At 64.0% G+C, this 41,231-nt stretch carries 37 protein-coding genes and 3 pseudogenes (1 of these 40 only partly in view); 20 read left to right on the top strand and 20 right to left on the bottom strand.

Annotated features, from left to right (window positions below; genetic code table 11):
* Together B4L76_RS09935 and B4L76_RS09930 are read left to right on the top strand one after the other, a co-directional pair.
* Positions 1–1,616: pseudogene (locus B4L76_RS09935) on the top strand (hypothetical protein); the annotation flags it as partial.
* Positions 1,613–2,362 carry a DUF6708 domain-containing protein gene (locus B4L76_RS09930; RefSeq protein ID WP_296232145.1) on the top strand — a complete coding sequence of 250 codons (750 nt, stop codon included), beginning with the start codon at positions 1,613–1,615 and terminating at the stop codon, positions 2,360–2,362. The pseudogene B4L76_RS09935 and the gene B4L76_RS09930, both read left to right, overlap by 4 nt.
* Positions 2,363–2,383: 21 nt before the next feature.
* On the opposite strand, the gene B4L76_RS09925 is transcribed toward B4L76_RS09930, so the two are convergent.
* The 3 genes and pseudogenes from B4L76_RS09925 to B4L76_RS09915 form a co-directional block, all read right to left on the bottom strand.
* On the bottom strand, positions 2,384–3,265 hold the full coding sequence (locus tag B4L76_RS09925) for a DUF2950 domain-containing protein (protein ID WP_296232143.1): 882 nt from the start codon (positions 3,263–3,265) through the stop codon (positions 2,384–2,386).
* Complete coding sequence (locus B4L76_RS09920; RefSeq protein ID WP_296232141.1) at positions 3,262–4,731, bottom strand: DUF3300 domain-containing protein; 1,470 nt, start codon at positions 4,729–4,731, stop codon at positions 3,262–3,264. Before B4L76_RS09920 ends, B4L76_RS09925 begins: the two co-directional genes overlap by 4 nt.
* A 165-nt stretch (positions 4,732–4,896) precedes the next feature.
* Positions 4,897–5,214: pseudogene (locus B4L76_RS09915) on the bottom strand (hypothetical protein); the annotation flags it as partial.
* A gap of 130 nt (positions 5,215–5,344) precedes the next feature.
* Between B4L76_RS09915 and B4L76_RS09910 the strand changes: the two are divergent.
* Positions 5,345–5,596, top strand: coding sequence for a hypothetical protein (locus B4L76_RS09910; RefSeq protein WP_296232139.1), 252 nt, complete (start codon positions 5,345–5,347; stop codon positions 5,594–5,596).
* A gap of 81 nt (positions 5,597–5,677) precedes the next feature.
* Positions 5,678–6,397 (top strand): TorF family putative porin, encoded by a 720-nt coding sequence (locus B4L76_RS09905; RefSeq protein ID WP_296232138.1) that lies wholly within the window; start codon positions 5,678–5,680, stop codon positions 6,395–6,397.
* On the opposite strand, the gene B4L76_RS09900 is transcribed toward B4L76_RS09905, so the two are convergent.
* The 4 genes from B4L76_RS09900 to B4L76_RS09885 all read right to left on the bottom strand — a co-directional run bounded on the left by B4L76_RS09900 (position 6,394) and on the right by B4L76_RS09885 (position 8,754).
* Positions 6,394–7,266: a DMT family transporter gene (locus B4L76_RS09900; protein ID WP_296232136.1), complete on the bottom strand. Its 873-nt coding sequence runs from the start codon at positions 7,264–7,266 to the stop codon at positions 6,394–6,396. The two genes, B4L76_RS09905 and B4L76_RS09900, sit on opposite strands and share 4 nt — an antisense overlap.
* 106 nt (positions 7,267–7,372) lie before the next feature.
* Positions 7,373–7,783: a RidA family protein gene (locus B4L76_RS09895; RefSeq protein ID WP_296232134.1), complete on the bottom strand. Its 411-nt coding sequence runs from the start codon at positions 7,781–7,783 to the stop codon at positions 7,373–7,375.
* Between the two features lie 182 nt (positions 7,784–7,965).
* Positions 7,966–8,178, bottom strand: a complete 213-nt coding sequence (locus B4L76_RS09890) for a PLD nuclease N-terminal domain-containing protein (protein WP_296232132.1) — start codon at positions 8,176–8,178, stop codon at positions 7,966–7,968.
* A 105-nt stretch (positions 8,179–8,283) separates the two neighbouring features.
* Positions 8,284–8,754, bottom strand: a complete 471-nt coding sequence (locus B4L76_RS09885) for an FAD/FMN-containing dehydrogenase (RefSeq protein WP_296232131.1) — start codon at positions 8,752–8,754, stop codon at positions 8,284–8,286.
* 161 nt (positions 8,755–8,915) lie between these two features.
* Between B4L76_RS09885 and B4L76_RS09880 the strand changes: the two genes are divergently transcribed.
* Positions 8,916–9,923 carry a GlxA family transcriptional regulator gene (locus B4L76_RS09880; RefSeq protein ID WP_296232146.1) on the top strand — a complete coding sequence of 336 codons (1,008 nt, stop codon included), beginning with the start codon at positions 8,916–8,918 and terminating at the stop codon, positions 9,921–9,923.
* A 30-nt stretch (positions 9,924–9,953) separates the two neighbouring features.
* Here the strand turns inward: B4L76_RS09880 and B4L76_RS09875 are convergent, their stop codons facing one another.
* Complete coding sequence (locus B4L76_RS09875; RefSeq protein ID WP_296232129.1) at positions 9,954–10,625, bottom strand: TetR/AcrR family transcriptional regulator; 672 nt, start codon at positions 10,623–10,625, stop codon at positions 9,954–9,956.
* 248 nt (positions 10,626–10,873) lie between these two features.
* Here B4L76_RS09875 and B4L76_RS09870 point away from each other — a divergent pair, with 248 nt between their 5' ends.
* The 4 genes from B4L76_RS09870 (at position 10,874) to B4L76_RS09855 (ending at position 14,892) form a co-directional block, all read left to right on the top strand.
* Positions 10,874–11,854, top strand: coding sequence for an aliphatic sulfonate ABC transporter substrate-binding protein (locus tag B4L76_RS09870; RefSeq protein WP_296232128.1), 981 nt, complete (start codon positions 10,874–10,876; stop codon positions 11,852–11,854).
* A gap of 14 nt (positions 11,855–11,868) precedes the next feature.
* Positions 11,869–13,230 (top strand): LLM class flavin-dependent oxidoreductase, encoded by a 1,362-nt coding sequence (locus B4L76_RS09865; protein ID WP_296232127.1) that lies wholly within the window; start codon positions 11,869–11,871, stop codon positions 13,228–13,230.
* A 136-nt stretch (positions 13,231–13,366) separates the two neighbouring features.
* A complete protein-coding gene (locus tag B4L76_RS09860; RefSeq protein ID WP_170030190.1) occupies positions 13,367–14,203 on the top strand; it encodes a bifunctional allantoicase/(S)-ureidoglycine aminohydrolase in 837 nt (278 codons plus the stop codon).
* 89 nt (positions 14,204–14,292) lie between these two features.
* Positions 14,293–14,892: an START domain-containing protein gene (locus B4L76_RS09855; protein WP_296232125.1), complete on the top strand. Its 600-nt coding sequence runs from the start codon at positions 14,293–14,295 to the stop codon at positions 14,890–14,892.
* 4 nt (positions 14,893–14,896) lie between these two features.
* On the opposite strand, the gene B4L76_RS09850 is transcribed toward B4L76_RS09855, so the two are convergent.
* The 4 genes from B4L76_RS09850 to pobA all read right to left on the bottom strand — a co-directional run bounded on the left by B4L76_RS09850 (position 14,897) and on the right by pobA (position 19,375).
* Positions 14,897–15,133 carry a hypothetical protein gene (locus B4L76_RS09850; protein WP_296232123.1) on the bottom strand — a complete coding sequence of 79 codons (237 nt, stop codon included), beginning with the start codon at positions 15,131–15,133 and terminating at the stop codon, positions 14,897–14,899.
* Between the two features lie 200 nt (positions 15,134–15,333).
* Positions 15,334–16,215 (bottom strand): LysR substrate-binding domain-containing protein, encoded by an 882-nt coding sequence (locus B4L76_RS09845; protein ID WP_296232121.1) that lies wholly within the window; start codon positions 16,213–16,215, stop codon positions 15,334–15,336.
* Between the two features lie 70 nt (positions 16,216–16,285).
* The gene (ggt, locus tag B4L76_RS09840) at positions 16,286–18,076 is read right to left on the bottom strand and encodes a gamma-glutamyltransferase (RefSeq protein WP_296232120.1); all 1,791 of its coding nucleotides are present in this window, start codon (positions 18,074–18,076) and stop codon (positions 16,286–16,288) included.
* A gap of 111 nt (positions 18,077–18,187) precedes the next feature.
* On the bottom strand, positions 18,188–19,375 hold the full coding sequence (pobA, locus tag B4L76_RS09835; protein WP_296232119.1) for a 4-hydroxybenzoate 3-monooxygenase: 1,188 nt from the start codon (positions 19,373–19,375) through the stop codon (positions 18,188–18,190).
* Between the two features lie 172 nt (positions 19,376–19,547).
* Here pobA and B4L76_RS09830 point away from each other — a divergent pair, with 172 nt between their 5' ends.
* The 3 genes from B4L76_RS09830 to B4L76_RS09820 all read left to right on the top strand — a co-directional run bounded on the left by B4L76_RS09830 (position 19,548) and on the right by B4L76_RS09820 (position 21,840).
* A complete protein-coding gene (locus B4L76_RS09830; RefSeq protein ID WP_296232118.1) occupies positions 19,548–20,426 on the top strand; it encodes a helix-turn-helix domain-containing protein in 879 nt (292 codons plus the stop codon).
* A 96-nt stretch (positions 20,427–20,522) separates the two neighbouring features.
* Positions 20,523–20,921 carry a MerR family transcriptional regulator gene (locus B4L76_RS09825; protein ID WP_013972930.1) on the top strand — a complete coding sequence of 133 codons (399 nt, stop codon included), beginning with the start codon at positions 20,523–20,525 and terminating at the stop codon, positions 20,919–20,921.
* Positions 20,922–20,940: 19 nt separating this feature from the next.
* Complete coding sequence (locus B4L76_RS09820) at positions 20,941–21,840, top strand: hydroxymethylglutaryl-CoA lyase (protein ID WP_296232113.1); 900 nt, start codon at positions 20,941–20,943, stop codon at positions 21,838–21,840.
* Positions 21,841–22,371: 531 nt separating this feature from the next.
* Here the strand turns inward: B4L76_RS09820 and B4L76_RS09815 are convergent.
* Positions 22,372–22,890 carry an MgtC/SapB family protein gene (locus B4L76_RS09815; RefSeq protein ID WP_296232111.1) on the bottom strand — a complete coding sequence of 173 codons (519 nt, stop codon included), beginning with the start codon at positions 22,888–22,890 and terminating at the stop codon, positions 22,372–22,374.
* A 133-nt stretch (positions 22,891–23,023) separates the two neighbouring features.
* Between B4L76_RS09815 and B4L76_RS09810 the strand changes: the two genes are divergently transcribed.
* The 4 genes from B4L76_RS09810 (at position 23,024) to B4L76_RS09795 (ending at position 28,499) form a co-directional block, all read left to right on the top strand.
* Positions 23,024–23,263, top strand: a complete 240-nt coding sequence (locus B4L76_RS09810) for a DUF3203 family protein (RefSeq protein ID WP_296232110.1) — start codon at positions 23,024–23,026, stop codon at positions 23,261–23,263.
* Between the two features lie 121 nt (positions 23,264–23,384).
* Positions 23,385–24,788 carry a cytochrome c oxidase accessory protein CcoG gene (ccoG, locus tag B4L76_RS09805; protein ID WP_296232108.1) on the top strand — a complete coding sequence of 468 codons (1,404 nt, stop codon included), beginning with the start codon at positions 23,385–23,387 and terminating at the stop codon, positions 24,786–24,788.
* 49 nt (positions 24,789–24,837) lie between these two features.
* Positions 24,838–26,247 carry a GntR family transcriptional regulator MpaR gene (gene mapR, locus B4L76_RS09800; protein WP_296232106.1) on the top strand — a complete coding sequence of 470 codons (1,410 nt, stop codon included), beginning with the start codon at positions 24,838–24,840 and terminating at the stop codon, positions 26,245–26,247.
* A gap of 185 nt (positions 26,248–26,432) precedes the next feature.
* Positions 26,433–28,499: a hybrid sensor histidine kinase/response regulator gene (locus B4L76_RS09795; protein ID WP_296232104.1), complete on the top strand. Its 2,067-nt coding sequence runs from the start codon at positions 26,433–26,435 to the stop codon at positions 28,497–28,499.
* Between the two features lie 9 nt (positions 28,500–28,508).
* Here B4L76_RS09795 and B4L76_RS09790 read toward each other — a convergent pair whose 3' ends face one another.
* The 6 genes from B4L76_RS09790 to B4L76_RS09765 form a co-directional block, all read right to left on the bottom strand.
* Positions 28,509–29,255, bottom strand: a complete 747-nt coding sequence (locus B4L76_RS09790) for an SDR family oxidoreductase (RefSeq protein ID WP_296232102.1) — start codon at positions 29,253–29,255, stop codon at positions 28,509–28,511.
* Between the two features lie 128 nt (positions 29,256–29,383).
* Positions 29,384–30,919 (bottom strand): DHA2 family efflux MFS transporter permease subunit, encoded by a 1,536-nt coding sequence (locus B4L76_RS09785; RefSeq protein ID WP_296232101.1) that lies wholly within the window; start codon positions 30,917–30,919, stop codon positions 29,384–29,386.
* Positions 30,916–32,109: an HlyD family efflux transporter periplasmic adaptor subunit gene (locus B4L76_RS09780; protein ID WP_296232100.1), complete on the bottom strand. Its 1,194-nt coding sequence runs from the start codon at positions 32,107–32,109 to the stop codon at positions 30,916–30,918. Before B4L76_RS09780 ends, B4L76_RS09785 begins: the two co-directional genes overlap by 4 nt.
* Before the next feature lie 30 nt (positions 32,110–32,139).
* Positions 32,140–32,613, bottom strand: a complete 474-nt coding sequence (locus B4L76_RS09775; protein ID WP_296232099.1) for a MarR family winged helix-turn-helix transcriptional regulator — start codon at positions 32,611–32,613, stop codon at positions 32,140–32,142.
* A gap of 114 nt (positions 32,614–32,727) precedes the next feature.
* On the bottom strand, positions 32,728–33,357 hold the full coding sequence (locus B4L76_RS09770) for a response regulator transcription factor (RefSeq protein WP_296232097.1): 630 nt from the start codon (positions 33,355–33,357) through the stop codon (positions 32,728–32,730).
* Positions 33,358–33,368: 11 nt separating this feature from the next.
* On the bottom strand, positions 33,369–34,775 hold the full coding sequence (locus B4L76_RS09765) for a sensor histidine kinase (RefSeq protein ID WP_296232096.1): 1,407 nt from the start codon (positions 34,773–34,775) through the stop codon (positions 33,369–33,371).
* Between the two features lie 195 nt (positions 34,776–34,970).
* Here B4L76_RS09765 and B4L76_RS09760 point away from each other — a divergent pair, with 195 nt between their 5' ends.
* The 3 genes from B4L76_RS09760 (at position 34,971) to B4L76_RS09750 (ending at position 39,621) form a co-directional block, all read left to right on the top strand.
* A complete protein-coding gene (locus B4L76_RS09760; RefSeq protein WP_296232095.1) occupies positions 34,971–36,593 on the top strand; it encodes an acyl-CoA synthetase in 1,623 nt (540 codons plus the stop codon).
* Between the two features lie 74 nt (positions 36,594–36,667).
* Positions 36,668–38,437, top strand: a complete 1,770-nt coding sequence (locus B4L76_RS09755) for an acyl-CoA dehydrogenase C-terminal domain-containing protein (protein WP_296232094.1) — start codon at positions 36,668–36,670, stop codon at positions 38,435–38,437.
* 176 nt (positions 38,438–38,613) lie between these two features.
* Complete coding sequence (locus tag B4L76_RS09750) at positions 38,614–39,621, top strand: FecR family protein (protein WP_296232093.1); 1,008 nt, start codon at positions 38,614–38,616, stop codon at positions 39,619–39,621.
* Positions 39,622–39,635: 14 nt separating this feature from the next.
* Here B4L76_RS09750 and B4L76_RS09745 read toward each other — a convergent pair whose 3' ends face one another.
* On the bottom strand, positions 39,636–40,955 hold the full coding sequence (locus tag B4L76_RS09745) for a Na+/H+ antiporter family protein (protein ID WP_296232092.1): 1,320 nt from the start codon (positions 40,953–40,955) through the stop codon (positions 39,636–39,638).
* A 206-nt stretch (positions 40,956–41,161) separates the two neighbouring features.
* On the opposite strand from B4L76_RS09745, the pseudogene B4L76_RS24325 reads away from it, so the two are divergent.
* Positions 41,162–41,231: pseudogene (locus tag B4L76_RS24325) on the top strand (HAMP domain-containing protein); its annotated part runs 1,217 nt beyond the window's last position; the annotation flags it as partial.

Raw genomic sequence — 41,231 nt, 5'->3', positions numbered from 1 at the left:
ACCTCAGTGAACGGACCAGGACGCTGATCGGCCATGTGCATCGCTCGGCATTTGCGCTGTTCGCCGGGCAGCAGGTGACCCCGTTCAGGCTCTCGCTGACCCTGGGCGAATACATGAGCCTGCTCGACGAGGCCGTGCAGGCACGCACCGATGCATTCTTGCAGCAGATCGACCAGCAGTTTCGCGATCCGCTGGGGCGCAAGGTGCGGGCCATGGTGCTGAGCGGGGCGATCAATATCGCCGCGCCGGGTAATCGCAACCAGATGATCGAAGTGATGCTGTGGACGTTCGAAAGCGCCGAGAGCTTGCAGGCGCGGCTGGTACAGCTGCGGGAGGGAGCAGCCGGTGGTGTCGGGGCGCTGGTACGGAATATCGCGATAGGTGCGGGTACGCTGCGTGCACAGGCCACGGAGGGATTGAAGATCAGCTTACTGGCCGCGCAAAGCGTGGCCAGCGACGCCATGCGCAGCCTGCGCGATGCCGCCGCCAGTGGCGGCAGCGCCGGCCTGCTGTTTGCCCTGGGCAGCCTGTGGTTTCATCAGGACAGCCTGGGCAGGAACTATCGGGCGTTGCAGGAAACGCATCAGAACAACCCGGAAGCGCTGGCGGCGATCTGGTCTTCGTCGCTTGGGTTGTTAGGTAGCAGTGTAGAAGCGGCTGGGGGTGTTGTTGCAGTGGTACGCCCGAAGATACCGTGGCCCGGGACGGTAACCACCATGTCACTGGGGACTGGTATTGCAAGATTTGGTTCCGGCATTGCGGCGCTTGCTGGCGTCATGGACGGAGCTCATTACACATACGCAAGCGCCAGATCCGAGCGGATAGGAGATACCCCCGCGGCTCAACTCTACCGGTTCGCAAGTGCCACCTCATACGGGGCTGCAGCCTTTGGAATCTGGGCCGCTTTTGGCTACGGTGCGTTACTTGGCCCAATAGGCATAAGCATTATGTTAGGTGTTGCTGCCTATTTGCTTGCAACTGCAGCCAAGCGCAGAGAGTCTTCAGCAATAGAACTCTGGGCCAGAAATTGCAGGTGGGGACTGCCTCGATCATTTCGACAGTGGAAAGCCGACACTGATATGGACACTGCTATTGGCGCCCTTAACGCTGCAATCCTCGGCCTGGAAGCGGAGGTCTCGATTCAAATACAGTTCAACCTTAGTCACACTATTCACCGAGACGCTGAAACAACAGTATCTATCAGTGACGGTAACGCGGTGCCGGCCAGTTTCAGATTGAATTATTTCATCCGCATCCCTGATTTCAACCAACGCCTTTCACATTATCAATGGCGTCTGCGCCTGCACCGCGGAGGCAGGTACTCTGAAATAGTTGAATTATCAGCTGACAGCTCTTCTCCTATCAAACTGAATGCAAAAAATAAAGAGCCTATAGACCTTTTCTCAAGCATGTCCGATATGCAACCCCTGAAAAAACTGGACGAAAGGACGGGAGGTGTCAGTATCCAGGGATCGCTGCCACTCTCCGACCATCACACCATCCAAGCCTTTGAGTTAGATCTTAGTTACTGGCCCGACCGCCATGACCCGACGACCTACGCTCAAGTGAGCGTGAAGGAAAGTGACATTCGTGCCAGCAAGGATGATATACAATGAGCGGGCCAGCACTCGTCCCCCCCTGTCCTGGTTGGAAAGAAGACCTGCCAGGGCCTTGCGACTCAACACTTTTACAGCCCAACCTGGGAAACCAGACGCCAAACCACCAAGATGACATCTATCTCGAAATACCTCGCTCAGCAATGGCATACCGTGGTGTAGTTTCGGCACTGACGCTTCTTTATCTTATCTGGGCCTTGAGCGATCTCCCTTGGATGATCAACCATACGGACCCAACAGATCTTGGCAGTGTCCTCCTGCTAGGGTTCATGTATGCATTGTATTCATGGAGCAGCATTATCCTATTCCGTGCTGATCTTGCCCCACCCAGAGATCTACCCATCCGTTTCAACCGGGCGCGCCATAAAATCTACGCCTACAATTTCAAACATCAATGGTGGAACCCATTCGACAAGGGCAAAGTCGTTCCAGCCAGTTACGAGTGGTCACAAGTGCGCGCCGAACGATGGTCCCGGACCAGTCCATTAAAATGGGGTGTAACACTTTCCATCGTCGCGCCCGGCACAAACAATGTGATCGACCGTTTCCCTCTGGTGACGATGGGCGCCGACCAGTACGCCTGGGCCTATATCTGCACCTACATGCAACAAGGCCCTTCAGCCCTGCCGCCCCCCGGCGAACCCAAAGTCCACAACGACGTGCTTTGGTGTGAATTCGCCCTACGTTTAGCTCCCAAGGTGAACTGGCCAGCCGACATGGACCTGGAATCGCGAACCGCGCCCTGAGCTGGCATCGGACTCGATCGCTCAATCCTCCGCTGGCACTTCCACCACCTTCCAGCTGTCATCCGGGTCGAAGCGCTTCATCTGCCTGGCCAGGTGGTCACCGTTCGGCCCGAGGTCTTTCTCGAACACCTCGCCGTCATGGCTGATCATGAAGCTCATCACCCCGCTGTCGTCGTACTTCGCCGGCCAGGCGACCATGGCAAAACCGCGGCTCATGTGCTTGCCGATCAGGTAGCTGTAGGCGCCACCAGGGGCGGACGGGCCCTGGCCGTCGAGGATGCGGAAGTGGTAGCCATACCAGGCGTCGCCGACCACGTCCTGGCCAAACAGCGGGCCCAGCGGGCTGACTTGCCCGTCACCGTCATCATCCCAGTACATGCCGGGCTCGCTGAAAATCTTCTGCGCATACTCCAGGGCGCCGTCACCGTTATGGTCCTGGGTGGCATAGTCCATCTGCGCGTCGTGGTAGGCCAGTAGCGACTGCATGGCCCCCAGTTCGTTGCGGCCAATGCGCCGCGCGCGGATTTCGGCGCTGCCGGCCTTGAGGTCGAAGCGCCAGCCCTGGCTGCCTTGCGTGAGCGGGATAGGCAGGGTCCAGTGCGCGCTGCCCACCGCGAGGACGGCCTTGCCATCCTCCGTCCTGTCGATGCTGTGCTGCGCGCGATACTGCTCGAGGAAGGTGTCCACGTCACTGCGTTGCACACCACCGCGCGGTATGTAGATACGCCAGTCATCGCCCAGCAGTTGGGCCAGGCGGGCTTCATCGGGTTTCGCTTCGCCCAGCGCCGCAACGAAGGCGTCCACGGCCTTTTCCGGTGTCGGGAAGGCTTCCTGCGCCGCAACCAGGGTTGACCAGATCATGCCGACCGCGATTACCAGTGCCGCTATCGGTTGACGGTTCATCGACGGCCTCCTCCCCCGCGACGTACAGGCGCACTGGGCCGGGAGATCGTGTGCCCGGCGGCACGCGAGGCGCCCGGCCGCTGGGCGAGCGACTGGCTGATTCGACCACGGCTGGCCTGCAGATTGGTGCGCGTCGGCGCACGCACGCCATCAAAGGCATTGTTGCGGGCCCGACCGGCGCTGCTGCCAGGCCGGTTCTGCGCTACCTGTCGCGCCTGGCCTTCACCCTGCCTGCGGTTCACCTGGTTGTTCTGCTGGCGGGCCTGGGTGCTGCGGGTTTCCTGACGACGCTCGGCTGCCCTGGTGTCGTTCCGGGGTTGCATGCGGTTGCCAGGCGTATTGCCTGCTTGCGCCTCGCGCATCTGCTGGCGTGCCTGGCGGTTGCTGGTGGCCGGCCGTTCGATGCCGGCCCGGTCCATGGAGGCGCGCGCTTGGTCGCGGGCCCGGGCGCGCTGTGCATCGTCGCCACGGAAGGCGGCACGCTGGCTGGCACCGTCGAGCTGGCGACCATACTGCTGGCGACTGCGGGCGTCGCGGTAAGGCACGCCGTCGCGGTTGGCGGCGTTGTGCTGCCATTTGTTCTGGTTGTTGGTGATGCGGTTGTTGGCATTGATGTTGTTGTAGCGGTTGACGTCGATGTCGATGTCATTGTTGCCCCAGTCGCAGTCGCCCCACAGCGAGGCGACGATTGCCACGCCGGTACCGAAGGCCAGGCCGGCAACCAGCGCGGAACCGGGGTAGTACATCGGCGGTGGCGGATAATACGGCGGTGGCGAGGCCGGGTAGGCCCAGGTGCCGTAGGTGGTGGTCGGGTTGTAGCTGGGCACGTACACCACTTGCGGGTCGGCCGGTTCGATGATGATAGTGGTGGGCGGACTGCTGGCCGCGACCACCTGGGTGCTGCTGGAGGCCGGTGCTGGTGCCGGTGCCGGTGCCGGTGCCGGTGCCGCCTGGACGGTCACATTCTGGTACTGGTTGCTCCGCAGGTTGCCAGCGGCCTGGGCCTGGTGACGCAAGCGCTGCACACCGCCCATGACATCGTCGGGCTGCGCGAGGAAGGCGTCACCCAGGCGCTGCACCCAGACCGGGTCCTGGCCCAGCGTGGCCAGCACCTGGGGAAAGGCGACCAAGGCCTGTACGCTCGGGTCCCAAGGCTGGTTCGCCACTTTCCTGACCGCATCGTCGCCTGAAGCCTTGGGGTTGGCCTTGGACCAGGTCACCGCTTCGCTGACCTGCCCCGGGTAGGTGGCTGCCATCAGTACCTGGGCCAACAAGGCATCGGGGTACAAGGCGACAGGCGCGAGCATCTGGTCCAGTTGCTCCTGGGTGAACACCGGGTCCTTGGCCGCGGCCGTGTCGGACTGGGGTGCCGGGTCGGGGGCGGGTACGTCTTCCGCCAGCACCAGGCCGGGCATGGCGCTCAGATACAGGACCGCCGACAAGACCGCAGACAATGGCATGCGCATCGCTTCTCCCATCAGGTCAGACCGCGTGGCTTAAGGGTAGCAATGACACTGCCTTTGGCCACCTGATGGAGCGCAAACTTTTTGCACTCCAAGGGTGAGGAGGGTTGCTGGTTTTGAATCTATCCAACGGCCTGGTTGCCAACTGTAATTGTCCTGTACCGGCCCTTTGCTGCGCACCACTTCCAGGCCGTCCTCATCCAACGCCAGGCTGCCCTCGCCGGCCTGCATGCGGGCCCAGCAACGTACGGCTGCGGGTACGCTCGGTCCAGGTGCGCAACAGGTAGATGACCGCATCGGCCAAGCCCCAGGCCAGGTCGCAGCCGAACGCGGCAATCAGCATCAGCCGGGCATCTTCGCGCCCCGCCGTGGCTACGCTCAGTGAGCCGATGAAAGTCATGGCCATCAACAGCCGAAGATCACTTTGGTAATCCGGTCAATCGGCTCCAGTACTCCCCAGCTGCGCGGTTGCTCGTCTTGCCCCATCAGGCCCTCCCGGTTCCGCAGGAACCATCGATAGTCACTATCGAGAACGGCAATTTCTGCCCGATGGCCTGGCCGAATACCCTGGCTCCATCGACTTGACCTTCACCACACCGGTCCCTGGAGCTACCCGATGAACACCCTGGCCCGCCTGCTGTCCGCCACCCTTGCCACTGTTGCGATTGCCAGCGCCAGCGGCTGTGCCAACCACCCCGAACTGCGTCCCTACAGCGTCGAAGAAACCCGCCAGCTGCAACTCGAAGCGCTGCAACGGCGTGGCCTGTCCCTGGACGATTACGAGCAGCAGCGGCGGATGATCCAGCGTGCCGGCAGCCTGCCTGTGGTGACCGAAGCCGCCGACCGCGACGGTTCGAGCAACGGCTGAACGGGCCCGCCAGAGGTTCCCTCCGTCCTCGCGCAGCGGTATGCTTCACCGCTCAAGCACAAGCCTTCCAGGATGGAGACCATGACCAGGCCCCTTCTGTTGTTGGGTGCGGCACTGCTGTTCTGCCCTGTGCTGCTGGCCCAACAGATCAAACGCGAACTGGGCGAATTCGACTTCACCCTCGGCACCACCCCCTCTCGCAGCATGGCCCAAGGGCTGATCTCCCCCACGCCGATCGGTGCATTCCACGGTGGCCTCGACTTCAGCCACCCCAGTGGCTGGTACCTCGGCCAATACGCCCCAAGTATGGGCGTGTCAGCTGATTCCACCCTGCGCCTGGACAGTTACCTCGGCTACAAGCAACGCTTCGACAGCAGCCTGGGCTACGAAGTGGGGTTGATCCAGTATAGCCAGCCAAACATCGCCGGCCCCGACAGTTATGCCCTGTACGGTGGGGTGTCGGTACTGGGAAGCCGGTTCGGTGGCGCGCTGCGCGACAGTCCTGATCATCGCACCGGCACGCTGTTCGCTGATTTCGGCCAATTGCCGCTGTTCGGCGTCGACCTCACCGCCAAGCTCGCTCATCACCGCCTGGGCCAGCCCTTCACCCTTGGCGATGGCAGCCAGGTGAACGGCTTTTCCGATTGGTCGTTGGCGTTGTCCCGGCCCTGGCTTGGCATTGACCTGGACCTGATCTACAGCGACTCCAGCCTCAGTGGTGGCGCTTGCGATGCGTATTCTGGCAGCAACACCTATTGCGACAGCATGGTCACGCTGAAGGCGCAGCGCAGGTTCTTCTAGGGTTTTCGCAACAGGGCCAGGGCAATGCCGCCAAGTACGACGACGCACGCTAGGAGCAAGCGCAAAGACACCGTTTCACCGATCAAGGTAACCCCGCCCAGTGCAGCGATTACTGGCACGCTGAGCTGCAAGGTTGCCGCCTGCTGTGCACTGACCTGCCTGACCACGCTATACCACACCGCATAGCCCGCACCCGATGCCAGCACGCCAGAGCCCAGGGCATACAACAAACCCAGCGGGGCCAAGTGCAGGTCGCTGCCCAGCAACAACATCGGTGCCAGCAGTGCCAGGCACGGCAGGCTCCGGGCGAAATTGCCAGCAGTGTCCGCCAGCGGCCTGGGCGAGCCTTTGCCGAATAGCGAATACACCCCCCAGGATACGCCGGACGCCGCCATCAGCAAGGCACTGGCCAAGGGGGGCGCTGCGCTGCCGGGTAACAGCAGCAGCAAAAGGCCGGCAAAGGCAATCAGCATGCCCAGCAACATCCGCGCGGTGATCCGTTCACCTGTGTACCAGGCGAAACCGAACATGGTGATCTGCACTGCACCGAACAGCAGCAACGCACCAGCGCCGGCGCCCAGTTGCAGGTACGCGGCAGAAAACAGGAATGCATAGAGAAACAAGGCCAGGCCGCCTCGCCAACTGCCGCCCATGGCCAACGCGGGCTTGCGCAGGCGGATCAACATCAGCAGGAACAGTGTGCCGCTGGCCAGCCGCACCACCGTGAAGGACGCCGGGTCGATGGCGCCGTCCTTCAGCGCCAGGCGACAGAACACCGAGTTGGCGGCAAAGGCCACCAGGCTGAACAGTGCGGGCCACAGCCAGGGCCGGGCCTTGCGGTGGTAGAGCGTGGTGGTGCCGGTGCTCATGGTGTGGTCACCTCTGAGAAGGAATTGTTGTTATAGCGGACATGCTGATATGACCAGCACCGATATACAACAGCCTTTCACTTTGCCGGCACCTACGTAGGGTGCTCTACAACGCTGCCACCGCCTCGATCTCCACCAGCATGCCGTCCAGCGCCAGCCGCGCTACCGGTATCAGCGTACAGGTCGGTTTCGGGTGGGGGCCCCAGGCCCTATCAGCCTCGGCGACCCACTCACGCAGGCGCGTTTCCGAATGGTCGACGATCAACAGCGTCAGTTTGAACACCTGGGCCAGGTTGGCACCTTTCGCGCCTAGGGCTATCTCCAGGTTGGCCAGCGCCTGGCGTGCCTGCTCGGCGAACAGCGGCGACAACTGCCCGTCGCGGTCTTCCCCGCCCTGGCCGGCGATGAACAGCAGATGGCTGCCGGCCCGGACCTCGGCGACATGGGAATAGGCATTGTCGCTGGGGTCGTACAAGCCTTCAGGATTGCTCAGCTGGAACGCGGTTGAATGGGTCACGATAAGCCCTCGATCAGTTGAAAGAGTGGCGCAGTATCAGACCTTAAGTTAACTAGAGGTCAAGTGCGATGCACAGCACGCTGCGCACGCGGCGCAGGCACCCGTGAGCCACGCGTGTGTCTGCACGGTGGCTGCTACAGGCTGATCGGCATCAGGCGCCCCCGCGCCTGATGCCGATCAGCTTATTTTTCCTCCAGCACCACCCTGCCCTTCACCGCCCGCGGCCCACGCCAGGCCCAGAACAGCAGGCCGGGGAATGGCGCGTAGACCACGAACACAATCCACAGCATCTTGCGCTCGGCGCGCCGGTCACTGCCGATGATGTGCCAGATGGCCCAGATTTCCAGCACGATCACCAGCATGGCGACGATGAACCAGATCGTTCCGATTTCCATGAGCATCCTCCCAATGGCATGTACTGCTTTTGGTTGCGGGGGACGCCAAGGGTTCAGATTGATTTGCCTGTGGCTTACCGAGCGCCAGGCCGCCGCAGACAGGTTTCAGTGCCGTGGTGCAGTCTCCAGCGCCGCCTTCAACGCTGCCGCATCGGCAAACGCCTGCTGGCTCACCAGCCTGCCCTGTTCCAGTTGCAGCCACTGTACCTGGCCATCCTGCCCGGTATAACGGCTGGCTACCCGTCCATCACGGTCGAGCAGCACCCGGTAGTGGTAGCCGCGCATGGCGGGAACGGCAAACAGTTTGCTGATCAGCGCCGGCATGCGCTGGATGTCGGCGACGAATACCGCATCGCGCGCTTCCAGGTAACCCTTGGGCTGGTCGGCCAACGCCGCCTTGACCAGCCTGGCAGCGTCCATGTCGCGGGCTACCAGCAGGATATGCGTGCCGGCATCGAGGCTGTAGGCCTGGTCGTGCTGGTCGAGCAACGTCCACGGCGCGAGATTTTCGCCAGGCTGCAGGGCATTGGCCAGCAGTGGCACCAGGCAAAGCAACAGGGCAGCGACGTGTTTCATCAAGGGCATCCTCAGTGACGGGAACATCAGCATGGCGATAACCGGCCAGGCCAGGCAGCTTGCCTGAACACGACCTCGATTATGCCAGCACCACCTGCGAGATTGTCTTTCCCGCGGCCACCCGCCACACTCTCCAGGCCAGCCCGGTAGCGGAGTCCAGAGTGCCCACGCCACGCCAGTTCAGCAAGAAGACCAGTACCAGCAACATGCTGCGTCTGAAGTCCACCAGCGCCAATGCCCAGGCCCCCTATCGGGTCGATTTCGTATTGCTCGAACACTTTTCCATGGCCAGCTTCACCGTCGCCATGGACGTGCTGGTCACGGCCAACCTGCTGCGCGCCGACAGCTTCCGCTTCACCCCGCTGTCACTGGATGGCGACCGCGTGCTCAGCGACCTGGGGCTGGAGCTGGTGGCCACCGAGGTGTCTGCCGAGGCGCTGAAAGAACTGGACCTGCTGGTAATCTGCGGCGGCTTGCGCACGCCCCTGAAGTACCCGGAACTTGACCGCCTGCTGGACGATTGCGCCAGCCACGGCATGGCCCTCGGTGGCCTGTGGAACGGTGCCTGGTTCCTTGGCCGCGCCGGAGTGCTGGACGACTACGGCTGCAGCATCCACCCCGAGCAGCGCGCCAGCCTGAGTGAACGCAGCCCGCAGACACGCATCACCCCGGCCAGCTTCACCCTCGATCGCGACCGCCTCAGTGCCGCCAGCCCCAATGGCGCCATGGAGCTGATGCTGGGCCTGGTGCGCCGGCTGTATGGCGACGGCCTGGCCGAAGGCGTCGAAGAGATCCTGTCGTTCTCCGGCGCCCGCTACCGCCAGGTTGGCCCGGGGGCGAAGAAATCCATGAGCCTGCACCTGCGCACCATCGTCGAGCTGATGGAGAACAACCTCGAGGAAACCCTCAGCCTCGACCAGCTGGCCGCCTATAGCGGGCGCTCGCGGCGGCAGATCGACCGCCTGTTCCAGGCCCAGCTGGGTACCTCGCCGCGGCGCTACTACATGGAGTTGCGCATCACCAAGAGCCGCCGCCTGCTGCAGTACTCCGACCTGTCGGTGATGGAGGTGGCCGTGGCCTGCGGTTTCGTCTCGGTGTCGCACTTCAGCAAATGCTATGCGGCGTACTTCGGCTACCCGCCGTCGCGCGAGCAGCGTCTGGGCGAATGACGGGCCGCGCAAGCCACTCGAAAATGCTGCTCAGGCGCGGATATAGCGCAGCACGGCGTCACAGATCATGGCTTTGTGGCGCTGCTTGACTTCATCAGAGGAAAGGTCGATCTGGAAGATCTCGCCAAAAGTATGGCGGTTCGACACCCGGTAGAAGCAGAACGAACTCATCAGCATATGCAGGTCGATGACCTCGATGCCGGTGCGGAATACCCCTTCCTCGACGCCACGGCGCAGTGTGTTGCCCAGCGCCTCGAGCACCAGGCTGCTCATCTCGCGGATTGCCGGCGACTGCTTCACGTACTCGCCATAGTGAATGTTCTCGGTACAGATGATCCGCACGAAATCGACGTTGCGGTCGTGGTGGTCGAAGGTGAACTCCACCAGCCGACGTATCGCCTGCTCGGCCGGCAGTGACTCCAGGTCCAGGCTTTGCTCGGTCTTGCGGATATCCCCGTACAACTTGACCAGGCATTCGCAGTACAGCTGCTCCTTGCTGCCGAAGTAGTAGTAGATCATGCGCTTGGAGGTGGCGGTGCGCTCGGCGATGGCGTCAACACGGGCGCCGGCCAGCCCTTGCTGGACGAACTCGTTGATCGCGGCCTGAAGGATGTCCTCACGCGTTTTCTCGGGGTTGTTCTTGCGCGTCTTGCGCCCCCCTACGATTTCAGGCTGGCCGAGGCTGACTACGGAATCACTCATACCCACTCACAGGCTATTTATTGGATTGCCCGGATTATCCGTGAGCGGGGCCACGCAGGGAAGCGCGCTGTTGGTACGGCGGCCGGATGCTTTCAGCGCAACTGACGCGCCGGGTAGGGCACCAATAAAACAAAATGATATGCAAATGACTAAACATTCTAACGAAATGGAATATAAAAATTGAAAGCCTAACGCCAGCTCCTTAGTCTGGGCGCACCGTTTACCTACCGACTCAAGGAGCAATGCCCATGCCCGCCCGTGCTTTTTCCCCCCTGCGCCGCCTGCTGCTCGGCGGTCTGCTGGCCAGTGTCGCCAGTTCCCTGCTGCCTTGGTCGCAAGCCCTGGCCGACGACACCAGGACCCTGCGCATCGGCTACCAGAAGTTCAACAGTATCAATATCCTCAAGGGCAGCGGTGCTCTGGAGAAGGCCCTGGCACCCCAAGGCGTGACCGTCAGCTGGCATGAATTCGCCGCTGGCCCGCAGTTGCTCGAAGCCCTGAGCACCGGTGCCATCGACCTCGGCCACGCTGCCGATGCACCTTCGGTGTTCGCCCAGGCCGCAGGCAAGCCGGTGGTGTACCTGGCTGCCGAGCAACCCTACCCACGTGGCATCGGCCTGGTGGTGCGCGAACAGGACCAGCTGGCCAGCGTCGCGGACCTCAAAGGCAAGCGCGTTGCCACGGGTCGCGGCTGGAATGCGCAGTATCTGCTGGCCGTCGCCCTGGAGCAGGCCGGCCTCAGCTACCGTGACATCACCCCGGCCTACGTCAACAACGCCGCCGATGCCGTGGCCGCCCTGCAGTCAGGCAGCGTGCAGGCGGTGACCCTGTGGGACCCGTTCCTGGCGGCAGCCGAAAGCCAGCCCGGCCTGAAGAGCCTGCGCGACGGTAGCGGCCTGTCGAACAACCGCACCTTCTACCTGTCCACAGCCAGCTTCGCCGATGAACATCGCGACCTGCTGAAAACCTTCTTTGCCGAACTGGGCAAGGTCAGCCAGTGGGCCAACGCCAAGCCTGCCGAAGTCGCCGCGCTGCTGTCGCCACAACTGGGGATCAGCGCCAATGTCCTGCAAGTGGCCAGTGAGCGCCGCAACTACAACGCCGTGGCGATCACCCCGCAGATTGTGGCCGAGCAGCAGAAGCTGGCCGATACCTTCCAGGGCCTGGGCCTGATTCCGCACAAGCTGCAGGTCGCCGACGCGGTCTACCCGGCTTCCGTGTTGCCCTGAACGGAGCCCACAGCATGCCGCGCCCGATCCGCTTCAACGCCTTCAGCATGAACGCCGCCAGCCACCAGTCGCCCGGCCTGTGGCGGCACCCGCGCAACACCAGTGTGAACTTCAACCGCCTGGATTACTGGACCGACCTGGCCCGCCTGCTTGAACGCGGCCTGTTCGACGCCCTGTTCATCGCCGATGTGCTGGGCATCTACGATGTCTACCAGGGCGGCCCCGAGGCTGCCCTGCGCGGTGGTGTACAGGTGCCGGTCAACGACCCGCTGCTGCTGGTCCCGGCCATGGCCGGGGTTACCGAACACCTGGGTTTTGGCGTCACCTTCTCGCTCACCTACGAACACCCCTACCCGTTCGCCCGGCGCATGTCCACGCTCGACCACCTGAGCAATGGCCGGGTCGGCTGGAACATCGTCACCGGCTACCTCGACAGTGCCGCGAGGAACCTGGGCCTGGCGCAGCAGCTGGGCCACGACCAGCGCTACGACCTGGCCGAGGAATACCTGCAGGTGCTGTACAAGCTGTGGGAGAAAAGCTGGGACGAAGATGCGGTGCTGTTGGAGCGTGACAGCGGGCGGTACATCGAGCCAACCCGGGTGCACCCTATCAAGCACACCGGCGAGCACTTCCAGGTACCCGGCATGCACCTGTGCCAGCCGTCACCCCAGCGCACGCCGGTGCTGTTCCAGGCCGGCGCTTCGCCGCGCGGCCAGCAGTTCGCGGCGCGCCACGCCGAATGCGTGTTCATCAGCGGGCCGACGCCCACGGTGCTGCACCGCTACGCCGACGGCATTCGCCAGGCCAGCGAGGCCGCCGGGCGTGGCCGTGACGCCGTGCTGATCTACGCCCAGGCCTTGCTGATTGTCGCCCCCACCCGGGAACAAGCCGAAGCACGCTTCGCCGAGTATCGCCGTTACGTGGACCTGGACGCCGCCCTGGCGCTGCTGTCGGGCTGGACCGGCATCGACTTTGCCGGCCTCGATCCCGATGCGCCGATCGAATATGTCGAGAACGATGCCGGCCGTGCAGCCCTGGCCGCCTTTACCGCGGCCGACCCGAACCGCCGCTGGACCGTGCGCGAGGCCGCCGAATTCGTCGGCCTGGGTGGCCGCGGCCCGGTGCTGGTCGGTGCGGCCAGCGAAGTCGCCGAGCAGCTGGAAAGCTGGTTGGAGGAGACCGGCATTGATGGTTTCAACCTGACCTACGCGGTACAACCGGACGACCTCGCCCAGGTGGTCGAGCTGCTGGTACCCGAGTTGCAACGGCGTGGCCGCTACCCGCTGAGCTATGCCGAAGGCAGCTTGCGGCACAAGCTGTTCGGCCAGGGCGACCGTTTGCCGGAAGCGCACGCCGGCCGCCAGGTCAGCATTTAGCTGGCAAATAGCGGGTATTCCAACATTTAATTTGTGGATGGCACGCACTCGCCCCTATCCTGTCGCCACATCCCCTGCGCCGCACCGGCCGGTGCGGTTCACGGCATGGGGAGAGAACAACAAGTCGAGATCGTCCATGTCGAATCATTCCTACTTCGCCCCCCACGGTGGGCACCCGGCTCAGACCGAGCTGCTGACTGACCGTGCCATGTTCACCGAAGCCTATGCCGTCATTCCCAAGGGCGTGATGCGTGACATTGTCACCAGCCACCTGCCGTTCTGGGACAAGATGCGCATGTGGGTCATCGCCCGCCCGCTGACCGGTTTTGCCGAGACCTTCTCGCAGTACATCGTCGAAGTCGCCCCGGAAGGCGGCAGCGAGCGCCCCGAGCTGGACCCGAACGCCGAAGCGGTGGTGTTCATCGTCGAAGGCGAACTGGATATCACCGTCGAAGGCAAACACCACACCCTGGTACCGGGCGGCTACGCCTTCCTGGCCCCCGGCGCCGAGTGGAGCCTGCGCAACAACAGCAAGGCCAACGTCACCTTCCACTGGTTGCGCAAGCACTACCAGAAGGTCGAGGGCCTGGACGTTCCCGAATCCTTCGTCACCCACCGTGACAACGCCACCGTCATCGAAATGCCAGGCACCGAAGGCCGCTGGGTCACCACCCGCTTCGTCGACATGGCCGACATGCGCCACGACATGCACGTGAACATCGTCACCTTCCAACCGGGCGGCGTGATCCCATTTGCCGAAACCCACGTGATGGAACACGGCCTGTACGTGCTCGAAGGCAAGGCGGTGTATCGCCTGAACCAGGACTGGGTAGAAGTGGAGGCTGGCGACTTCATGTGGCTGCGCGCCTTCTGCCCGCAAGCCTGCTATGCCGGCGGCCCAGGCAAGTTCAGCTACCTGTTGTACAAGGACGTCAACCGCCACGTGCACCTGACGCTGAACCCCAAGCGGTAAGCCCAGGCTGACCCCGCAAGCCCGCCAATCTGGCGGGCTTTCTGTTTGCCGCGCATACTGAAACCTCCAAACCCCGCGCGGTGCCTGCCATGAACCGCTGCCTGCTGCTCGCCGTCCTGCTGTTGTGCCCCCCCGCCCTGGCCGCCGATGACTGGGACCTGGCCTACGACCGCGAAGGCATTCGCGTCTACCTGAGCGGTGTTACCGGCTCGCCGTACCGGCAATTTCGTGGGGTCAGCACCATGAAAGCCAGCGTGCGCACGCTCACCGACCTGCAGGAGAACCTGCGGGTAGCCTGCAAATGGCTGTACGCCTGCAAGCAGATGCGCCTGCTGGAGGTGAACGGTGCCGATACCTGGGTGTACCTGACCACCAACCTGCCGTGGCCGACGATGCCCCGGGACATCGTGCTGAAAGTGACCACCGAGCGGCTCGACGACGGTACCCTGGTGCGGCACCTGAGTGCCGAGCCGGGCCGTTTGCCAGAAGAGCCCGGGCTGATCCGCGTGCAGCACTTGTCGGGCGAATGGATCATGAGGCCGCTCGGCAAGCGGGAAACCGAGGTGATCTACCAGCTGCAAGCCGACCCGGCGGGGGATGTGCCGGGTTGGCTGGCCAACCGATTCGTGGTCGATGCGCCGGTGGTGACCCTCAGAACCCTGAGGGCCGTAGCCGAGCGTCAACCTTGAGGCTTCAGTCAAACTCGTGGGACGGGTTGCAATGGCCGGCTGCAGTCAGGTAGGTACCTTCAGGGCAGGGTGTGTCTGGCACGCCAATGCTGCGGACGGTCCGACGACGGGCTTCAGGCTGTTCGGTAGACGATGCAGTCGTCTCGCTGACCGCAGTATCCGCTTCTTCACGCTCGTTGCCGTGAGCTACTTGAACCAGGCCTGCAGCGGCCAGCAGGGTTATGAATGCGATCTTTTTCATGGGGTCTCCGGAATGAGATCAAAGGGGTTGCGCAGCAGATCCTATGTTCCGCCCAGTCTGGATGGCTTTAGCCAGATTCCCCTCGAATCATTCAGAAACCCGCGCCTGCCTTGTGGGAATGATCGAGGCAGCAGCCATCGTCCAAGGGAAAGACAGCGCATTCGACACCTCGCCGAGCCCCGCTACCGCAGTTGCAGCGCTCAGATGCCGCCACCCGCCAACAATTGCGTCATCACCTCGGCCAGGGCCTTGACCATGATATCCGCCGTCGGCCGGTGAACGATGACGATTTCGTAGCTGTCGACCTCCGGCAGCCCCTGGCCTGCCCCCAGTACCCGATGCTCACCGGTAGCGGCCCGCGGTGGCAGCAGGCTGATGCCCATGCCATCGGCCACTGCAGCCTGGATGCCACTGAGGCTGGAGCTGGTGAAACTGATGCGCCAGCGCCGGCCCGTGCCCTCGATGGCATTGATCATGTCGTCGCGGTACAGGCCACGCGGTGGAAAGGTCACCAGCGGGATCGGGTCCAGTTCGAATGCCGGCGCACGTGCGCTGTCGATCCATTGCAGGCGCTCCGGCCAGCACGCCACCCCTTCGCGGGCGTTGCGCCGCTGCTTGAGCAGCACCAGGTCGAGCTCGCCATTATCGTAGGCCTGGCTGAGGTCCCGGCACAGGCCACTGGTGACTTCCAACTTCACCTGTGGGTGCCTTCGGCTGAACGCTGACAAGGCATTGGTCGTTCGCCCGCCAACGAAATCCTCGGGCACGCCCAGGCGCACGGTCACGCCCACCATCGCGCCGGCCAGGGCTTCGAGCATCTGGTCGTTCAGGGCCAACATGTGCCGGGCATAGCCAAGCAGGGTCTGCCCGGCGTCGGTCGGCAACACATCCCGGTTGCCGCGTACCAGCAGGCGATGACCGACCATGTCCTCGAGGCGCCGCACCTTCTGGCTGATGGTCGATTGGGTCGAGTGCAGACGGGCGGCAGCCGTGGTGAAACTGCCGCAATCAGCCACCACCACAATGGCGCGCAGCAAGTCGAGGTCGAACAGGGCCCTATTCGATTTCACGCCAGTAGACATTCTGGTATTCAACTTTCAAATGGCAAGGCTGTTTTCTATCACGCCACCCCCTGCACCGCAACGCGCAGGGCTAGTCGCCGAGTGCCACACCTTCGCGCCGGGGGTCGGCACCGCCCGACCAGCCGTCACCGCTGCGCTGGATGATCTGCATGCCACTGGTCATGCTCATGGGTGTTACCACATGCCCCCAGGCTGCCAGCTGGCGGATCAGCGCCGGGCTGGCCAACCCCGCCTCCACTTCGGTGTCGGCATTGCGGCTGCCGAAGTTGGGCAGGCCGGCCGCCTGCTGCGGGTCAAGCTGCCAATCCAGCAGGCCAATCAGCGCCTTGTTGACGTAGCCGATGATCTGCGAGCCTCCGGGCGAGCCCAGGCTGGCCACCAGTTCGCCAGAGGCTTGCGAGAACACCAGGGTCGGCGCCATGGACGACAGCGGCCGCTTGCCCGGCTGCACCCGGTTGGCCACGGGCTGGCCTTGTTCCTGCGGGATGAAAGAGAAGTCGGTCAGGTGGTTGTTGAGCAGGAAGCCCTTGACCATCAGGTGCGCGCCGAACGCTGCTTCCACCGAGGTGGTCATGGCCAGGGCCTGGCCGTGGTCATCGACCGCGCTGAGGTGCGAGGTGGAAATACGCAGCGGCGAACGGTCGGGGGCCAGGGCCAGGTCGGCGCCTTGCGGCTTGCCGGGGCGCGCGCGCTTCATGCTGTAGTCGCCGATCTGCCCGGCGCGGGCGGCCAGGTAGGCGGGGTCAGTCAAGGCCTTGACCGGTACAGCCACATGATCGCTGTCGGCCAGGTACTGGGCGCGGTCGGCATACACCAGGCGCTCGGCTTCGGCAACCAGATGCACGGCCAGCGCTGGGGCTTCGAGTTCGGCAGCCGATGAAGCAGCGACCGGCCGCATGGTGGCAAGGTCGCGTGCCGGCGCAGCCCGCTGCAGCGCTTCGAGAATGCCCAGGGTCTGCAGCACCGCCACCCCGCCCGATGAAGGCGGCGGCATGCCGCAGATGCGCCAGGCCTTGTAGGGGCCACATACCGGCTCGCGCTCCTTGGCCTGGTACTGCTGCAAGTCCTGCAGCGTCAGGTAGCCGGCGTTGGCATGGCTGCGCACCTTGGCCACGATGGCTTCGGCGATTTCGCCGGTGTAGAACGCCTCGGCGCCCTGCGCGGCAATCTGCTCGAAGGTTTGCGCCAGCTCGGCGTTGCGCAAGGTCGTGCCGACCGCCAGCGGTTTGCCGTGCGCATCCAGGAAGTAGCGGGCCATGGCCGGTGACCGGGCAATGAACGGGTCACTCGCCAGCAGGGCGTGAAGGCGTTCGGAAACCGGGAAACCGTTGCGTGCCAAGGCGATCGCCGGGGTGAACAGCTCGCCCCAGGGCAGCTTGCCGTGTTGCGCATGGGCCAGTTGCAACGCCCGCAACACGCCGGGCACCCCTACCGAACGGCCGCCGATCTGCGCCTCCCTGAACGGCATGGGTGAGCCGTCGGCTTGCAGGAACAACTTTTCCGACACCGCCGCCGGGGCTGTCTCGCGGCCATCGTAGGCCTGCACGCGCTGGCCGTCCCAGTACAGGATGAACGCCCCGCCACCAATACCACTGGATTGTGGCTCGACCAGGGTCAATACCATCTGCATCGCGATGGCCGCGTCGATGGCGCTGCCACCGGCCCGCAGCATCGCCCGCCCCGCCTCGCTGGCCAGCGGGTTGGCGGCAGCGACCATGTGCCGGCTGGCGTGCACCGGCTGCAGGCCAGAACGATAGCCGGAGGCCAGTTCCGGTGGTGCTGGCAGTACCGCATCGGCACATGCCCAGCCACTGGTAGCCAGCAGGCACAGGGCGCTTGTCAGGTGGGTGAAGAATGTCATCGTTTGCTTCCTGCCATTACCTGTTCAGCACGGCACTGTCGGTCATACGCAAACTTCACTGCAAGCCCTGGCAGCTTTTCCGGCATGGATGCACGCAGGCAGGCGCGGGCTTCAGGTCACCTCCTCGAACGGCAGGCCCACATAGTTTTCGGCAATGTTCACCAGCCCCGCCGGCGAAGTCAGGAAGTACTCGCGGTCGGCCTCCTGCATCTTCTGGTCCCAGGCGTCCTTGTGGCTGCCGAAATCATGCAGCAGCTGGGTCATGAACCAGCTGAAGCGTTCGCCCTTCCACACCCGGCGCAGGGCCAGCGGCGAATATTGCTGCAGCAGCTCGGTACGCCCTTCGCGGTACACCTTGAGCAGGATGCGGTACAGATAGTTGACGTCCGAGGCGGCCAGGTTCAGGCCCTTGGCCCCGGTGGGCGGCACAATGTGCGCGGCGTCGCCGACCAGGAACAGATGACCGTACTGCATCGGCTCGACCACCAGGCTGCGCAGCGGCGCGATGCTCTTCTCCAGGGCCGGGCCAGTCACCAGGCGTGCCGCCACGTCTTCGGGCAGGCGTGCCTTGAGCTCATTCCAGAAGCGTTCATCGGACCACGCCTCCAGCTGATCCTCCAGCGGGATTTGCAAGTAGTAACGGCTGCGTGTGAGCGAACGCTGGCTGCACAGCACGAAACCGCGCGCATGGTGCGCGTAGATCAGCTCGTGATTGACCGGCGGGGTATCGGCCAGCAGGCCCAGCCAGCCAAACGGGTAGACCCGCTCGTACTGCTTGAGCACACCGTCGGGGATGCTCTGCCGCGAGACACCGTGGAAGCCGTCACAGCCGGCGATGTAGTCGCAGTCCACGCGGTGGACCTGGCCGTCCTTCTCGTACGTCAGGTAGGGCCGCTCGCCCTTGAGTTCATGCAGCTGGACATTGCTCGCCGAGTAGAGGGTCGGCGCCCCACTGGCTTGACGCGCCTGCATCAGGTCACGTGTCACTTCAGTCTGGCCGTATACCATCACCGTCTTGCCGCCGGTCAGGGCCTTGAGGTCCAGGCGCTGGCGACGCCCGCCAACCAGCAGCTCGACCCCTTCATGAACCAGTCCTTCGCGGTCCATGCGCGCAGCCACGCCGGCTTCGCGCAGCAGGTCGACCGTACCTTGTTCCAGCACCCCGGCGCGGATCCGACCTAGTACATGCTCCGGGGTCTGGCGCTCGACGATCAGCGTATCGATACCGGCATTGTGCAGCAGTTGGCCCAGCAGCAGGCCAGACGGGCCTGCACCAATAATTGCAACCTGAGTTTTCATTGTTGTTGTCTCTATGCGGACGACACCGGCCTCGGACTGGCAGTGAGGCGGCATCTGCTGTTAGGGTTTGCCTTTGCATTTTTACTGGCAAAAACCGCTGCGCAGCTGTGCTATTCCATGCATAACCTGCACTTTTACAAAAAACGTTCGATTAACGGACAGGCGCTCCTGCATGAAATCTCCCCTCTCCGGCGTCCCGGTGTTCACGCTGTATGGCGGAAACCAGGCCTGGCCCGGTAACGACCTGCTGCACTGCGAGTCGATCGAGGCACGTAGCCGCCTGCACCACTGGGAAATCAAGCCACACCAGCACGCCGAGCTGTTCCAGCTGCTGTACGTGCAGCGCGGCCGGGCCGAAGTGGAGATCGAGGGGTTACGCAGCACTATCGGCGAAGCGGCGATCCAGGTGGTGCCGCCGCTGACCGTGCACGGTTTTCGCTTCAGTGCCGATATCCAGGGGCATGTACTGACCTTCGGTACGGCGCTGGTAGCAAACCTGGAGCAGCGCCTGGGCGCGCCATTGGCGGTACTGGCGAAAGCGGCATGCTACCCATTGGGCCAGGACCGTGGGCGTTTGCGCGGCCTGATCGACACCCTGCAGCAGGAGTACCAGGGCAACGCCCCGGCACGGCCAGCGCTGCTCGAGGCCCTGGTGACGGCGCTGATGGTATGGATCAGCCGCCGCCAGCAGTCGGGGCAGGCACCACGCAACCGCGATGAGCGTGACCGCCACTTGCTGGGGGAGTATTTGCGCCTGGTCGAGGCGCATTATCGCGAACACCTGTCGGTGGAGGATTTTGCCGCGCGGCTGAATATCCCCAGCCAGCAGCTGAACCAGTTGTGCCGTGCGCTGAGCGGGCAAACTGCATTGCAGGTGGTGCACCGGCGGTTGCTGCTGGAGGCGCGGCGCAATCTGGTCTACACGCGGATGAGTATCGGCCAGTTGTCAGATAGCCTGGGGTTCACCGACCCGACGTACTTTGCCCGCTGGTTCAAGCGGTTGAGCGGGCAGACCCCCAATGGCTATCGGCGGGCGGCGCAGCCAGACTGAGGCAGGCGCGCACCGGCCACACGTACCTGCGCCTCTGCTTGACGTATACGTCAACCTGCCGTCAGGATAGCCGCATACACCACGCCGAGCCCCAGCATGAGCACCCAGACCTACAGCATCTCCGACTTGTCCCGTGAGCTGGACATCACCACCCGCGCCATCCGCTTCTATGAAGAGCAGGGCCTGCTGAGCCCGGAGCGCCGCGGCCTGGAACGTATCTATTCGGCGCGCGACAAGGTCAGCCTGAAACTCATCCTGCGCGGCAAGCGCATCGGCTTTTCCCTGGCCGAATGCCGCGAGCTGATCGAGCTGTACGACCCCTCCAGCGGCAACCTCAAGCAGCTCAACAGCATGCTGGCGAAAATCGCCGAGCGCCGCGCCCAGCTGGAACAGCAGATGCTCGACATCCACCAGATGCAACTGGAACTGGACACCGCCCAGGAGCGCTGTGAACAGGCTCTGGCCGCCACCCTGAACAACAAAGACAACCGCTGAAAGCCACAGGAAACCCGCCATGTCCTTGCCCAAACACGTCCGCCTGGTCGAAGTCGGCCCCCGCGACGGCCTGCAGAACGAAGCCCAGCCCATCAGCGTCGCCGACAAGGTACGCCTGGTGGATGACCTTACCGAGGCAGGCCTGGCTTATATCGAAGTGGGCAGTTTCGTCTCGCCCAAGTGGGTGCCGCAGATGGCCGGCTCCGCCGAGGTGTTCGCCGGCATCCACCAGCGCCCGGGGGTCACCTATGCCGCGCTGGCGCCCAACCTGCGCGGTTTCGAAGACGCCCTGGCCGCAGGGGTGAAGGAAGTCGCGGTATTCGCGGCGGCCTCCGAAGCCTTTTCGCAGCGCAACATCAACTGCTCGATCAGCGACAGCCTCAAGCGCTTCGAGCCGATCATGCAAGCGGCCAACAAGCACGGCGTGCGCGTGCGTGGCTACGTGTCGTGCGTGCTCGGCTGCCCCTATGAAGGCAGGGTCAACGCCGAGCAGGTCGCGCCGGTGGCGCGCGCCCTGCACGAAATGGGCTGTTACGAGGTTTCCCTGGGCGACACCATCGGTACCGGTACGGCCGGTGATACCCGGCGCCTGTTCGAAGTGGTGTCGGCACAGGTACCGCGCGAGCAACTGGCTGGGCACTTCCACGATACCTATGGCCAGGCCTTGGCCAACGTGTATGCCAGCCTGCTCGAAGGCATTCGTGTTTTCGACAGCTCGGTAGCCGGGTTGGGCGGCTGCCCGTACGCCAAGGGGGCGACTGGCAATATCGCCAGTGAGGATGTGGTGTACCTGCTGCAGGGGCTGGGCATCGAAACCGGCATCGACCTCGACCGGCTGATAGCCGCCGGCCAGCGCATCAGCGACGTGCTGGGCCGTGACAATGGGTCGCGGGTCGCACGGGCACGCAGCGCACACTAGGTCATACGGGTGTCACATGGCTGTGGGTGAGTGTTACCGCCGTCACGTTTTGCAGCGAAAAATCGGGTAACAGGGAAACAAATCGGCAGATTTACAAGCTCTGGCGATTTTCGACAAACCTTTAAGTCATTGATTTACAAGGACTATAAAAAGTTGGCACGCACCCTGCTATATCTTTCGTACAACAACAAAAAAAATGTGACACCCAATAAAAACAACAGGTAACGGCTCTGACATAACAAGAACAACACGGCAGAGACGCAGCAAGCAGATTTTTTTGGAGTCGACACGCTTTTCAGGGGTACGCCCCGCGGTCTGGCACAGAACAATAAAACTACCTCAAGGTAGCGGCAGCCAGGTTCGGATCAGCCATGATGAAAGCAGGTCAGCGCTCAAAAAAATACGTTTGCTCTTGGCCCCGCATGGGGGTCGCCCGCAACACCCGGACAGGCTGACAAAAACAACAACAGGCCGGTCCCAATAATAAAAAAAGAGCAGGCAACAACGCTTTGGGGGGAGCTTCGGCTCCCCTCAGTGCTTCCTGCCCTCCTCCTCTTCCTGCTTGCTCTCATCCTGCCCTTCCAGTTTGTCCACCAGTAGCGGCATCGTGCCCAGCACCAGCAGGGCCAGCACCGTGCTGATCACCGCCGTGGCCTCGCGGCCCATGCCGGCGGCCGTGCCGATGGCGGCAGTCATCCACAACCCGGCGGCCGTGGTCAGGCCCTTGACATGGCTGGGGTCCTGGCCGTTACCTTTCAAGATGGTGCCTGCACCGAGAAAACCGATACCGGCGACGATCCCCTGGATCACCCGGCTCAGGGCATCCTCCTCGGCACCGGCCATGCTCGGCGCCAGCACGAACAGCGCCGCCCCCAGCGACACCAGCATATGCGTGCGCACACCCGCCGACTTGCCCTTGTGTTCACGCTCGAAGCCCAGCACGGCGCCGAGCAAGGCGGCCATCAGCAGGCGCACGAGGATCTGCGTGACCTCGCGAGTATCGGCGATATCGGCGAATTCGGCCTGGATTGCTTGCCAGATGAGGTCCATTGTGCTTGTTCCCGTGCCTGTCATCTGCAAAGGTTGACCGCGATACCCAGCGCAAAGTGCCGCTGAACCTGCCAATGGAGCAACCCACACGATTCCGTGGTCCACCCTGTAACCGCCGCTGGAGGATCACCCCATGCCCATTGAAATCGACCAAAGCACGCGCCGCTGCACCCTGATTGGCGAGGACCTGCGCATTGAAGGCGATGGCCCGGCCATCGAAATCATCACCGATGAACAGTTGCGCATGTCGGTGGCCCTGCTCGCCGGCCAGCGCGTGCCGATCACCGAAGCCGAGGCCGATGCGCTGACCGTAGCGGGTGCGATAGATAGTCGCAGGCATCTCAAGGCCAGCGCGCCAGGCTCGGTAATCTAGGGCCTGGCGGGGCGAGCCGGGGAATCTGATACGGTTTTTATCGGGAAATCTGAGCCTGTGCTGATAACAGGCCCATGGCCATAGTATTCATGCCTGATCGAGGCCTGATGAGCACCGAGCCATGACCGATAGAATCCTTTTCACAGAGATCGCCGTCGCCCCCGCCAGCACCCAGCCACGATGCAACGACAGCGGCATTCACACGCGCAGCTTCAGCGGGCTGTACCGCAACCTGCGCATCGGCTTTGCCGGTGCCCTGTTCGTGCTGTTCTTCGGCACCGCCTGGCTGAACTGGGAGGGTCGCCAGGCCGTGCTCTGGGACCTGGATAACAGCAAGTTCCACATCTTTGCCGCCACCTTCTGGCCGCAGGACTTCATCCTGCTGTCGGCTTTGCTGATCATTTGCGCTTTCGGCCTGTTCGCCATCACTGTGTATGCCGGCCGTGTCTGGTGCGGCTATAGCTGCCCACAAAGCACCTGGACCTGGCTGTTCATGTGGTGCGAAAAGGTCACCGAGGGGGACCGCAACCAGCGCATCAGGCTGGCCGCCGCCCCCTGGAGCCTGAACAAACTGGGCCGCCGCGTGTTGAAGCACAGCCTGTGGTTGGCCATCGGCCTGCTCACCGGCCTGACCTTCGTCGGCTACTTCACGCCAATTCGCCCACTGGCCGCAGAGCTGTTCACCTTGCAACTGGGCGGTGTGGCGCTGTTCTGGGTACTGTTCTTCACCGCCGCCACCTACATCAACGCCGGCCTGCTGCGCGAAGCGGTGTGCCTGCACATGTGCCCCTACGCACGCTTCCAGAGCGTGATGTTCGACAAGGACACCCTGGCAGTCGCCTATGACCCGCGTCGTGGCGAAGCCCGTGGCCCGCGCAAGAAAGGCAGCGACGCCCGCGCCCAGGGCTTGGGGGACTGCATCGATTGCACCTTGTGCGTTCAGGTATGCCCCACCGGCATCGACATCCGTGACGGTCTGCAGATGGCCTGCATCGGTTGCGCGGCATGCATCGACGCCTGTGACGGGGTCATGGACAAGATGGGTTACGCCCGTGGCCTGATCGGCTACAAGTCCGAACACAGCCTGCAAGGTGGCAGCACCCACTGGTGGCGCCCGCGCCTGCTGGGTTACGCCAGCGCGCTGATAGTGATGATCGCGGCGCTGGGGCTGGCCTTGCAACTGCGCCCGATGGTATCGCTGGACGTGATCAAGGACCGCGGCCTGTTCCGCGAAAATGCCCAGGGCCAGATCGAGAACATCTACCTGCTCAAGGTCATCAACAAGACCGCGCGTGCCCGGCACTATCAGCTGCGCCTGGTGGACGCTGACGGTTTCAGCTTGCAGGGCAAGACTGCCTTCACTGTCGCGGCCGGCGACATGAGCGAGGTGCCGGTGTCGGTAGCGCTTTTGGCCGAGCGCCCGGCCAGCAGCTCGCAGACGCTTGGCTTCGAAATCAGCGACCGCGACGACGCCAGCATCCGCAGCGTGGCCAACAGCCGCTTCGTCGCGCCGCTGAACCGTTGATCCCTTACACTAGCTCACCTTGCCTGCCAGGCTTCGACAGAAGGCCAGAATGAAACGCTACGAACGCTTTGCCGATGACATTGCCGAACTGATCCGCTCCGGGGTGCTGGGCCCCGGCGAGCGTGTGCCCTCGGTGCGCTATGCCAGCCAGACCCACGGCGTCAGCCCGTCCACCGTGTTCCAGGCCTATTACCTGCTGGAACGGCGCGGCCTGATTCGCGCGCGTCCGCGTTCGGGTTACTTCGTCAATGCCTACGCCCCACGCCAGTTCAGCGAGCCGCAGGCCTTGCAGCCGGTCAGCGAGTCCACCGCTGTCGACGTCAGCGCATTGGTGTTCTCGATCCTCGACTCGATCAAGGACCCGAACACCGTGCCATTCGGCTCGGCGTTCCCCAGCCCCGAGCTGTTCCCGCTGCAACGCCTGTCGCGTTCGCTGGCCAGCGCCAGCCGCAGCATGGACCCGCGCATGGTGGTCACCGACCTGTCGCCGGGCAACCCGCAGCTGCGCCGGCAGATTGCCTTGCGCTACATGGTCGCCGGGCTGATGTTGCCAATGGAAGAACTGCTGATCACCAACGGCGCGCTGGAAGCATTGAACCTGTGCCTGCAGGCGGTCACCCAGCCGGGCGACCTGGTAGCCATCGAGGCGCCGGCCTTCTACGCCTGCCTGCAGGTGCTGGAGCGGCTCAAGCTCAAGGCGGTGGAAATCCCCGTGCATCCACGCGAAGGCATGGACCTGGGCGTACTGGCGCAGACCCTGGAAAAACACCCGGTCAAAGCCGTGTGGTGCATGACCAATTTCCAGAACCCGGTGGGCGCCAGCATGCCGGAAGCGAAAAAGCAGGCGCTGGTGGCGCTGCTGACCCGGCACCAGGTGCCGTTGATCGAAGACGACGTGTATGCCGAGCTGTACTACGCCCAGCAGGCTCCCAGACCGGCCAAGGCCTTCGACAGCGAGGGCCTGGTGATGCACTGTGGTTCGTTCGCCAAGAGCCTGGCGCCCGGCTACCGTATCGGCTGGGTGGCGGCCGGGCGCTTTGCGCAAAAGATCGAGCGCCTGAAGCTGATGACTTCGCTGTGTGCTTCGATGCCGGCCCAGGCCGCCATCGCCGACTACCTGCAGCACGGCGGCTACGACCGTCACCTGCGCAAGCTGCGCTACGCCCTGGAAGGCCAGCAGGCCAACATGCTGGCGGCCATTGCCCGCCACTTTCCGGCGCAGACGCGGGTCAGCCAACCGTCCGGCGGCTACTTCCTGTGGCTGGAACTGCCCGAGCAGATGGATGCCCTGAAGCTGTTCCACATGGCACTGGCCCAAGGCATCAGCATCGCCCCGGGGCCGATCTTCTCGCCTACCCGGCGCTTCGGCAATTGCATCCGCCTGAACTATGGCAGCCCCTGGCATGAAGATGCCGAACGGGCCATGGAAACGCTGGGACGGATCATCCGTTCGTTCTGATGGCTGAACGTATTGCGCAGCCTGTGCATCAATGCCCGTGATGCCATGCCTCGCGGCGGCCCCTGCAGTCCCTGGGCGAAAGGATTCGCCGCCTGCTGGGGGGTGGCCCGCAGCCACGCTGAGCGGCTATCCGTGTGCGGGTGAACGCGCTACAGTCTGGGCGTTACCTTTTGTCGGATGTCGGCATGCCTCAACGCGAACTGCTCAACCTGCGCCAACAAGTCGAAAACCTGCAACGGCACAATACGCTGCTGGAAGCACGCCTTTCCAGCCTTCAGGACCACGGCCAGGACTTCTACCGTTCGCTGTTCGACACCATGGACGAAGGTTTCTGCGTCATCGAATTCTTCGACGGCCCGCATGGCCCGCTCAGTGACTATGTGCACGTGCTGGCCAATGCCGCCTACGCCAAACATGCCGGCATTGCCGATGTGGTCGGGCAGAAGCTGCGCGAAATGGTACCCGACGAGGCGGATGATTGGGTGGCACGTTATGGCGCTGTGCTGCGCACGGGCGAACCCCTGCACTTCGAACAGGAACTGGTTGCCACCGGGCGCGTGTTATCCATTACCACGTTCCGCATTGAACCCGCCGAGAAGCGCCAAGTGGCCGTGCTGTTCAAGGACGTCACCGAACGACGACGGGCAGAACAGGCCTTGCAGCGCCTGAACCAGGAGCTCGAGCAACGGGTAAGCACCGCACTGGCAGAACGCAGGCTGTTTGCCGAGTTGGTCGATCACAGCATGGTCAACGTGCACGTGATCGGCAAGGACATGCGCTGGCTGGCTGTAAACCGGCAGGCCAGGCACGATTTCCGGCTTCTGTACGGGCAAACGCCGGAAGTCGGCGATTACATGCCCGGGCTGATCAACCACGACTACACCGAGCAGACGCCGATCCTGCCACTCTGGCAACGCGCGCTGGCGGGCGAGCAGTTCGTCGCGACAGGCGCATTTGGCCAGGCACCCGGGCAACGCCATTACGAGCTGCGCTTCAACGCCCTGCGTGACCATGACGGCGAGATCAAGGGCGCTTATCTGTTCGCCTATGACATCAGTCAACGGGTGCAGGAGCAAGAACGTCTGGCCAAGGCCGAAGAGGCCCTGCGCCAGGCGCAGAAAATGGAAGCGGTAGGCCAGCTCAGCGGCGGCATCGCCCACGACTTCAACAACCTGCTGGGCGGCATCCTAGGAGCCCAGGAGTTGATGCGCCAGCACCTGCGACAGTCGCGCTTCGATAGCCTGGAAGGGTTGCTGGAGCTGTCCAGCGGCTCGGCGCAGCGGGCTTCTTCGCTGGTGCACCGGTTGCTGGCGTTTTCCCGCCAGCAAACCCTGCAACCCTGTGCCACGCAGGTGGCCACGCTGGTGGCAGGCATGGAGGAGCTGCTGTGCCGCACCATCGGCCCGTCCATCAACCTGACCAGCCGCTTTCCCTGCCAGCTGTGGCCAACCTTCATCGATCCACCGCAGCTGGAAAGCGCCCTGCTCAATCTCTGCATCAATGCCCGCGATGCCATGCCCGGCGGTGGCGCGATCGAGATTCACGGCGACAACCTGATGCTGGACGAGGAGCAGGCCCGCGCAATGGAACTGCCAGCCGGTGAATACGTGCGGCTGAGCGTTACCGACAACGGCAACGGCATGACGCCGGAGGTAGCCGAGCGCGCAGTGGACCCTTTCTTCACCACCAAGCCCATGGGCCAGGGCACTGGCCTGGGCTTGTCGATGACCTACGGCTTCGTGCGCCAATCCGGCGGCCAGCTACGGCTATTGTCGACACTTGGCGAAGGTACCCGCATCGAGTTGCTGCTACCGCGCCACCACGAGCAACCTGAAGCGCCGGCCGCCGTGGCAAAGGGCACGCTGCCAGAGCAACGCAGCCCGGACGCGCAGCGTATCCTGCTGATCGAAGACCAGGTCGCCTTGCGCCTGGTGGTCTGCGAAGTGCTGGAGGAGTTGGGTTATCGGGTCGATGCATTCGAGAACGGCCCGTCCGCCCTCGCCCACCTGCAGGACGGCGAGCGTCCAGACCTGCTACTCAGCGACATCGGCCTGCCGGGTGGCCTGAATGGCCGCCAGGTGGCAGAACGTTGCCGCGAGCGCTACCCCGACCTCAAGGTGCTGTTCATCACCGGTTACGACGAAAGCGCAGCGCTCACTGACGGCCAGTTGCTGCACGGCACGCTGGTGCTGACCAAACCGTTCGAGCTGCAAGTGCTGGCCGAACGGGTGCGCATGCTACTGGATGGCTGACCGGCGGGCTCAGCGCCCGCCGCCCAGGTCGATGAAGCTGCCGGTGGAATACGAGGCTTTGTCCGAAAGCAGCCAGAGAATGGCCTCGGCGACTTCCTCAGGGCGCCCGCCACGGCCCATGGGCAAGCCGGATTCAAGCTTGCTGACACGCTCGGGGTCGCCGGAAAGCGCATGGAACCCGGTATGGATATAACCCGGGCGAACGCCATTGACCCGCACACCCTCGCCTGCGACTTCCTTGGCCAGGCCAATGGTGAAGGTGTCGAGTGCGCCTTTGGAGGCGGCGTAGTCCACGTACTCGTTGGGCGAGCCCAGGCGTGCGGCCACTGACGACACGTTGACGATGGCCCCGCCCTGCCCGCCGTGTCGACGCGCCATGCGCAGCAGGGCGTGCTTGGCGCAGAGCATGGGGCCGACGACGTTGGTTTTCATGACCTTGAGCAAGCGAAACTCGGACATCTCCTCGACCCGGCTCTGCTGGCCGATGGTGCCGGCATTGTTGACCAGCGCGGTGACCGGGCCAAGTGCCTCGTCGACGCGCCGGAACAGCTGTATGACTTCATCCTCCACGCTGGCGTCGGCACGCACGGCAATGGCCTCGGCGCCCAGGGCGCGAACCTGGTTGAGGACATTCTTCGCGGCCTGGTCGTCGGCGTGGTAATTGATGCAGATGCGGTAGCCCTGGCGGGCGGCCAGCAGCGCTGTGGCGGCGCCGATGCCACGGCTGGCACCGGTGATGACGATGACGTTCTCCATGGACTTGCCGAAGGTTGGAAAAGGGAGGTCCGACGATAGGGGAAAACAGACGGTATGGGAACAGCGAAGGGGGTTGGATGGCGCTCGATATCCGCCCCACCCAACGGCACAAGCCAAGCCCCCCCGCGTCAATGCCCCGCCGACGCCGGCCCCGCCTTGGCGGTAAAGGGCGGCTTGGCAAACCACACCAGCAGGATCAACCCGGCAAACACCCAGGTCATCAGGGTGAAGTAATCAACTGTCGACATCATGTAGGCCTGGCCGTTGAGCATCTGCTCCAGCTGGGCATAGCTTTGCGGGCTGGCCCCGCCCAGTTGCTCCAGGGTATGCCGTGTCGCCGGGTCGAACTGGCTGATATGTTCGCTCAGGTAGGCATGGTGCTGGTCCGCCCGGCGAATCCAGATCCAGGTCGTCAACGACGCCGCAAAACTCCCGCCCAGGGTCCGCAGGAAGGTCGCCAGCCCGGAGCCATCGGCGATCTGGTGCGGCGGCAGGTCGGACAGCAGGATGCTCAGGGTCGGCATGAAGAACAGTGCCACGCCGATACCCATGAACAGTTGCACCAAGGCCACGTGCTGGAAGTCCACCTCGCTGGTGAACCCGGCGCGCATGTAGCAGCTGGTACCGATCGCCAGAAATGCCAGCCCCGCCAGCACGCGCAGGTCGAAACGGTGCGCGTACTTGCCCACGAACGGCGACATGATCACCGGCAACAGGCCGATCGGCGCCACCGCCAGGCCCGCCCAGGTGGCGGTGTAACCCATCTGCGTCTGCAACCACTGCGGCAGGATCAGGTTGATGCCGAAGAATCCCGCATAGCCGCCGACCAGCACGAGGGTGCCGACCCGGAAGTTGCGGTGCACGAACAGGCGCAGGTTCACCACCGGGTGGCGGTCGGTCAGCTCCCAGATCACAAACACCGCCAGGAACACCAGCGAAACCAGGCTGCCGGTCACGATGAACGACGACTCGAACCAGTCCAGGTCGTTGCCTTTGTCGAGTACTACCTGCAAGGCGCCGACACCAATGATCAGCGTCAGCAGGCCGATATAGTCCATCGGCTGGCGGCTGGTGACCACCGGCCGGCTGCGCATCTGCTGGCGCACCACGGCTGCGGCGAACAGGCCGATGGGCACGTTGATGAAGAAGATCCATGGCCAGCTGTAGCTGTCGGTGATCCAGCCGCCCAGGATCGGCCCGGCAATCGGCGCCACCACCGTCACCATCGCCAGCAATGCCAGGGCCATCCCGCGCTTGGCCGGTGGATACACCGCGATCAGCAACGTCTGGGTCATCGGGTACAACGGCCCGGCCACCACGCCCTGCAGCACGCGAAAACCGACCAGTTCCGGCATCGACTGGGCAATCCCGCAGAGGAACGAGGCCAGCACGAACAGCAGCGTGGCCCAGATGAACAGCTTCACCTCGCCAAACCGTCGGCTGAGCCAGCCGGTGAGGGGCAAGGCGATGGCGTTGCTCACCGCGAACGAAGTGATGACCCAGGTACCCTGCTCGTAGCTCACCCCGAGGTTGCCGGAAATGGTCGGCAGGGCCACGTTGGCAATGGTGGTGTCGAGCACCTGCATGAACGTTGCCAGCGACAGGCCGATGGTAGTCAGCAGCAGGCTCGGCGGGGTGAACTGGGCCGCGGCGGTATTGCTCATCGCTGCGCCGTCTTGCCGGGGGCGCTGTTTTCGTGGATCAGCCGGGCGATCAGGTGGTCGGCTTCGACCAACTGGCGATCATAGACCTGGGTGGTATAGCTGGCCTGCTGGGGTGGCTGCTGAGCCAGTGCCGGGCCGCTCTGGTCATGCAAGTCGACTTCGACCACGGTGGACAGGCCAATACGCAGCGGGTGCTCCTTGAGCTGGTCGGGGCTGAGGTGAATGCGTACCGGCACCCGCTGGACGATCTTGATCCAGTTACCCGTGGCATTCTGCGCTGGCAACAGGGCGAAGGCACTGCCGGTGCCGGCGCCAAGGCTGTCGACCGTGCCGCTGTACTTGACCTCGCTGCCGTACAGGTCGGCGCTGACCTGCACCGGCTGGCCGATGCGCATGTCACGCAACTGGGTTTCCTTGAAGTTGGCATCGATCCACACCTGATCCAGTGGAATCACCGCCATGGTCGCAGTGCCAGGCTGCAGGCGCTGGCCCAGCTGCACGGTACGCTTGGCCACGTAGCCGGTCACCGGCGCGACCAGGGTGGTACGGGCATGGTCGAGGTAAGCCTGGCGCAGGTCGGCAGCGGCCGCCATCACCTCGGGGTGCGAGGACACCACGGTGTCGTCGACCAGCGCACTGCTGGTACTCAGTTGCTGGCGCGCGCTGTTGACCGCGGCCTGGGCCACGCTCAGGTCATCGCGGGCATGGGACAGCTCTTCAGCGGCAATCGCACCGCTGTCGGCCAGCACCTTGCGTCGGTTGAAATCCTGCTGAGCCTTGCGCAGTTCGGCCTGGCGGGTTTGCAGTTGGGCCTTGAGCGAGTCGACGTTGCTGTACAGGCCGCGCACCTGGCGCACGCTGCGCGCCAGCCTGGCTTCGGCGGACTGCAAGGCCACTTCGCTGTCGGCCGGGTCGAATTGCAGCAGCACCTGGCCGGCATGCACCAGGTCGCCGTCATCGGCTCCGATGCTGGTGACCGTACCGCTGACCAGCGGCGTGATTTCCACCACGTTGCCGTTGACGTAGGCATCGTCGGTGCTTTCGTGCCAACGCCCGACCAGGCTATACCAGGCCCAGGCGCCAACAGCGGCCAGGATCACCAGCAACAACAGGCCTAGCAGCCAGGCCTTGCGCTTGCGCGATGACTCGGGTGCTGCGGTGGGAGACGGGGTGTCTACGGAAGTGGCCATGACAGTACCTTGGAAAATGCGTGACAGGGTTCAGCGATCGCCGAAGCGGCGGATCGTCAACGGGTCGCCGGCAGCGAGCAGCACCTTGGCCAGCAGGCCCTCCAGAGCCTTGAGTTCTTCGGCGTCCAGCGCGCCGCACAATTCGTTCATGGCGGCGGCGCCGATTTCCGGCAGCCGGTCGGCCAGGCGCTGGCCGTCGGCAGTCAATGCCAGGCGCACCTGGCGACGGTCGTCGGCGCAGCGATTGCGCACGATCAGTTCCTTCTGTTCGAGGCGGTCGAGCATGCGGGTCATCGAACCGCTGTCCAGCCCCAGGTAGCGGCACAATTCGGCCGGGGTATCCACCTGGTACTGGGTGACGATGATCAGCACCTTGAACTGCGCGGCGGTGACGCCCTCGGCTTCGAGGTGCCAGTCGAGGATGCGGTCCTTGAGGATCGCCGCGCGGCCAAGCAGCATGCCGATGGCGCAGGTCTGGAAGTTGTCTGGGGTGAAATGGGCCATCAGCGACTGCTCGGGTAAGTGTGTAAAAATATTACTGCTTAGGCAGTGAATGTCAAAGCTTTGATTAGCAGGCTATGAAATATTTCATGCTGGTGCCTGCCCCGCCGGTTGCTCCTACAGGGCACGCAGGCCCAACGCCTGCACCGCACCGCAGGCAATGGCAATGCCGACCAGCTCGGCCAGGCTTTGCGCCTGCAAGCGTTTCATCACCCGGCCACGGTACAGGTCAACGGTCTTCACGCTAACGCCCAGCCGCTCGGCAATCTCGCGGTTGTTCAAGCCTTGGGCCAACGGCACGAACACGTCGCGCTCGCGTGGTGTCAGGGCATCGATACGCGCCTGTACCTGAGCCAGTGCCTGGTCGTCCTGGCGCGCCCGCCCGGCCCGTTCCAGCGCGGCCTGCACGCTGTCGAGCAGCAACTGGTCGTTGTACGGCTTTTCAATGAAATCGCAGGCGCCGGTCTTGAACGCCCGCACCACGATCGGCACATCGGCATGGCCACTGACGAAAATCACCGGCAGTGCCAGGCCGCGTTCACGCATCGCCTGCTGCACTGCCAACCCGCCCAACCCTGGCATGCGCACGTCCAGCAGCACACAGGCAGGCCCGTCATCAACACAGGCGTCAAGAAACGCCTGCCCGCTGGCGAACGGCAGGGCCTGCAAACCTACCGACTGCAGCAGCCACACGGTCGAATCCCGCATGCCCTGGTCGTCATCGACCACATACACTTTCGCTTGCACTGCGCCTCTCCTTATCCCCTGCTGACCACCAGACGGCAGCACAGCACCAGCCCACCCTTGTCACCGCCCCGCGCCCACAGGCTGCCGCCAAAGCCTTCGATCAGGCTGCGACTCATGCTCAACCCCAGGCCCAGGCCATCGGCCTTGCTGGTGGTGAACGGCGTGAAGATTTCATCCAGTTGCCCGGGGGCTACGCCCGGCCCCTGGTCGGCCACTTCCACCAGCACGCCGTCGCCATCGCGCGCGGCGCTCAGCAGGATACGCGACGGCCGCTCGCCGTGCTGCTCGCGGTTGGCCTCGATGGCGTTGCGCAGCAGGTTGAGCAGCACTTGCTCCAGCAATACCCGGTCGGCGTACACCGAGGGCAGTTGCGCGCTCATGCGCAGTTCCACCAGCACCTGGTCGCGCGCAGCTTCCCAGGCACACAGGCGCATGGCTTCACCGGCCACCTCGGCCACGTCCAGCGCCTGCAGGCGGCGCGGCCCCTTGCGCAGGAAGGCGCGCAGGCGGCGGATCACTTCGGCGGCATGGGTGGCTTGCTCGCTGATGCGCTGCAGGCCCTGCCCGACCCGCTCGCACGCCTGCGGATCGTGCGCCACACCCTGCAGGTAGCGCTGGCTGGCATTGGCATAGTTGACCACGGCGGCCAGCGGCTGGTTGATCTCGTGGGCGATACCTGAAGCCAGCTCGCCCAAGGTGGCCAAGCGGGCACTGTGCGCCAGGCTCTCCTGGGCCTCGATACGCAAGGTGATGTCGCGGGACACGCTGACCACCTCCACCACCGCGCCGGTGTAGGTTTCGCGGATCGCCCGGCTGGCAATCTCGAACCAGCGGTAGCCGCCTGCGGCCAAGCGCACCCGGCAGGTCATGGTGTGGTAACCATCCTGGTCCAGGGCCGCCGCGGCCTGACGCAGCACCTGGCGGCGTTCGCGCGGGTGCAGCAGGCTGTGTACGGCCATGCCGCGCAATTGCTCGGGCCACAGGCCGAGCAGGCGGAATGCCGCCGGCGAGGCATCGAGAAAACGGCCATCAGGGCTGTGCCGGGAAATGAGGTCGGTGGTGTTCTCGATGATCAGCCGGTACAGGCGCCGGGCGCGGCTGGCCTCGCGCGCACCGTGGCGCTCGTCACTGGCATCGCGACAACGCGCCAGCACTTGCTGGCGCTGATCGTCAGGGATGAAGTTCCACAACACGATGCGCTCGCCGACCTGCACCTCAACGTCGGCAATTGCCCGGTGCTGGCGCAGGCAGGCGCGCACCAGGGCGGCACAGTTGGCCGGCAGCCAGTTGGCCAGTGCGGGGCCGTCATCGAGCCACGCCTGCATTGCCGGGTTGAGCGCCAGCGGCCTGGCATCACCCGCCAGCATCAGGCTGGGCTGGGGGTCCTTGGCGAGCAAGGGGTAGGCGGTCTTGTTCACAGTGAACGGCTCGTTGCTATAGTAGTTCTACTATATTGCTATAGTCGATATTCCTAATACCATAGCGACTCGCGTAAAAATGCGGCAAGGGTAGCGGTCTAACATTCCGCCACCCTGCACCCTGAACAGAGCTAACAATCAGCCACCGGGGGTCCAGCGCACTGGCTGCGCCTGCCTCCCTTACAGGACTACTGCATGTCGATCTATGCCCAGGGCCTGATGCCCGCAGCCGTCAACCATGTCGCCCTCACCCCGCTGAGTTTCATCGAGCGCACCGCTGCCGTTTACGGCAACTACCCCGCAGTGATTCACGGAGCCATCCGCCGCAACTGGCAGGAAACCTACCAGCGCTGCCGACGCCTGGCCAGCGCCCTGGTAGGCCGGGGTATCGGTCGCGGCGATACCGTGGCGGTGATGTTGCCGAACATTCCGGCCATGCTCGAGGCCCACTTTGGCGTGCCCATGACCGGCGCCGTGCTCAACACCCTGAACGTTCGCCTGGACGCAGAGGCCATCGCCTTCATGCTGCAACATGGCGAGGCCAAGGTGCTGATTACCGACCGCGAGTTCCACACGGTCATCGAGGCTGCCCTGGCCTTGCTCGAACACCCGCCACTGGTGGTGGATGTGGATGACCCGGAGTACGGCGAAGGCCGTGCGCTCAGCGCACTGGACTACGAGGCATTCCTCGCCGAAGGCGACCCGGAATTTGCCTGGCAATGGCCCGATGACGAGTGGCAGGCGATTTCGCTCAACTACACCTCCGGCACCACCGGCAACCCCAAGGGCGTGGTCTATCACCACCGTGGCGCCTACCTGAATGCCCTGGGCAACCAGATGACCTGGGCCATGGGGCATCGCCCGGTGTACCTGTGGACCCTGCCGATGTTCCACTGCAACGGCTGGTGCTACCCATGGACCATCACCGCGCTGGCCGGCACCCACGTTTTCCTGCGCCGGGTCGACCCGCAGAAAATCCTCAACCTGATCCGCGAACACCGGGTCAGCCACCTGTGCGGTGCGCCGATCGTGCTCAACGCGCTGGTCAACATGCCCGAGGCGGCCAAGGCGGCCATCGAGCACCCGGTGCAGGCCATGGTCGCCGGCGCCGCACCACCTGCCAAGGTCATCGGTGCCGTGGAGGAAATGGGCATACGGGTGACACACACTTATGGCCTGACCGAAGTCTATGGCCCGGTGACCGTGTGTGCCTGGCATGACGAATGGGACCAACTTGCGCTCGAAGACCGCGCGCGGATCAAGTCACGCCAGGGCGTGCGCTACCCGACCCTCGACGGCTTGATGGTCGCCGACCCGCAGACCCTCGAGCCGGTACCGCGCGACGGCAATACCTTGGGCGAGATCTTCATGCGCGGCAACACCGTGATGAAGGGCTACCTGAAAAACCCCGAGGCGACCGCGGAAGCCTTCCGTGGCGGCTGGTTCCACACCGGCGACCTGGCCGTGTGGCATGCCGACGGCTATGTCGAGATCAAGGACCGGCTGAAGGACATCATCATCTCCGGCGGCGAGAACATCTCCACCATCGAGGTCGAGGACGCCCTGTACAAGCACCCCGCCGTGCTGGAAGCCGCGGTAGTGGCACGCCCGGACGAAAAATGGGGCGAAACCCCATGCGCCTTCATCGCCCTCAAGCCCGGCCGCGAAGACACCCGCGAAGCCGACATCACCGGCTGGTGCCGCGAGCACCTGGCCGGGTTCAAGGTGCCGAAGACCGTGGTGTTCGGCGAACTGCCGAAAACCTCCACCGGCAAGATCCAGAAGTACGTGCTGCGCGACCGGGCCAAGGCCCTCTGAAACCCTGGCGGCCTTTTCGCGGTTTTACCTGCGACCAGGCCAGCCCAGATTGCCCATCTTTCAAGAGTTCCGCGATGACCACCTATACCGCCCCCCTGCGCGACATGCGCTTCGTCCTGCATGATGTGTTCAACGCCCCTGCCTTGTGGGCCCGCCTGCCGGCCCTGGCCGAACGCATCGACGCCGAAACCGCCGATGCCATCCTCGAGGAAGCGGCCAAGGTCACCGGCCAGCTGATCGCCCCGCTCAGCCGCAACGGTGACGAGCAAGGCGTGCGCTTCGAGGCCGGCACCGTCACCACTCCCGATGGCTTCCGTGAGGCCTGGCACACCTACCGCGAAGGCGGCTGGGTCGGCCTGGGTGGCAACCCCGAGCATGGCGGCATGGGCATGCCGAAAATGCTCGGCGTGCTCTTCGAGGAAATGCTCTATGCCGCCGACTGCAGCTTCAGCCTGTATTCGGCATTGAGCGCCGGCAGCTGCCTGGCGATCGATGCCCACGCCAGCGAAGCGCTAAAGGCCACCTACCTGCCGCCCCTGTACGCAGGCCGCTGGACCGGCACCATGTGCCTCACCGAGCCCCATGCCGGCACCGACCTGGGGCTGATCCGCAGCCGCGCCGAACCCCAGGCCGACGGCAGCTACCGCATCAGCGGCAGCAAGATCTTCATCACCGGCGGCGAGCAGGACCTGACCGAGAACATCATCCACCTGGTGCTGGCCAAGCTGCCCGACGCACCTGCCGGAGCCAAGGGTATTTCGCTGTTCCTGGTGCCCAAGTACCTGGTCGAGGCCGATGGCAGCCTGGGCCGACGCAACCCCGCGCATTGCGGCTCGGTCGAACACAAGATGGGCATCAAGGCCTCGGCCACCTGCGTGATGAACTTCGACGGCGCGGTCGGCTACCTGGTGGGCGAGCCGAACAAGGGCCTGGCCGCGATGTTCACCATGATGAACTACGAACGCCTGTCCATCGGCCTGCAAGGTATCGGTTGTGCCGAAGCGTCCTACCAGAGCGCCGCCCGCTATGCCAATGAGCGCCTGCAAAGCCGTGCCGCCAGTGGCCCGCAGGCCAAGGACAAGGTGGCCGACCCGATCATCCAGCACGGTGATGTACGGCGCATGCTGCTGACCATGCGCTCCCTCACCGAAGGTGGCCGGGCGTTCGCCGCCTACGTTGGCCAACAGCTGGACCTGGCGCGCTACGCCGCCGACGCCGGCGAACGCGAGCACGCACAGCGCCTGGTGGCGCTGCTGACGCCGGTGGCCAAGGCGTTCTTCACCGACAACGGCCTGGAAAGCTGTGTGCTCGGCCAGCAGGTGTATGGTGGCCACGGCTACATCCGTGAATGGGGCCAGGAGCAGCGCGTGCGTGACGTGCGCATCGCCCAGATCTATGAAGGTACCAACGGCATTCAGGCCCTTGACCTGCTCGGGCGCAAGGTGCTGGCCGACGGCGGCCAGGCACTGGCCAGCTTTGCTGCCGAGGTACGCGCCTTCAGCCTCGACGCGCCGCTGCACCGTGAAGCCCTGCAAGCGAGCCTGGCGCGGCTGGAGGCGACCAGCACCTGGCTGCGCTCGCGGGCCGGCGACGAACCCAACCTGGTCAGTGCCGTGGCGGTGGAATACCTGCAACTGTTCGGGCTCACCGCGTATGCCTACATGTGGGCGCGGATGGCCGCGGTGGCGCTGGCCAAGCGTAACGAGGACGGCGCGTTCCATGAGGCCAAGCTGGCGTGTGCGCAGTTCTACTTCCAGCGGGTGCTGCCGCGTGGCTTGGGCCTGGAGGCGAGCATTCGTGCAGGGAGCGCCAGTCTCTATGGGATGACAGCCGAACAATTCTGATCGCCCGGCCCGGCGGGACTGCAAGGAAGCCCGTAGTTCTGCCGCGAAGGGTTCTCAAACGCTGGAAAACCGTTGCCAATCCGACGAAAAACCAACACAACTGGGAGTCACTCGCCATTACCTCGGTTCTCGGGAGCCCTGCGCCAAGGGTAGAATGCGCAAAACCCGGAGCCGCAATGAACCACGACCGCCACGACCCCAGCCCAGACGATGCCATCACCGACGCCGCCGCGCACTGGTGCATGCGCCTGCACGCCGAGGACTGCTCGGTCGCCGAGCGTGAGGCGTTCAGCCGCTGGCTGTCGGCCAACCCGCAGCATGCCGAGGAATACCAGGCAATGCTGGAGATCTGGCAAACCGCCGACCTGCTGCCACGCAACGCCACCGTCATCGACTTCAACCCGGCCGTCCAGCAGCAGGCGCGCCGGCGCGGCTGGCGGCCATTGGCGTCTGCTGCCGCCATCGCCCTGGCGGTGCTGCCGCTGGCTGGCTGGGTGGGCTGGGAACAAGGCTGGCTGCCCAACCACTACCAGCACTTCGCAGCCGGCAAGCGCATGCAGACCGTGGAACTGAGCGATGGCAGCACGGTGCAACTCAACCTCAATACCGAGCTCACCTACCTCAACTACAAGGACCAGCGCCAGGTCACGCTCAAGCGTGGCGAGGCGTTCTTCAAGGTGCGCCACGACAGCGACCACCCCTTCATCGTGCATGCAGGCAGTGGCCAGACCCGTGTCACCGGTACCCAGTTCAACGTGTGGAAGTACCAGGACCAGGTCAAGGTCACGCTGGTGGAAGGTTCGGTACTGGTGTCCAGCGACGGCAATGACGGAGGCTACCGCCTCGGCCCGGGGATGCAGGCCAGCTATCGCCAGGGCGATTTCGAACCGCAACTGCAACAGAGCGGCGATTACGGCAACAGCCTGGCCTGGCGCGACGGCAAACTGGTGCTCGAGAACCTGAGCCTGGCCCAGGCCCTGCCGATGATCAACCGTTACCTCGATGCACCGCTGCTGCTGGCCGATGCCAGCACCGGGCGCATTCGCATCAGCGGTATCTACAACACCCGCGAGGTGGGGCGCCTGGTCAACAACCTGCCCAAGGTGCTGCCGGTCTACCTGACCCGCAGCAAGGATGGCAGCACCGTGCTCAACCGCATCTCGCCACCACCCGACAAGGGCTGACGCCCCGCCCTGCCCTACAGCGTCATCGCTGCCAGCCAGCCGAACGCCAGCAGCGGCAGGTTGTAGTGGATGAAGGTAGGTACCACGGTGTCCCAGATGTGGTGATGCTGGCCATCCACGTTCAACCCCGAGGTCGGGCCCAGGGTCGAGTCCGAGGCAGGCGAACCCGCGTCGCCCAGGGCACCTGCAGTCCCCACGATGCACACCGTGGCCAACGGGTCGAAGCCCAGTTGCACGCACAATGGCACGAAGATCGCCGCCAGGATCGGAACAGTGGAGAAGGACGAGCCAATGCCCATGGTTACCAGCAGCCCTACCAACAGCATCAGCAAGGCACCGATACCCTTGCTGTGGTTGATCCACTGCGCCGAGGTTTCCACCAGGCTTTTCACCTCGCCGGTGGCTTTCATCACATCGGCGAAGCCCGAGGCGGCGATCATGATGAAACCGATCATGGCCATCATCTTCATGCCCTCGGTGAACAGGTCGTCGGTGTCTTTCCAGCGCACGATGCCCGACAGCGAGAAGATCAGGAAACCGACCATGGCACCGATGATCATCGAGTCCAGCCACAACTGGACGATGAACGCCGCGGCAATGGCCAGCCCGGCCACCAGCAGGGTCAGCGGGTTGTACTGCACGCTCACCTGCTCTACCTGCCCGATGCGCGCCAGGTCGTAGTCACGCTTCCTGCGGTAGCTGACAAATACGGCCAGCAACAGCCCGGCGAGCATGCCGGCGGCCGGAATGGCCATGGCGTGGGTGACATTGACGCCGCTCACATCGACGCCCGCGCGGGCGACGTTGGCCAGCAGGATTTCGTTGAGGAAGATGTTGCCAAAGCCCACCGGCAGAAACATGTACGGGGTAATCAGGCCGAAGGTGATGACGCAGGCGATCAGCCGGCGGTCGATGCGCAGGCGGGTCAGCACATAGAGCAGCGGTGGCACCAGCAACGGGATGAAGGCGATGTGGATGGGCAGGATGTTCTGCGACGACACCGCCACTGCCAGCATCAGGCCGACCAGCAACCATTTGACCTTGCCGCCATTGGCATGGCCCTGGCGCTCGATCATGCCCAGGGCGCGGTCGGCCAGGGCATGGGCCAGGCCGGACTTGGCGATGGCCACGGCAAAGGCGCCCAGCAATGCATAGGACAGGGCCACCGTGGCGCCGCCGCCCAGGCCACCATTGAACGCCTTGAGCGTACCCTCGATGCCCAGGCCGCCCACCAGCCCACCGGCCAGGGCGCCAATGATCAGGGCGATGACCACGTGCACGCGGGACAGGCTGAGTATCAGCATGATGCCGACCGCGGCGATCACTGCATTCATGGTTGCTTTACCTCATTGCGACAGAAAAAAAGCGCGAACTCTGAAGCACTGGGCGACAGAAGTCAAAAGCGCCATGTAACGGCAAATCATCAATGCCTGGCGCAGACCCGGCAGGCCGGAAGGTTAAATTGAACGTTTGAATAAAGAAAAAGCCGCGCCAGCCGACACAGTCGTCAGCCACACTCCTATTACAAGGGACCCATCCCATGCCTTTGCGACAACTTTCCATCCAGTGGAAGATTACCCTGCTCGCCGGTCTCTGCCTGGCCGGCATCG

It is taken from the genome of Pseudomonas sp. UBA4617, from assembly GCF_002386445.1.
Taxonomy (GTDB): domain Bacteria; phylum Pseudomonadota; class Gammaproteobacteria; order Pseudomonadales; family Pseudomonadaceae; genus Aquipseudomonas.
The sequence above is the reverse complement of the archived record's forward strand: the minus strand, read 5'-3'. Positions and strand labels throughout refer to the sequence as shown.

Coding starts and splice junctions, on each gene's coding strand:
- B4L76_RS09930 (WP_296232145.1), top strand. CDS start 1,613: ATGAGCGGGCCAGCACTCGTCCCCCCCTGTCCTGGTTGGAAAGAAGAC.
- B4L76_RS09925 (WP_296232143.1), bottom strand. CDS start 3,265: ATGAACCGTCAACCGATAGCGGCACTGGTAATCGCGGTCGGCATGATC.
- B4L76_RS09920 (WP_296232141.1), bottom strand. CDS start 4,731: ATGCGCATGCCATTGTCTGCGGTCTTGTCGGCGGTCCTGTATCTGAGC.
- B4L76_RS09910 (WP_296232139.1), top strand. CDS start 5,345: ATGAACACCCTGGCCCGCCTGCTGTCCGCCACCCTTGCCACTGTTGCG.
- B4L76_RS09905 (WP_296232138.1), top strand. CDS start 5,678: ATGACCAGGCCCCTTCTGTTGTTGGGTGCGGCACTGCTGTTCTGCCCT.
- B4L76_RS09900 (WP_296232136.1), bottom strand. CDS start 7,266: ATGAGCACCGGCACCACCACGCTCTACCACCGCAAGGCCCGGCCCTGG.
- B4L76_RS09890 (WP_296232132.1), bottom strand. CDS start 8,178: ATGGAAATCGGAACGATCTGGTTCATCGTCGCCATGCTGGTGATCGTG.
- B4L76_RS09885 (WP_296232131.1), bottom strand. CDS start 8,754: ATGAAACACGTCGCTGCCCTGTTGCTTTGCCTGGTGCCACTGCTGGCC.
- B4L76_RS09875 (WP_296232129.1), bottom strand. CDS start 10,625: ATGAGTGATTCCGTAGTCAGCCTCGGCCAGCCTGAAATCGTAGGGGGG.
- B4L76_RS09870 (WP_296232128.1), top strand. CDS start 10,874: ATGCCCGCCCGTGCTTTTTCCCCCCTGCGCCGCCTGCTGCTCGGCGGT.
- B4L76_RS09865 (WP_296232127.1), top strand. CDS start 11,869: ATGCCGCGCCCGATCCGCTTCAACGCCTTCAGCATGAACGCCGCCAGC.
- B4L76_RS09860 (WP_170030190.1), top strand. CDS start 13,367: ATGTCGAATCATTCCTACTTCGCCCCCCACGGTGGGCACCCGGCTCAG.
- B4L76_RS09855 (WP_296232125.1), top strand. CDS start 14,293: ATGAACCGCTGCCTGCTGCTCGCCGTCCTGCTGTTGTGCCCCCCCGCC.
- B4L76_RS09850 (WP_296232123.1), bottom strand. CDS start 15,133: ATGAAAAAGATCGCATTCATAACCCTGCTGGCCGCTGCAGGCCTGGTT.
- B4L76_RS09845 (WP_296232121.1), bottom strand. CDS start 16,215: ATGTCTACTGGCGTGAAATCGAATAGGGCCCTGTTCGACCTCGACTTG.
- ggt (WP_296232120.1), bottom strand. CDS start 18,076: ATGACATTCTTCACCCACCTGACAAGCGCCCTGTGCCTGCTGGCTACC.
- pobA (WP_296232119.1), bottom strand. CDS start 19,375: ATGAAAACTCAGGTTGCAATTATTGGTGCAGGCCCGTCTGGCCTGCTG.
- B4L76_RS09830 (WP_296232118.1), top strand. CDS start 19,548: ATGAAATCTCCCCTCTCCGGCGTCCCGGTGTTCACGCTGTATGGCGGA.
- B4L76_RS09825 (WP_013972930.1), top strand. CDS start 20,523: ATGAGCACCCAGACCTACAGCATCTCCGACTTGTCCCGTGAGCTGGAC.
- B4L76_RS09820 (WP_296232113.1), top strand. CDS start 20,941: ATGTCCTTGCCCAAACACGTCCGCCTGGTCGAAGTCGGCCCCCGCGAC.
- B4L76_RS09815 (WP_296232111.1), bottom strand. CDS start 22,890: ATGGACCTCATCTGGCAAGCAATCCAGGCCGAATTCGCCGATATCGCC.
- B4L76_RS09810 (WP_296232110.1), top strand. CDS start 23,024: ATGCCCATTGAAATCGACCAAAGCACGCGCCGCTGCACCCTGATTGGC.
- ccoG (WP_296232108.1), top strand. CDS start 23,385: ATGACCGATAGAATCCTTTTCACAGAGATCGCCGTCGCCCCCGCCAGC.
- mapR (WP_296232106.1), top strand. CDS start 24,838: ATGAAACGCTACGAACGCTTTGCCGATGACATTGCCGAACTGATCCGC.
- B4L76_RS09795 (WP_296232104.1), top strand. CDS start 26,433: ATGCCTCAACGCGAACTGCTCAACCTGCGCCAACAAGTCGAAAACCTG.
- B4L76_RS09790 (WP_296232102.1), bottom strand. CDS start 29,255: ATGGAGAACGTCATCGTCATCACCGGTGCCAGCCGTGGCATCGGCGCC.
- B4L76_RS09785 (WP_296232101.1), bottom strand. CDS start 30,919: ATGAGCAATACCGCCGCGGCCCAGTTCACCCCGCCGAGCCTGCTGCTG.
- B4L76_RS09780 (WP_296232100.1), bottom strand. CDS start 32,109: ATGGCCACTTCCGTAGACACCCCGTCTCCCACCGCAGCACCCGAGTCA.
- B4L76_RS09775 (WP_296232099.1), bottom strand. CDS start 32,613: ATGGCCCATTTCACCCCAGACAACTTCCAGACCTGCGCCATCGGCATG.
- B4L76_RS09760 (WP_296232095.1), top strand. CDS start 34,971: ATGTCGATCTATGCCCAGGGCCTGATGCCCGCAGCCGTCAACCATGTC.
- B4L76_RS09755 (WP_296232094.1), top strand. CDS start 36,668: ATGACCACCTATACCGCCCCCCTGCGCGACATGCGCTTCGTCCTGCAT.
- B4L76_RS09750 (WP_296232093.1), top strand. CDS start 38,614: ATGAACCACGACCGCCACGACCCCAGCCCAGACGATGCCATCACCGAC.
- B4L76_RS09745 (WP_296232092.1), bottom strand. CDS start 40,955: ATGAATGCAGTGATCGCCGCGGTCGGCATCATGCTGATACTCAGCCTG.